43 protein-coding genes (2 of these 43 running past the window's edge) are annotated in these 57,671 nt (G+C 73.1%); 26 read left to right on the top strand and 17 right to left on the bottom strand.

The window, feature by feature from the left end; translation table 11 throughout:
• From ACZ7MY_RS16455 to fxsT, 6 genes are all read left to right on the top strand, one after another.
• Positions 1-322: the final stretch of a cation:dicarboxylate symporter family transporter gene (locus tag ACZ7MY_RS16455; RefSeq protein WP_499602754.1), read on the top strand. Its footprint begins 1,061 nt before the window's first position; only the last 322 of its 1,383 coding nucleotides appear in the window; its start codon lies off the left edge, out of view; its stop codon occupies positions 320-322.
• Positions 323-823: 501 nt separating this feature from the next.
• Positions 824-1,021 (top strand): FxSxx-COOH cyclophane-containing RiPP peptide, encoded by a 198-nt coding sequence (gene fxsA / locus ACZ7MY_RS16450; protein WP_499602406.1) that lies wholly within the window; start codon positions 824-826, stop codon positions 1,019-1,021.
• Positions 1,022-1,055: 34 nt separating this feature from the next.
• Positions 1,056-3,413: an FxsB family cyclophane-forming radical SAM/SPASM peptide maturase gene (locus ACZ7MY_RS16445; RefSeq protein WP_499602404.1), complete on the top strand. Its 2,358-nt coding sequence runs from the start codon at positions 1,056-1,058 to the stop codon at positions 3,411-3,413.
• A 1-nt stretch (position 3,414) separates the two neighbouring features.
• Positions 3,415-4,200 (top strand): AAC(3) family N-acetyltransferase, encoded by a 786-nt coding sequence (locus ACZ7MY_RS16440; protein WP_499602403.1) that lies wholly within the window; start codon positions 3,415-3,417, stop codon positions 4,198-4,200.
• Positions 4,201-4,321: 121 nt separating this feature from the next.
• Positions 4,322-5,665 carry a TIR-like protein FxsC gene (locus ACZ7MY_RS16435; protein ID WP_499602401.1) on the top strand — a complete coding sequence of 448 codons (1,344 nt, stop codon included), beginning with the start codon at positions 4,322-4,324 and terminating at the stop codon, positions 5,663-5,665.
• Entirely contained in the window at positions 5,649-9,566 is a 3,918-nt protein-coding gene (fxsT, locus tag ACZ7MY_RS16430; protein WP_499602400.1) for an FxSxx-COOH system tetratricopeptide repeat protein, read from the top strand. Before ACZ7MY_RS16435 ends, fxsT begins: the two co-directional genes overlap by 17 nt.
• Before the next feature lie 7 nt (positions 9,567-9,573).
• Here the strand turns inward: fxsT and ACZ7MY_RS16425 are convergent, their stop codons facing one another.
• Together ACZ7MY_RS16425 and ACZ7MY_RS16420 are read right to left on the bottom strand one after the other, a co-directional pair.
• Positions 9,574-10,464: an alpha/beta fold hydrolase gene (locus ACZ7MY_RS16425; protein WP_499602399.1), complete on the bottom strand. Its 891-nt coding sequence runs from the start codon at positions 10,462-10,464 to the stop codon at positions 9,574-9,576.
• A gap of 48 nt (positions 10,465-10,512) precedes the next feature.
• A complete protein-coding gene (locus ACZ7MY_RS16420; protein WP_499602398.1) occupies positions 10,513-11,409 on the bottom strand; it encodes a DUF4231 domain-containing protein in 897 nt (298 codons plus the stop codon).
• Between the two features lie 183 nt (positions 11,410-11,592).
• On the opposite strand from ACZ7MY_RS16420, the gene ACZ7MY_RS16415 reads away from it, so the two are divergent.
• The gene (locus tag ACZ7MY_RS16415) at positions 11,593-12,342 is read left to right on the top strand and encodes a metallophosphoesterase family protein (RefSeq protein ID WP_499602397.1); all 750 of its coding nucleotides are present in this window, start codon (positions 11,593-11,595) and stop codon (positions 12,340-12,342) included.
• A 47-nt stretch (positions 12,343-12,389) separates the two neighbouring features.
• Here ACZ7MY_RS16415 and ACZ7MY_RS16410 read toward each other — a convergent pair whose 3' ends face one another.
• From ACZ7MY_RS16410 to ACZ7MY_RS16390, 5 genes are all read right to left on the bottom strand, one after another.
• Positions 12,390-12,764 carry a hypothetical protein gene (locus ACZ7MY_RS16410; RefSeq protein ID WP_499602396.1) on the bottom strand — a complete coding sequence of 125 codons (375 nt, stop codon included), beginning with the start codon at positions 12,762-12,764 and terminating at the stop codon, positions 12,390-12,392.
• 120 nt (positions 12,765-12,884) lie between these two features.
• Entirely contained in the window at positions 12,885-15,512 is a 2,628-nt protein-coding gene (glgB, locus tag ACZ7MY_RS16405; RefSeq protein ID WP_499602394.1) for a 1,4-alpha-glucan branching enzyme, read from the bottom strand.
• A gap of 38 nt (positions 15,513-15,550) precedes the next feature.
• Positions 15,551-17,008 carry a maltokinase N-terminal cap-like domain-containing protein gene (locus tag ACZ7MY_RS16400; protein ID WP_499602392.1) on the bottom strand — a complete coding sequence of 486 codons (1,458 nt, stop codon included), beginning with the start codon at positions 17,006-17,008 and terminating at the stop codon, positions 15,551-15,553.
• A 253-nt stretch (positions 17,009-17,261) separates the two neighbouring features.
• On the bottom strand, positions 17,262-18,962 hold the full coding sequence (gene treS / locus ACZ7MY_RS16395; RefSeq protein ID WP_499602389.1) for a maltose alpha-D-glucosyltransferase: 1,701 nt from the start codon (positions 18,960-18,962) through the stop codon (positions 17,262-17,264).
• Positions 18,959-20,956 carry an alpha-1,4-glucan--maltose-1-phosphate maltosyltransferase gene (locus ACZ7MY_RS16390; protein ID WP_499602387.1) on the bottom strand — a complete coding sequence of 666 codons (1,998 nt, stop codon included), beginning with the start codon at positions 20,954-20,956 and terminating at the stop codon, positions 18,959-18,961. The genes treS and ACZ7MY_RS16390 overlap by 4 nt, the downstream gene beginning before the upstream one ends.
• A 568-nt stretch (positions 20,957-21,524) precedes the next feature.
• Between ACZ7MY_RS16390 and glgP the strand changes: the two genes are divergently transcribed.
• Positions 21,525-24,161: an alpha-glucan family phosphorylase gene (gene glgP, locus ACZ7MY_RS16385; RefSeq protein WP_499602384.1), complete on the top strand. Its 2,637-nt coding sequence runs from the start codon at positions 21,525-21,527 to the stop codon at positions 24,159-24,161.
• Between the two features lie 89 nt (positions 24,162-24,250).
• On the opposite strand, the gene ACZ7MY_RS16380 is transcribed toward glgP, so the two are convergent.
• The 5 genes from ACZ7MY_RS16380 to glgX form a co-directional block, all read right to left on the bottom strand.
• Positions 24,251-26,626 carry a M4 family metallopeptidase gene (locus ACZ7MY_RS16380; RefSeq protein WP_499602383.1) on the bottom strand — a complete coding sequence of 792 codons (2,376 nt, stop codon included), beginning with the start codon at positions 26,624-26,626 and terminating at the stop codon, positions 24,251-24,253.
• Positions 26,627-27,512: 886 nt separating this feature from the next.
• On the bottom strand, positions 27,513-29,408 hold the full coding sequence (locus ACZ7MY_RS16375) for an ABC transporter ATP-binding protein (RefSeq protein ID WP_499602381.1): 1,896 nt from the start codon (positions 29,406-29,408) through the stop codon (positions 27,513-27,515).
• Positions 29,405-31,249 carry an ABC transporter ATP-binding protein gene (locus tag ACZ7MY_RS16370; protein ID WP_499602380.1) on the bottom strand — a complete coding sequence of 615 codons (1,845 nt, stop codon included), beginning with the start codon at positions 31,247-31,249 and terminating at the stop codon, positions 29,405-29,407. Before ACZ7MY_RS16370 ends, ACZ7MY_RS16375 begins: the two co-directional genes overlap by 4 nt.
• A gap of 34 nt (positions 31,250-31,283) precedes the next feature.
• Positions 31,284-32,483 (bottom strand): MFS transporter, encoded by a 1,200-nt coding sequence (locus tag ACZ7MY_RS16365; RefSeq protein WP_499602753.1) that lies wholly within the window; start codon positions 32,481-32,483, stop codon positions 31,284-31,286.
• Between the two features lie 135 nt (positions 32,484-32,618).
• Positions 32,619-34,895, bottom strand: coding sequence for a glycogen debranching protein GlgX (gene glgX / locus ACZ7MY_RS16360; protein ID WP_499602378.1), 2,277 nt, complete (start codon positions 34,893-34,895; stop codon positions 32,619-32,621).
• Positions 34,896-35,157: 262 nt separating this feature from the next.
• Between glgX and ACZ7MY_RS16355 the strand changes: the two genes are divergently transcribed.
• The 5 genes from ACZ7MY_RS16355 (at position 35,158) to ACZ7MY_RS16335 (ending at position 40,491) form a co-directional block, all read left to right on the top strand.
• Positions 35,158-36,294, top strand: coding sequence for a L,D-transpeptidase (locus tag ACZ7MY_RS16355; RefSeq protein ID WP_499602751.1), 1,137 nt, complete (start codon positions 35,158-35,160; stop codon positions 36,292-36,294).
• A 200-nt stretch (positions 36,295-36,494) separates the two neighbouring features.
• Positions 36,495-37,673: a L,D-transpeptidase gene (locus tag ACZ7MY_RS16350; protein WP_499602749.1), complete on the top strand. Its 1,179-nt coding sequence runs from the start codon at positions 36,495-36,497 to the stop codon at positions 37,671-37,673.
• Between the two features lie 58 nt (positions 37,674-37,731).
• Positions 37,732-38,499 carry an enoyl-CoA hydratase/isomerase family protein gene (locus tag ACZ7MY_RS16345; protein ID WP_499602377.1) on the top strand — a complete coding sequence of 256 codons (768 nt, stop codon included), beginning with the start codon at positions 37,732-37,734 and terminating at the stop codon, positions 38,497-38,499.
• Positions 38,500-38,753: 254 nt separating this feature from the next.
• Complete coding sequence (locus ACZ7MY_RS16340) at positions 38,754-39,251, top strand: ATP-binding protein (protein ID WP_499602375.1); 498 nt, start codon at positions 38,754-38,756, stop codon at positions 39,249-39,251.
• A gap of 289 nt (positions 39,252-39,540) precedes the next feature.
• Positions 39,541-40,491, top strand: a complete 951-nt coding sequence (locus ACZ7MY_RS16335; protein ID WP_499602374.1) for a scabin-related ADP-ribosyltransferase — start codon at positions 39,541-39,543, stop codon at positions 40,489-40,491.
• Positions 40,492-40,736: 245 nt separating this feature from the next.
• Here the strand turns inward: ACZ7MY_RS16335 and ACZ7MY_RS16330 are convergent, their stop codons facing one another.
• The gene (locus ACZ7MY_RS16330) at positions 40,737-42,374 is read right to left on the bottom strand and encodes an FAD-dependent oxidoreductase (RefSeq protein ID WP_499602372.1); all 1,638 of its coding nucleotides are present in this window, start codon (positions 42,372-42,374) and stop codon (positions 40,737-40,739) included.
• A gap of 140 nt (positions 42,375-42,514) precedes the next feature.
• On the opposite strand from ACZ7MY_RS16330, the gene ACZ7MY_RS16325 reads away from it, so the two are divergent.
• The 10 genes from ACZ7MY_RS16325 (at position 42,515) to ACZ7MY_RS16280 (ending at position 51,369) form a co-directional block, all read left to right on the top strand.
• Complete coding sequence (locus ACZ7MY_RS16325) at positions 42,515-43,615, top strand: SchA/CurD-like domain-containing protein (protein WP_499602371.1); 1,101 nt, start codon at positions 42,515-42,517, stop codon at positions 43,613-43,615.
• Between the two features lie 186 nt (positions 43,616-43,801).
• Positions 43,802-44,134 (top strand): cupin domain-containing protein, encoded by a 333-nt coding sequence (locus ACZ7MY_RS16320; protein ID WP_499602747.1) that lies wholly within the window; start codon positions 43,802-43,804, stop codon positions 44,132-44,134.
• Entirely contained in the window at positions 44,131-45,399 is a 1,269-nt protein-coding gene (locus ACZ7MY_RS16315; protein ID WP_499602370.1) for a beta-ketoacyl-[acyl-carrier-protein] synthase family protein, read from the top strand. Before ACZ7MY_RS16320 ends, ACZ7MY_RS16315 begins: the two co-directional genes overlap by 4 nt.
• Positions 45,396-46,616, top strand: coding sequence for a ketosynthase chain-length factor (locus ACZ7MY_RS16310; protein WP_499602369.1), 1,221 nt, complete (start codon positions 45,396-45,398; stop codon positions 46,614-46,616). The genes ACZ7MY_RS16315 and ACZ7MY_RS16310 overlap by 4 nt, the downstream gene beginning before the upstream one ends.
• Before the next feature lie 28 nt (positions 46,617-46,644).
• Entirely contained in the window at positions 46,645-46,902 is a 258-nt protein-coding gene (locus ACZ7MY_RS16305; RefSeq protein ID WP_499602367.1) for an acyl carrier protein, read from the top strand.
• A 2-nt stretch (positions 46,903-46,904) separates the two neighbouring features.
• Complete coding sequence (locus ACZ7MY_RS16300) at positions 46,905-47,363, top strand: SRPBCC family protein (protein WP_499602365.1); 459 nt, start codon at positions 46,905-46,907, stop codon at positions 47,361-47,363.
• A complete protein-coding gene (locus ACZ7MY_RS16295) occupies positions 47,360-47,692 on the top strand; it encodes a TcmI family type II polyketide cyclase (protein WP_499602363.1) in 333 nt (110 codons plus the stop codon). Before ACZ7MY_RS16300 ends, ACZ7MY_RS16295 begins: the two co-directional genes overlap by 4 nt.
• Positions 47,685-49,415, top strand: coding sequence for a carboxyltransferase subunit alpha (gene accA, locus ACZ7MY_RS16290; protein ID WP_499602361.1), 1,731 nt, complete (start codon positions 47,685-47,687; stop codon positions 49,413-49,415). Before ACZ7MY_RS16295 ends, accA begins: the two co-directional genes overlap by 8 nt.
• On the top strand, positions 49,412-50,017 hold the full coding sequence (locus tag ACZ7MY_RS16285; RefSeq protein WP_499602359.1) for an acetyl-CoA carboxylase biotin carboxyl carrier protein: 606 nt from the start codon (positions 49,412-49,414) through the stop codon (positions 50,015-50,017). Before accA ends, ACZ7MY_RS16285 begins: the two co-directional genes overlap by 4 nt.
• 5 nt (positions 50,018-50,022) lie before the next feature.
• Positions 50,023-51,369 (top strand): acetyl-CoA carboxylase biotin carboxylase subunit, encoded by a 1,347-nt coding sequence (locus ACZ7MY_RS16280; RefSeq protein WP_499602358.1) that lies wholly within the window; start codon positions 50,023-50,025, stop codon positions 51,367-51,369.
• 4 nt (positions 51,370-51,373) lie between these two features.
• On the opposite strand, the gene ACZ7MY_RS16275 is transcribed toward ACZ7MY_RS16280, so the two are convergent.
• The 3 genes from ACZ7MY_RS16275 to ACZ7MY_RS16265 all read right to left on the bottom strand — a co-directional run bounded on the left by ACZ7MY_RS16275 (position 51,374) and on the right by ACZ7MY_RS16265 (position 54,664).
• Positions 51,374-52,450, bottom strand: coding sequence for a methyltransferase (locus tag ACZ7MY_RS16275; RefSeq protein WP_499602357.1), 1,077 nt, complete (start codon positions 52,448-52,450; stop codon positions 51,374-51,376).
• The gene (locus tag ACZ7MY_RS16270) at positions 52,447-53,520 is read right to left on the bottom strand and encodes a right-handed parallel beta-helix repeat-containing protein (protein ID WP_499602356.1); all 1,074 of its coding nucleotides are present in this window, start codon (positions 53,518-53,520) and stop codon (positions 52,447-52,449) included. The genes ACZ7MY_RS16275 and ACZ7MY_RS16270 overlap by 4 nt, the downstream gene beginning before the upstream one ends.
• 91 nt (positions 53,521-53,611) lie before the next feature.
• Complete coding sequence (locus ACZ7MY_RS16265; protein ID WP_499602354.1) at positions 53,612-54,664, bottom strand: hypothetical protein; 1,053 nt, start codon at positions 54,662-54,664, stop codon at positions 53,612-53,614.
• Positions 54,665-54,848: 184 nt separating this feature from the next.
• Here ACZ7MY_RS16265 and ACZ7MY_RS16260 point away from each other — a divergent pair, with 184 nt between their 5' ends.
• Together ACZ7MY_RS16260 and ACZ7MY_RS16255 are read left to right on the top strand one after the other, a co-directional pair.
• Entirely contained in the window at positions 54,849-55,406 is a 558-nt protein-coding gene (locus ACZ7MY_RS16260) for a sigma-70 family RNA polymerase sigma factor (protein ID WP_499602352.1), read from the top strand.
• A complete protein-coding gene (locus tag ACZ7MY_RS16255) occupies positions 55,403-56,101 on the top strand; it encodes a zf-HC2 domain-containing protein (protein ID WP_499602351.1) in 699 nt (232 codons plus the stop codon). The genes ACZ7MY_RS16260 and ACZ7MY_RS16255 overlap by 4 nt, the downstream gene beginning before the upstream one ends.
• Before the next feature lie 94 nt (positions 56,102-56,195).
• Here the strand turns inward: ACZ7MY_RS16255 and ACZ7MY_RS16250 are convergent, their stop codons facing one another.
• The gene (locus ACZ7MY_RS16250) at positions 56,196-56,645 is read right to left on the bottom strand and encodes a MarR family winged helix-turn-helix transcriptional regulator (RefSeq protein WP_499602350.1); all 450 of its coding nucleotides are present in this window, start codon (positions 56,643-56,645) and stop codon (positions 56,196-56,198) included.
• A gap of 68 nt (positions 56,646-56,713) precedes the next feature.
• On the opposite strand from ACZ7MY_RS16250, the gene ACZ7MY_RS16245 reads away from it, so the two are divergent.
• Positions 56,714-57,671, top strand: partial view of a YhgE/Pip domain-containing protein gene (locus tag ACZ7MY_RS16245; protein ID WP_499602348.1) — the 5' portion only. 134 nt of this gene lie beyond the right edge of the window; 958 of the gene's 1,092 nt are visible here — the first part of the coding sequence; its start codon is at positions 56,714-56,716; its stop codon lies beyond the right edge, outside the window.

Below are 57,671 nucleotides of genomic sequence, written 5' to 3'. Positions count from 1 at the left end.
CGGCGCGGGCCTGGCGACCCTCGCCGGTGCGCTCCAGTCGCACAAGCCGGCCCTGGTCGACGGCGTCGGCCTCATCGTCGGCATCGACCGCTTCATGAGCGAGGCGCGCGCCGTCACCAACTTCGCGGGCAACGCCGTCGCCACGGTGCTGATCGGCACGTGGACCAAGGAGTTCGACCGTGAGCAGGCCCAGCGCGTGTTCGCCGGCGAGCTGCCCTTCGACGAGACCACGCTCGTCGACGACGGCCACGGCGCGGCCCCCGAGCCCGCCGAGCCCGCCGAGCCGGCGGGCAGCGGCAAGGAGCCGGTGACGACGGCCTGACCGGCCGTCACCCCCGATACGGTCCCGCCGGGCGGATCCCCCCTCCGTCCGGCGGGACCTTTTCCGTGCGGGGAAGGGGGAGTCACCCGATCGGCCGAGGACGCGGGGGTGAGTTCCGGAAAGTGCGCCGAGCGGCCCGGGGCCGGTCGGCGCGCGGGCGTACGGGGCTCGCGCGCCCCGCGCACGGGGCGTCGCGCGGCACGCCGGAAGGCGTGCCGAGGGGGCGGTCGCCATGCGGTGCACGAAGGGCTTCAGAAAGTTCGTCTCGGTTCGTGGATATGGCCAATTCCCGTTCCACGTAAGGGAGATAATCACACGGCCCGGCGTTGGGGACGGGGGAGCGCAGGCGCCTGCTGCATTTGGCGTATTCGGCACCACTTGCAGCAGCGGTGACTCGTTGTCACTGCTGCGTCGCAATGTCCGGGGTGAGAGGATTTTTTTTACCACATTCCGGACATATGGTGTGCGACCCTAACGCACCTCACTGGACAAGGACCCGCTATGACTGCCACCCCCACCGTGCACGCCGGCCATGACGCTCCGACCCGGCGCCCGCAGACGCGGCGGAGGATCCCGCTGGCGGAGCTCGCCTCCCGCGGCAGCTCCGTCGCCTCCCCGGCCCTTGACCGTGTGATGCCCGCCGCCGCGTCCGCGGGGGCCGTCCCCGTCGCCGCCTTCCAGTCGTTCAGCAGCAAGTAGGACGGACGACTCGGGGGTTCCGGGCGCCGCAGTCATGGAGGCATCAGCGCCGGTCAGGCCGTTGTCGCAGTTCGTGCTCAAGTTGCACAGCCGGTGCGACCTGGCGTGCGACCACTGCTACGTCTACGAGCACGCCGACACCAGCTGGAAGACGCGGCTCCGCGCCACCCCCGACGAGGTATTCGAGCGGGTGGCGGCGCGGATCGCCGAACATGCCGCGGCGCACCGGCTCCCCGCCGTCCAAGTGGTGTTCCACGGGGGAGAACCCCTGCTCGCCGGCCCGGCGCGGATCCGCCGGGCCGCCGCGGCACTGCGCGGGGCGCTGGACGGCGTGTGCGCCCTCGAACTCGGCATCCAGACCAACGCCGTCCTCCTGGACGAACGGTTCTGCGACGTCTTCGACGAGTTCGGCGTCTCGGTCGGCGTCTCCCTGGACGGCGGCAGGGCCGAGAACGACCGGCACCGCCGGTTCGCCGACGGGCGCGGCAGCTACGACAAGGTGGTGGCCTCGATCGGGCTGCTCCGCGAGCCGCGCTACCGCCATCTGTTCGGCGGGCTGCTCTGCACCATCGACGTGGAGAACGACCCCGTGGCGGTGTACGAGGCGCTGATGGCGCTCGAACCGCCCCGCATCGACTTCCTGCTGCCCCACGCCACCCACGACGCCCCGCCCGCGCGCCCCGGCGACGCCCGGGCGCCCTACGCGCAGTGGCTGCTGACCGTCCACCGCCGCTGGACCGCCGAGGGCCGCCCGGTGCCCGTGCGGGTCTTCGACTCCGTGCGCCGGATGCTGCGCGGCGGCAGCAGCCTCGTGGAGTCGATCGGCACCGACCCGGTCGACCTCGTCGTGATCGAGACCGACGGCACCTTCGAGCAGGCCGACTCGCTCAAGACCGCCTACGACGGCGCCCCCGCCACCGGGATGGACGTGTTCGCCCACTCCCTGGACGAGGTCGCCGCCCACCCCGGCATCACGGCACGGCGGCAGGGCAAGGACGGGCTGTGCGACGAGTGCCGCCGCTGCCCGGTCGTCGACGTCTGCGGCGGGGGACTGTACGCGCATCGCTACCGCACGGGTTCCGGATTCGCGAACCCGTCCGCGTACTGCGCCGACCTGATGGAGTTGATCCTCGGCATCCGCGAGGCCGAGGAGACGGAACGGGAGATCCCGGTGAGCACCGCGTCGGGGCAGCAGCCCCAGTCCCCCTTGACGGAGGACCAGATCGACCAGCTGGCGGCCGGCCACGGCGACGCCGCGACCGTCGCCGTGCTCGCCGCCGAGCAGTTGGAGATCACCCGCGGCCTGCTCACCGCCGTCTGGGAGCGCGCTCCCCGGGACGGCAGGACGGCCGCGGTCTGGCGGGTGCTCGCCGAGGTCGACGAGGCCGCGCCGCAGGCCCTGGACGAGGTGCTCGCCCACCCGTACGTCCGGCCCTGGGCCCGGCACTGCCTGGAGACGGGCGGCGACGGCGGGGCGGACGTGGCCGGGCTCGCGGAGTTCGCGGCCGCCGCCGTGGTGCGGGCCGCCGGCCGGTACGGGGCGGCCGTGCGCGTCCCCGTACGCGACGGTGCGGTACGGCTGCCCGGCCTCGGCCGTGTCCTGGTCGGCGCCCCCGACGGCGAGGAGGCCGAAGTGAGCGCGGACGCCGGCGGGTTCGGCGTGCGCGCCGGCGGCCGGACGCTGCGGATCGCCGCGCACGACCCGGGGGACGCGCGCTGGCACCCGGTGCGGCGGGTCGGCCCGGCAGGCTGGAGCGTGGCGCTGGAGGACACCGACCCCTACCGCGACGCCCACCAGTGGCCCCCGGTACCCCGGCAGGACGAGGCCGAGGTCAAGGCCTGGCACGAGGACCTGGTCGCCGCCTGGGACTTCCTCGGCCGTGAACTGCCCCGCTACGCGCCGGGACTGGCCGCCGGACTCGGCACCGTCACCCCGCTGGTCCCGCCGGACGACGGCAGCGACGTCAGCGGAGCCGCCCGGCAGGCCTTCGGCGCGGTCGGCATCGCGCGGCCCGCCCTGCCGGACACCCTGGCCCTGCTGGTCGCCCACGAGTTCCAGCACGTCAAGCTCGGTGCCGTACTGGACCTGATGGACCTGTACGACCCGCGGGACACCCGCCTCTTCCACGCCCCGTGGCGCCCCGACCCGCGCCCGCTGGAGGGGCTGCTGCAGGGGACGTACGCCCATGTCGCCGTCGCCGAGTACTGGCGCGCGCAGGCCCGCCGGGACGTCCCGGGGGCGGCCGCGCCCTTCGCCCGCTGGACCCGCGAGACCGCGGAGGCGGTCGACCGGCTGGCCGGCAGCGGATCCCTCACCCCGCTCGGCGAGCGGTTCGCGGACGGCATGGCCCGCACCGTCGCCCCCTGGCTCTCCGAACTGAACGGGGTCTGACGTGCACACCCTGCAAAGCCTGACCCGGGACCTGCGCGCGCTGGGCGTCGAGCCGGGGGAGGTGCTGCTCGTCCAGGGCTCGCTGAAGTCGATCGGTCCCGTCGAGGGCGGCGTCCGCACCGTGATCGCGGCCCTGCGGGCGGCGCTCGGCGACCACGGCACCCTCGTCGCGTACGCGGCGACCCCGGAGAACTCGGTCACCTCCAGGGCCGACCGGCAGCACACCGAGGGCATGGACGAGGCGGAACTGGCCGCGTACCGCGAGGCGATGCCCGCCTTCGACCCGCTGACCACGCCCGTCTCGCCCAGCGTGGGACGGCTCGGCGAAGAGGTCCGGCTGCTCACGGGCGCGCTGCGCAGCGCGCACCCGCACACCTCCTTCACCGCCTTCGGCCCGGCCGCGAGCTTCGTCACCGACGGCCACGCGCTGGAGAGCCACCTGGGCGAGGACTCGCCCACCGCACGCCTCTACGACCTGCGGGCCCGAGCCCTGCTGATCGGCGTGGACCTGTGGGTCTGCACCGCCTACCACCTCGCCGACTACCGGGCGGTCCCGCCGCCGGACCGCCCCTACCAGGCCGTGGTGCGCACGGAGGACGGCGGCAAGGAGTGGGTGCACTTCGAGGCGCCCGACATCGACGACCGGCACTTCCCGGGGCTGGTCCCGGTGGTGGCGAGCGAGTGCGCGGTGCTGGACGGTCCCCTGGGTGCCGCCGCCTGCCATCTGGTGCCGATCGCCGACGCCGTGGACGTCATCGCCAAATGGCTGGTGAGCAACGGGCGTTGACGGAATCCGGGCAAAATTGATGGTCATGCGCTATTCCGCCGGAGAATCGGCGGTTCCTACACTGAGGTTCCCTCACGAGGGGTGGAGCGGGGTCGTGTAGGTCGGGCGGGGGAGATGGCGCATGGCATTACCCGTGGGGCAGGGCGACGCCTCGGACAAGCCGTACTTCTTCCTCAGCTATGCGCACACCCCCCGGAACGACCCCTCGGACCCCGACCCCGACCTGTGGGTCGCCAAGCTCTACAACGACCTCTGCGCGCACATCCTGCAGATGACCACGCTCCCCGCCGGGGTGCGGGCGGGCTTCATGGACCGGGGGATGAACGTCGGCGAGGGCTGGCCGGAATCGCTCGCCGAGGCACTGGCGCACTGCCGGGTCTTCGTCCCGCTCTATTCGCCCCGCTACTTCCGCAGCCCGCAGTGCGGCAAGGAGTGGTACGCCTTCTCGCAGCGCGCCCTCTACCACCGGTCCTTGCACGACCGCCCGATATCCGGCATCGTGCCCGCGCTGTGGGTGCCGGTCCCCACCGGGGACATGCCGGGTCCGGCCGAGTCCCTGCAGTTCAACCACGCGGACTTCGGTGAGGACTACGCCGCCGAGGGCTTCTACGGGCTGATCAAGCTCAGCTACCTCAAGCACGAGTACGAGCGGGCCGTCTACCGGCTGGCGCAGCGCATCGTGCAGGTCGTCGAGGACACCAAGATCGCCACGGGCCGCCACCTCGACTACCACCACGTCCCCAGCGCCTTCGGGCCCCCGGGCGCCAGCCGGCCGCTGCGCGTGACCGTGCTCGCCTGCTGCGACACCGAGGAACTGCCCGCGGGCCGCGGCCCCACCTGCTACGGGCCCTCGCCGCGCGACTGGAACCCGTACCGCCCGCAGAGCAGCCGGCCGCTGGCCGACCACGCCGCCGACCTGGCGCGCAACCTCGACTACCGGGTCAGCGTCGGGGTGTTCGAGGAGGAACTGGACCGCCTGCTGGACCCGACCCCCACCGCCCCCGGCCTGCTGCTGCTCGACCGCTGGGCCCTGGAGTCGCCCGAACGGCACGACATGCTCAGCCGCTTCGGCAGCGAGCGCCGGCCCTGGGTGAGCGTGCTGGTGCCGTGGAACCGCACCGACCCGGAGTCCAACGGCCACGAGGAGACGCTGCGCCGCCTCGCCGACGAGGCCCTCGACCCCGGCCGCGCCGAGGGCCCGGGCGCGCGCTTCGTCCGCAACAACATCCCGAGCCTCGAGGCCTTCAGCGACGAGGTCCCGCGGGCCGTCGGACGTGCGGCCAAGCACTACGCCGCCCACGCCCCGGCCTTCCCGCCCCAGGGGCCGCACACCCCGCGCCCGAGGCTGCGGGGCCCGTCCGCCGGGGTGTACGGACCCGAACGCTCCTCCCCGCACGGCCTGCACGACGACCGCGGCACCACTGAACCCGACAAGCCGGAGGGCCAGGATGACCGAGAGCCGTAACGGACGTGTGATCACGTTCTACTCGTACAAGGGCGGCACCGGACGGACCATGGCCCTGGCGAACACCGCGTGGATCCTCGCCGCCAACGGCCACCGGGTGCTGACGGTCGACTGGGACCTGGAGGCCCCCGGCCTCTTCCGCTTCTTCCACCCCTTCCTCGACTCCTCCGCGCTCGCGGCCACGACCGGCATGATCGACCTGATCACCGAGTACCGCGAGGAGGCGCTGCGCGACGTGCCGCGGCCCCCCGACTGGCACCGCCAGTTCGCCCGGGTGCGCCCACACGCCATCTCCCTCAACTGGGCCTTCCCCGACGGCGGCAGCCTGGACTACCTGTCCGCGGGCCGGCAGGACCGCAACTACTCCACCGCGCTCACCGGCATCGACTGGGACGTCTTCTACGACCGTTTCGGCGGCGGCCAGTTCCTCGACGCCATGCGCGCGGACATGCGGCGCCACTACGACTACGTCCTCATCGACAGCCGCACCGGCCTCAGCGACATCGCCGACATCTGCACCGTCCACATGCCCGACGAGCTGGTGGTCTGCTTCACGCTCAGCGACCAGAGCATCTACGGCGCCGCCACCGTCGCCCGGGACATCGAGGAGCGCTACAACGGCCGCGGCATCCGCATCTTCCCCGTGCCGATGCGCATCGACGACGGCGAGAAGGAGAAGGCGGACGCCGGACGGGCACTGGCCCGCGCCCAGTTCGAGGGCCTGCCGGCCGGCATGGGCGACGACGAACTCGTCGCGTACTGGGGGTCGGTGGAGATCCCGTACCGCCCCTTCTACGCCTACGAGGAGATCCTGGCGACCTTCGGGGACGCCCCGGGCCTGTCCAGCTCGATGCTGTCGGCCTGCGAACGCCTCACCTCCGTCGTCTCCGGCGGCTCGGTGACCTCGCTGCCCCCCATCGCGGAGTCCGAGCGGCTGCGCTGGGCCGCGGAGTTCACCCGGCGCAGGCCCGTCCCGCCGTCCGGTCTGGTGCTGGCGTACGTGCCCGAGGACCGCATGTGGGCGGACTGGATCGAGTGGATCCTGACCCGGGCCGGCTTCCGGGTCGTCCCCTGGGACGTGGAGAGCCACGCCGCCCCCGCGGAACAGCCCGCCGTGGCCGGGGCCTCCGCCCGCACCCTCGTCGTGCTCTCCGCCGCCTACCTGCGGTCCCGGCGGGCCGTGCGGGTGTGGGAGTCGAGCGCCGGCACCGACCCCTCGGGCCCGCAGCACCAACTGCTGCCGATCCGGGTCGGCGACGTGCGGCCGGGCCCGCCGCTGGCCCAGCGCAGCCCGGTCAGCCTGGTGCGGCTCGACCACGCCGCGGCCGCCGGCACGCTGCTGCGGGCGCTCGGACGTGACGAGGCGGACCTCGCCGCGACCGCCATGTCCGGCGGGCCGCGCTACCCCGTCGGCGATCCCAAGGTGTCCAACCTCAGGCCCCGCAACACCTTCTTCACCGGGCGCTCCACTGTCCTGGACCGGCTCCGCGACCGCCTGGGCGGCGGCAACCCGTCCGTCCAGCCGTTCCCGCAGACGCTCCACGGCCTCGGCGGCGTCGGCAAGACGCAGGTGGCGCTGGAGTACGCGCACCGCTTCAAGGCCGACTACGACCTGGTGTGGTGGATCGAGGCCGAGCAGGAGGACCGGATCGCGCCCTCCCTCGCCGAACTCGCCCGCCGCCTGGAACTGCGCGTCGGCGACAGCGTCTCCGAGGCCGCCGAGGCGGCCCGCGACGAACTGGCCACCGGCACCCGCTTCACGCGCTGGCTGCTGGTCTTCGACAACGTCGACGACCCCGAGCGGGTGCGCCGCTTCTTCCCCGGGGGCCGCGGCCACATCGTCGTCACCGCCCGGAACAAGCCGCCGACGGGCGCCACCGAGCCGCTGGAGATCGAGGTCTTCAACCGCTCGGAGAGCGTGGAGCACCTGCGCCGCCGGGTCGGCGGCATGGGCCGGGAGGACGCCGGACAGGTCGCCGAGGCCGTCGGTGACCTGCCGCTGGCCGTCGAGGTGGCCGCGGCCTGGCTCGCCGAGACCGCCACCCCCGTCGACGTGTACGTGCACCAGCTCAAGGAGCAGACGACCAAGGCGCTGTCGGTCACCACCGCCGCCGGCTACCCCCGGGAGGTCGGGGCGACCTGGAGCATCTCCATCAGCCGGCTGCGCGACCAGTCCAGGGCCGCCGTCCGGCTGCTGGAGCTGTGCTCCTTCTTCGCGGCCGAGCCGATCTCGATGACCCTCATCGAGAGCGACTCGATGATCCAGGCGCTGCTGCCCCACGACCCCGAACTGCGCGACCGCTACATGCTCGGCAAGGTCATCCAGGCCCTCAACCGCTTCGCCCTGGCCAAGGTCGACCCCGCCGACAGCAGCATCCAGGTGCACCGGCTGGTGCAGGCCGCCGTGCGCTCGGAGATGTCGGAGGACGCCCAGCAGGACACGATGCACGAGGTGCACCGCATCCTCGCCGAGGCCCGGCCGCCGGAGGACGCCATCAACGACCCGGCGAACTGGCCCGGGTTCGAGCTGATCTGGCCGCACCTCGCCCCCTCGCAGGCCGAGGAGTGCCGTGAGGAGAAGCCGCGCCAGCTGCTGGTCAACCGCGTCCGCTACCTGTGGAAGAGCGGCGAGCTGGAGCAGGCCCGGCTGCTGGCCGAGCAACTGCTCGGCGTGTGGAAGCAGTCCCTCGGCGAGGACGACCTGCAGACCCTCAACCTGCAGTTCGAGCTCGCCAACGTGCTCCGCTCGCAGGGCAGGTACCAGGAGGCGCGGCAGTACGACGAGGACACCCTGGCCCGGCAGACCGCCCTGCTGCCCCCGGGCCACCCGCACACCCTGATCACCGGTGGCAGCCTCGCCGCCGACCTGCGGGCGCTCGGCCTCTTCCAGGAGGCCAGGGAACGCGACGAGGAGATCTACGCCGGATTCAAGGACATCTTCGGCGAGCAGCACCCGCGCTCGCTGGTCGCGGCCAACAACCTCGCCATCGACTACCGGCTCACCGGGGACTCCGAACTCGCCCGCCGCCTCGACCAGGAGACCGTGGACCGGCGCACCCCGATGCTGGGCGACCGCCATCCGTACACCCTGTCCACCAAGGCCAACCTCGCCCGCGACCTGCGGGAGATCGGCGACTACACGGGTTCCGTCGCGATGCTCGAGGAGGTGATGGACGTCTTCCAGGACGTCCTCAACCCCGACGTCCCCGAGACGCTCCGCAACGCCAAGAGCCTCGCGGTCTCGCTGCGCAAGGCGGGCCGCGCCGCCGAGGCGATGCGGCTCACCCAGGTGACCTACGACCGCTACCTGGAGCGGTACGGACCCGACGTGCCCGACACGCTCGCCTGCGCCCTCAACCTCGCCGCCGACTACTCGGCCGCCGGCGACAAGCAGAAGGCCCGCGACCTGGCCACGGACGTCCTCGCCGCCTACCGTCGGATGCTCGGCGACGACCACCCGTTCACCCTGGCCTGCCGCAACAACCTCGCCATCTACCTGCGCGGCAGCGGCAACGCGGAGGAGGCGGTCGCGGTCGGCAACGACACCCTGGCCCGCCTGGAACGCGCCGTCGGCCCCCGCCACCCGTACACCCTCAACTGCACGATCAACCTGGGCAACGCGACGGGCGAACTGGGCGACAGCGACCGGGCCGTCACCCTCCTGGAGACCGCCCTGCGCGGGCTCACCGAGCGCTACGGCCCCGAGCACCCGGACGCCCTGGCCTGCGAGATCAACCTCGCCTACGCCCTGCGGCAGTCCGGCCGGCACGCCCGGGCGCAGGCGATCCGCGCCAAGGTGCTCCCCGAGTGCGCACGGCTGCTCGGCGACGAGCACCCCCTCAGCCGCGCCGCCCGCGAGTGGTACCGGGTCAACCGGGACCTGGAACCGCAGCCGGTGTGAGCGGCGCTCAGGCGGGCACCGAACGCTCCCGGCCGCCCCCGGCGGCCGCCCACGCCAGCACCCGGGGCAGCACGGACAGGGCGGCGAAGTGCGCGGCCCCCGGCTGCACCACCATGGTCGCGCCGGGGATGTGCTCGGCCAGCCAGCGGGAGTGCGCCACCGGCGAGAACACGTCGTCCTCCCCGTGCCACAGCAGCACCGGCGCCGTGATGCGGTCCAGGCCGAACCCCCAGCCGCGGTTGAACGCCAGGGTGTCGTCGATCCAGCCGTCCGCCGAGGTGCGCAACGCCTCCGCATAGGTGCGCAGCAGCATTGTGCGCAGGCCCGCGTCGGCGATCACCCGCTGGTCCGGCACCGGCATCTCCTCCCGGAGCACGGCGAGCAGGCTGGCCGGGTCGTCGCGGATGGTGCGCGAGCGCAGTTCCAGCCGGGCGGCGAGCCGGCGGTGCGCCGCGTCGGCGGTCGTGTGGTCGCGGACGTTGGACCGGGTCATCCCCGCGTACCAGGCGAGCCCCTGCGCGTCCCGGGGCGCGAGCCCCACCAGCACCGCCACCCGCGTCACCCGGTCCGGCAGCAGAGCCGCGCACGCCAGCGAGTGCGGGCCGCCGCCCGAGCGGCCGACCACCGCGAAGGCGTCGAGGCCCATGGCGTCGGCGATCGTCGCGACGTCCGCCGCGGCATCCGCGACCCGTCGGCCGGGCAGCCGCTGCGAACCGCCGTACCCGGGACGGTCGAAGGAGATCAGCCGTACCCCCAGCCGGTACAGCACCGCACTGCGCGGAACCGGGCCGAGCCGGCTGCCGGGCGTGCCGTGCAGCAGGAACACGGGCCTGCCCCGCACGTCGCCCCTGGTCTCGACCGCCAGTTCCCGCCCGTCCCCCGCCCGCACCACACGCACCCGAGCGGCCCCCTCTCGTGTGTCCTCCGGCCCGTCCCGTCCCCGTCCTCACACCCGCATCTCGCGCCTCGCCTGCCAGGTGGTGTGCTCCCGGGACACGGCGTCCTCCGCGTCCCGGGTCAGCTGCGACCACAGGTGCTCGGCATGCGGGTCCTCCAGGTCCAGCGACGCCAGCTGCACCCGGATCAGCTCCAGTTCGTCCGCGGCCACCCGGTACGCCGCGGCCAGCGGGCTGTACTGGCGCAGCTGCGCCCAGGCCGCGACCGAGGCCGTGATGGCCGACACGAAGCCCAGGGTGTCGAAGGGGGACCAGCCGCCCGCCCGCAGGACCAGGAAGAGGACCCCGAGCAGCGGAAACGCCATCGCCAGGCGTCCGGCCCGGCGCCCGTTCACCTCGCAGCGGGCCGCCTTCATCGTGTACCACTCGTGCTGCACCCGGATGCGCTCCCGCAGGTACACGTCGTGCCGTACGCGCAGCGGCGCGTCCCGCAGCCGCCGCATCCCCGGGGTGATGCCCGTGTCGACGCGGGAGGGCAGGGCCCTGCTGCGGCGGAAGGTGTGCAGGACGTCGCCGAGCTGCAGCCGGTACAGGGCGTCGGGGTCGCGTTCGTCGCCGGGCGGCGTGAAGGGGTCGGCGCGCACCGAGTACTTCCAGGCGAGCGTCTTCATCGACTCCGCCAGCGCCCGGCCCTCGTACCAGAGGGCCTGCGGGTTCTGGCGGTGGATCACCCAGGTCGTCCACGCGGCGTACGCGAACAGCGCGGCCGCGAGCCACGAGGCCCAGTGCAGACGGCCCGCGGTGACGTCGAACGAGCTGAAGACGGAGGCCACCGTGAGCAGGCCGAGCTGCTGCCGCGACAGCCGTACGGTCTGCCACTGGCCCCGCAGCGACGCCCGGTCGGCGGCCCAGAACAGGTCCGGCAGCAGATCCCGTTCGCTCACCATCGGCAGCGGCCCCCCGGTCCTCGCTGAATCCCGCAGTGACCCCAGTATGGGCGTGCCGGGGGCGGCCGCCCAGTAGGCGTCCGGCCGAACTCCCGCTCTCGGCGGGCCCCGCCGGTGCTCCGGCCGTCACGCCCTCGGCGAACGCGCGGCGCACCGCCCGGGACGGCGGGCAGGGTGAGGGGTGTGCTGAGACGAGTCGCGGTCCTGTCCGACGTCCACGGCAACCTGCCGGCCCTGGAGGCGGTGCTCGCGGAGCCCGACGTCCGCGCCGCCGAGCGGGTGGTCCTCACCGGGGACCACGCGGCGGGGCCCATGCCGGTGCCCACGCTCGACGCGCTCCGCGGCCTCGGCGAGCGCGCCCTGTGGATCCGCGGCAACGCCGACCGGGAACTGGTCGAGCACCGCCGCACGGGTACGACCACCGGCCACCCGGAGTCGGACTGGGCGGCGGGGCGGCTCCGTGAGGACCAGGTGACCCTGCTGGCCGGACTCCCGGACACCGTGGAACTGGAGGTGGACGGCGCGGGCCGGACGCTGTTCTGCCACGCCACCCCGCGCGACGACGAGGAGATCGTGCTCGTCGACTCCCGCGCCGGGCGCTGGGCCGAGGTGATGACCGGTGTCGCCCCGCAGGTGGAGACCGTCGTCTGCGGCCACACCCACATGCCCTACGCCCGGATCGCCCACGGCCGCCTGGTCGTCAACCCCGGCAGCGTCGGCATGCCGTACGGCCGCCCCGGCGCCCACTGGGCCCTCCTGGGCGCGGCCGGCGTCCAGCTGCGGCGCACCCGCTACGACCGCGAGTCCGCGGCCGCCCGCATCGTCGCGGAGTCGGGCTTCGACGGCGCCGAGGAGTGGGTGGGGGAGTACGTCCTCGGCTGCCACCCGGCCGAGGCCGTGATCGACGCCTGGGGCCCGCGCGACGGTCGCTGACCCCCGGAGGGCCGGTCCCCGGAAGGGGCGCGCCTGCCGGCGCCCGCTCAGTCCCACCACACGACGACGTACAGCCCGCGCCGCGAGGCCTCTTCGCAGAAGGCCCGCAGCGCGGTGAAGTGCTCCGTCAGGTATCCCCAGGGGTCCCGGACGCCCGGCATCCCGTGGTCCGCCCCGTGTACCCGCACCGCGGCCCAGTCGATCGCCGCCAGACCCTCCGCGACCAGGGCCGACGCCGTGACGCCCGCGGCACGGCACACCTTCAGGAGTGTGGCCGGTACCCAGTAGAGGTCGAGGACATCCTCCCGTGGCGGGTCCCACCCCGGGTCGGCGTCCGGGGACTCCCGGGCCGCGTCACGGCACCGGGCCAGGAACTCCTCCGTCACCCGCGCGAGTTGCTGTGTCACCGCCAGGGGAACCATGGTGTCCCACCCGGCGCCTGTGGTGGTAACGCCGCATGGACGTAGGGACGTTCACCGCGCCGGCCTGCCTGCACCCGGTGCGGTGCAGGCAGGCCGCGCGCGGCCTCCCGTGACGTCCCGTCAGGCGGGGCGCAGCCAGACCGTCGCCAGCGGGGGCAGCGTGAGCTGCACGCTCTGACGCCGGCCGTTCCAGGCGACCGGCTCGGACTTCAGCGGCTCGGGGTTGGTGACGTCGCTCCCGCCGTACGCGGCGGCGTCGGTGTTGAGCACCTCCCGCAGCGCCTCCACCCCGTCGGGCACGCCGATCCGGTAGCCGTGCCGGACGACCGGCGAGAAGTTGCTGACCGCGACCAGCGGCTTCCCCCCGGCGTCCAGGCGCACGAAGGAGAAGACGTTGTCCTCGGCGGCGCCCCCGTCGAGCCAGGCGAAGCCGTCCGGGGTGGTGTCGCGCTGCCACAGCGACGGCGTGGCCCGGTAGAGGGTGTTGAGGTCCCGGACGAGGTCCCGAACGCCGCGGTGGTCGCCCGCCGCGGAGTAGGTCTCGTCGAGCAGCCACCAGTCCGGGCCGTGGTCGTGGGACCACTCGGCGCCCTGGGCGAACTCCTGGCCCATGAAGAGCAGTTGCTTGCCCGGGTGGGCCCACATGAAGCCGAGGTAGGCACGGTGGGTGGCGCGCTGCTGCCACCAGTCGCCGGGCATCTTCGCCACCAGGGCGCCCTTGCCGTGGACGACCTCGTCGTGCGAGATCGGCAGGACGTAGTTCTCGCTGTAGGCGTACACCATCGAGAAGGTCATCTCGTTGTGGTGGTACTTGCGGTGCACCGGCTCGTGCTTGATGTACTCCAGCGAGTCGTGCATCCAGCCCATGTTCCACTTCAGGCCGAAGCCGAGCCCGCCGAAGCCGGCCGGGCCGACGTGGTGGGTGGGGCGCGTGACGCCGTCCCAGGCGGTGGACTCCTCCGCGATCGTGACGACGCCCGGGCAGCGCCGGTAGACGGTCGCGTTCATCTCCTGCAGGAAGGCGACGGCGTCCAGGTCCTCACGGCCGCCGTAGGCGTTCGGCGCCCACTCGCCGTCCTCGCGCGAGTAGTCGAGGTAGAGCATCGAGGCGACCGCGTCCACCCGCAGGCCGTCGATGTGGAACTCCTCGCACCAGTAGACCGCGTTGGCCACCAGGAAGTTGCGGACCTCGGTGCGGCCGAAGTCGAACTCCAGCGTCCCCCAGTCGGGATGGTCCCCGCGCCAGGGGTGCTCGTAGAGGTTGGTGCCGTCGAAGTCCGCCAGCGCCCAGTCGTCCTTGGGGAAGTGGGCCGGCACCCAGTCCATGATGACGCCGATGCCCGCCCGGTGCAGCGCGTCCACCAGGTACCGGAAGTCGTCCGGGGTGCCCATCCGGGCGGTCGGGGCGTAGTACGAGGTGACCTGGTAGCCCCAGGAGCCGCCGAAGGGGTGCTCGGCGACCGGCATCAGCTCCACGTGCGTGAAGCCCAGGTCGCGTACGTACGCCGGGAGCTGCTCGGCAAGTTCGCGGTAGGACAGCCCCGGCCGCCAGGAGGCGAGGTGCACCTCGTACACCGAGAAGGGCGACTCGTGCACCGGCAGCCGGCCGCGCGAGGCCATCCACTCGGCGTCCTGCCACACGTGCCGGGACGCGGTGACGACGGAGGCGGTGGCGGGCGGCTCCTCGGTGCGGCGGGCCATCGGGTCGGCCTTCAGCCGCCGTCCGCCGTCCGCGCCGCAGACCTCGAACTTGTAGCGCTGCCCCTCGCCGACCTCCGGCAGGAACAGCTCCCACACGCCGGACGAGCCCAGCGAGCGCATCGGGAAGGCGGTGCCGTCCCAGTAGGTGAAGTCGCCGACCACGCGCACTCCGCGCGCGTTGGGCGCCCACACCGTGAACCGGGTGCCGGTGACGCCCTCGTGGGTCATGGGCTCGGCGCCCAGCGCCCGCCACAGCTGCTCGTGCCGCCCCTCGTGCACGAGGTGCAGGTCGAACTCGCCGAGCGCGGGCAGGAAGCGGTACGGGTCGTCGACCTCGTGCTCGTCGCCGTCGTAGGCGACGGCCAGCCGGTACGCGGGGACCTCCGTCAGCGGCAGCACACCGCTGAACAGCCCGTCGCCCTCGTGGTTCAGCACCGTCCGCGTACCGCCGGTGAGGACGGCCACGCTGCGCGCGTACGGCCGCAGCGCCCGGAAGGCCAGGCCGTCCGCCACGCGGTGGACGCCGAGCAGGCCGTGCGGGTCGTGGTGGGCGCCGTCCAGCAGCCGCCGGCGCTCGCCCGGGTCGAGTTCGGGGGCCGGTGGGACGTCGCCGGTCACGGGGCCCGCGGCCGGAGCGACCTCGGGCGCGGGCGGCGGCGCCTGGTGGCCGACCCCCGCGGGGGGCGCGGTGCGCGGGGCGGTGCCCGAGGCGGGCGGGCGCTCGGACCCGGCGGGGTCGTAGCCCCGTGCTACGGCCTCGGAGGAGCCGGACGCGTCCGGCTGCGGGAGGTCCGCGGCGGCCGGGCCACCGCCCTTCGCCGCGGGTCGCGCGCCGGCCGCCTTCCCCCCGCGTGGCGGTTTCGTGCCCGCGGCCTTCGGCGGCCGGGTGGCCGGGGCCGGGGGGGTCGGCGGGGCGGCGGGGGGCGGCGGGGGAGCCGAGCCCTCGGACCCGGTGCCGCGGGCGGGACGTTCGGCACGGGCCCTCCCGTTCCCGCCCGCGCCGGGGGTGCCGGGGGTGGCGTCGGGGAGCGGCTGGCGATCGGTCACGATCAGGTCCTCCTCGGATGGGGCGTGGGGGTGCCCGGTCAGGGGGTGCGGCCGTGCGGCGGCTGCGCCAGACGGCGCACCGCGGCCATGGGGATGGGGAGCCAGGCGGGCCGGTGCCTGGCCTCGTAGAGCACTTCGTAGACGGCCTTGTCCGTCTCGTGGGCTCGTATGACGACGGGCTCGTCCCGCGGATCGGTCCCGGCGGCCTCCGCGTAGCCCGCGCAGAAGGCGGCGCGTTGCGCCAGAGCCCATTCGGGCGCCCCGGGGGCGGACGGGTCGTGGTGCCGGGCGGCGTAGTCGAAGGAGCGCAGCATCCCGGCGACGTCCTGCACCGGGGGCGCGGGACGGCGGCGTTCGGGCAGCGGCCGGGCCGGCTCGCCCTCGAAGTCGATCAGCACCCACCCCCCGGGAGCCGTGCGCAGGGCCTGGCCGAGGTGGAGGTCGCCGTGGATGCGCTGCGCGGCCAGCGTGGTGCCGCGCGTGCCGAGGGCGGCGAGGTCGTCGTAGGCGGTCCGCAGCGCCGTGCGGTACGGCCGCAGGGCCGGCACCGCCGCGGCGGCGGCGTCCAGCCGTCCGGCCATCGCGGCCGCGAGCAGTTCGATCTGTGGACGGCGCAGGGTGCTCGTCGGCAGGGCGCGCGCCAGCGCGAGGTGGACCTCGGCGGTGGCGCGCCCCAGTGCGTGCGCCTCGCCGGAGAAGTCCGAGCCGTCCTCGACGGCCTGCAGGGCGAGTTCCCACGCCCCGGCGGAACCGGGCAGGAAACGCTGCAGCACCCCGAGCGTGGCGGGCTCGTCGTACAGGCCGAGCGCCTCGAACCAGGCGGAGGGCGCGGCCACGCGCCGCGACCCGGCCCGCGCCAGGGCGAGGGAGAGCTCCAGGTCCGGGTTGGGGCCGGGGGCGACCCGCCGGAACAGCTTGAGGATGAAGGCGTCGCCGTAGATGACCGAGCTGTTGGACTGCTCCGCGGTGGACAGCCGGGGCGCGAGCCCCGCCGGGATTGCCGCGCCCGGCTCGGAGCCGAAGCGCAGGTGCCCGGTGCGGCCGGGCGCGCGCAGTCGTTCCAGCAGCAGGGACGTCAGACGCGGGTCGTGCAGCGCCTCGTAGATCGTCAGGCCGTCCAGCGGCCCGCCGACCGCGTGCCCGACGAGGGCGGGCGCGAGCGCGGGCGGCAGCAGCGCCCGGGTGCCCAGCAGCAACTGGTAGGTGTCGGCCGGCTGCCCGTGCCCGGTGCCGGGCATCCGCTCCTGCACGTCGTGGTGGACGTCGAGCAGCAGATGGAGCAGTCCCGGGGTGCCCAGCCGTCCGTCGGCGGGCAGCAATTCGGTGGCCGAGACCAGTCCGAAGCCGCTGATCGGCCGCCCCTTCCCGGCGAACCACCGCTGCCGGGGCAGCCACTCCCGCAGCATCGGGACGAGCGCGGAGAGCAGCCCCGGCGCCGGGGGCACGGTGGTCCCCGACCGGACTGCGGAGGTGCGAAGCCACGAGGTGTCCGACATGACGTCCTTTCCTCGGGTGCCGGGCCTGCTGGTTCCCTAAGTGAAGGGGGGCGCTGCGGCGATGGTCCGACGAGTGGGACGTGTCGGACGAATATCATCCGAGCCGGTGGAGCAATTGGCGTACTTGGCGTACGAGGGACAAGGGCCCGTACAGCATCCGATATGACGCTGGATCCGGCAGGGGGAGCCTGCCCCCGCGGCCCGGCACGAAACCGTGCCGGGCCGCCGGGTCGCCGTCACCCGGCGGGTCCGCCTACACCGTTTCGCGGCGCAGCCGGAACCAGTAGAAGCCGTGACCGGCGAGGGTGAGCAGGTAGGGCCATTCGCCGACGGCCGGGAAACGCACCCCGCCGATCAGCTCGACGGGGTGCCGGCCGGTGAAGGCCCGCAGGTCGAGCTCGGTGGGCTGGGCGAAGCGCGAGAAGTTGTTGACGCACAGGACGAGGTCGTCCTTGTACTCGCGCAGGAAGGCCAGGACGGCCGGGTTGGTGGAGGGCAGCTCGGTGTACGAGCCGAGGCCGAAGGCCGGGTTCTGCTTGCGGATCTCGACCATCCGGCGGGTCCAGTGCAGCAGGGAGCTCGGGGAGCTCATCTGCGCCTCGACGTTGGTGACTTGGTAGCCGTAGACCGGGTCCATGATGGTCGGCAGGTAGAGCCGGCCCGGGTCGCAGGAGGAGAAACCCGCGTTGCGGTCCGGGGTCCACTGCATGGGCGTGCGCACCGCGTCGCGGTCACCGAGCCAGATGTTGTCGCCCATGCCGATCTCGTCCCCGTAGTAGAGGATCGGCGAGCCCGGCAAGGAGAGCAGCAGGGCGGTGAACAGCTCGATCTGGTTGCGGTCGTTGTCCAGCAGCGGGGAGAGCCGGCGGCGGATGCCGATGTTGGCCCGCATCCGCGGGTCCTTGGCGTACTCCGCGTACATGTAGTCGCGCTCTTCGTCCGTCACCATCTCGAGCGTCAGCTCGTCGTGGTTGCGCAGGAAGATGCCCCACTGGCAGTTGCCCGGGATGGCCGGGGTCTTGGCCAGGATCTCCGAGACCGGGTAGCGCGACTCCCGGCGCACCGCCATGAAGATGCGCGGCATGACCGGGAAGTGGAAGGCCATGTGGCACTCGTCGCCGCCCTTGGCGTAGTCGCCGAAGTAGTCGACCACGTCCTCCGGCCACTGGTTGGCCTCGGCGAGCAGGACCGTGTCCGGGTAGTGGGCGTCGATCTCCTCGCGCACCATCTTCAGGAAGTCGTGGGTGCGCGGCAGGTTCTCGCAGTTGGTGCCTTCCTCCTGGTACAGGTACGGCACCGCGTCCAGCCGGAAGCCGTCGATGCCGAGGTCCAGCCAGAACCGCAGGGCGGCCAGGATCTCCTCCTGGACCTTGGGGTTCTCGTAGTTGAGGTCCGGCTGGTGCGAGAAGAAGCGGTGCCAGTAGTACTGCTTGCGCACCGGGTCGAACGTCCAGTTGGAGCTCTCGGTGTCGACGAAGATGATCCGGGCGTCCTGGTACTGCTTGTCGTCGTCCGCCCAGACGTAGTAGTCGCCGTAGGGGCCGTCCGGGTCCGTGCGGGACTGCTGGAACCATTCGTGCTGGTCGCTGGTGTGGTTGACGACGAAGTCGATGATCACCCGCATCCCGCGTTGGTGGGAGGCGTCCACGAATTCCACGAAGTCGGCCAGGTCGCCGAACTCCGGCAGTACGGCCGTGTAGTCGGCGACGTCGTAGCCCCCGTCCCGCAGCGGCGAGGCGAAGAACGGCGGCAGCCACAGGCAGTCGACGCCCAGCCACTGCAGATAGTCCAGTTTGGCGGTGAGTCCCTTGAGGTCGCCGATGCCGTCGCCGTTGCTGTCCTGGAAGGACCGTACGAGCACTTCGTAGAAGACGGCCCGCTTGAACCAGTCGGGGTCCCGGTCCTTGGCCGGGGTGTCTTCGAACGTGTCAGGTACGGGTTCGTTGACGATCAAGTGGGTGACCCTCCTGTCGATGGAGTAGGTCGCAGGGTGAGGATGTGCGCGGGCGCGCGGCCCGGCTCGAGGCGCACATAGTTGTCCCTGCCCCAGTGGTAGGTCTCGCCGGTGAGCTCGTCGCGCACCGGGATGGACTCGTGCCATGCGAGGCCGAGTTCCGGCATGTTCAACGAGACGGTCGCCTCCTGGGTGTGGTGCGGGTCCAGGTTGACGACCACCAGTACGACATCGCTGCCGTCGCCCGAGCGCTTGGAGTACGCCAGCACCGCGTCGTTGTTCACGGGGTGGAAGCGCAGGTCGCGTAGCTGCTGGAGCGCGGGGTGGCGGCGTCGCAGCCGGTTCAGCGTCGTGAGCAGCGGAGCCAGCGAACGGCCGTCGGCCTCGGCTGCCGCCCAGTCGCGGGGCTTGAGCTCGTACTTCTCCGAGTGTAGGTACTCTTCGCTTCCCTCGCGCACCGGCGCGTTCTCACAGAGCTCATATCCGGCGTACACCCCCCAGGTGGGGGAAAGGGTCGCCGCCAGGACCGCACGCGCCTCGAACGCCGGGCGGCCGCCGTGCTGCAGGTAGGCGTGCAGGATGTCCGGGGTGTTGACGAAGAAGTTGGGCCGCATGTAGCTCGCGGCCTCGCCTGACAGCTCCGTCAGGTACTCCGTCAGCTCCTGCTTGCCGTTGCGCCAGGTGAAGTACGTGTACGACTGCTGGAAGCCGATCTGGGCCAGCGTGTGCATCATGGCCGGACGGGTGAACGCCTCCGCCAGGAAGATGACGTCGGGGTCGGTGCGGTTGACCGCGGCGATGACCTTCTCCCAGAAGACCACCGGTTTGGTGTGCGGGTTGTCAACCCGGAAGATCCGCACCCCGTGGTCCATCCAGTGCCGCAGCACCCGCTCGGTCTCCTGGACGATGCCGGCGAAGTCGGCGTCGAAGGCGATCGGGTAGATGTCCTGGTACTTCTTCGGCGGGTTCTCGGCGTACGCGATCGAGCCGTCCACCCGGGTGGTGAACCACTCGGGGTGCTTGCCGACCCACGGGTGGTCGGGCGAGCACTGCAGCGCGAAGTCCAGGGCGATCTCCAGCCGCAGCTCGCGTGCCCGCTCCACGAAGAAGTCGAAGTCCTCGATCGTCCCGAGGTCCGGGTGGACGGCGTCGTGACCGCCCTCCGCGGAGCCGATCGCCCAGGGCGAGCCCACGTCGTGGGGGCCGGCGTCGAGCGTGTTGTCCGGTCCCTTGCGGAACGCTGAGCCGATCGGGTGGACGGGCGGCAGGTAGACCACGTCGAAGCCCATCGCGGCGATCGCCGGCAGTCGCTCGGCGGCCGTGCGGAAGGTGCCGGACCTCGGTGGTCGCCGGCCCGTGGGGTCCACCACGGCGCCCTCGGACCGGGGGAACATCTCGTACCAGGACCCGAACAGCGCCCGCTGCCGCTCCACCTGGAGGGCCGCCGGACGGGAGGCGCTCACCAGGTCGCGCAGCGGGTGCCGGCCGAGGACCTCCAGCACGTCGGGCGTGAGCGCGGCGGAGTGCCGGTCGGCGGGGGTGCGGGAGGTGTCGCGCAGGGCGTCGACCGCGGCCAGCACCACGGCGCGGCCGTCCTTCTTGGGTACCCCGGCCGCCGCGCGCTCGTGCAGTTCGGCCCCCTCCGCGAGGACCAGTTCGGTGTCGATGCCCGCCGGGACCTTGATGCCCGCGTGGTGCCGCCAGGTGGCCACCGGATCGCTCCAGGCCTCCACCGTGTACGTCCAGCGGCCCTCCGCGGTGGGCGTCACCTCGGCGCCCCACCGGTCGGTGCCGGGGGCGAGTTCGCGCATGGGGATCCGTGGCCCGGAACGTCCGGCGGGGTTGCGCAGGACCACGTTCGCCGCCACCGCGTCGTGTCCCTCACGGAACACCGTGGCGGTGACCTGGAAGGTCTCGCCGACCACGGCTTTGGCGGGGCGGCGGCCGCAGTCGACCAGCGGGCGGACGTCCAGTACGGGGATACGACCGATCATTGCGCCTCACCAGTTTGTGCGGGTGGCCGGACGGGTACCTTCCGCTCTTTTTATCTGCTCCTTCGGATGCCTGCCTGTGGGCATGACCGCTCCTGTCCGCGTTCACTCGGGTGGGCGGATACGAGTTGTGGTGGGGGAGGGTTCGGCGCCGCGTCGCGCAAGGGTGAGCCTGCCCATTGGATGACGGTCGAATACTCCCGGGGAAGGGGTACTGGCGCGTAAGTTGCGCTCCGGGGGGCCCCGGCGGCGCCCGGACGCAGACAACCGGCCACCCTCCGGCGGGCCGGCGCGCGCCCCCCGCCGGGGCGCCGGGCCGCCCTCCGTGGCCCCGTCCCGGCCGTCCGTCGTAGCCCCCGCGGTGCGCTCCGGCCGACGGCCCTGCAGCGCCGGTCGTAGCCGCCGCCCGACACGCTGACGAGGCGTCGACGGGACCGCGCGCGGGGCCCCCGGGGTGCCCGGGACGTGCCGGTACGCCAGGGCACGGGTGCCGCGCGGCGCCGCCCGGCTTCGGGATGTTGGGTCCCTGGTTGTCACCACCGCACCGAAAGATGCCGCTACCGTCGGAGATGTGAAGGCTATTCGTCGATTCACCGTGCGAACCGTCCTGCCCGAACCACTACGTCCCCTGGGGGAGCTCGCGCAGAATCTGCGCTGGTCCTGGCACAACGAGACCCGGGAGCTGTTCCGGTCCGTCGACCCCGAGGGCTGGAGAGCGGCGGCCGGCGACCCGGTGCGGCTGCTCGGCGCCGTCTCGAAGGACCGGCTGAACGCCCTCGCCAAGGACCGCAGGTTCCTCCGCCGGCTCGGAACCGCCGTCGAGGACCTCCACGACTACCTCGGCAACCCGCGCTGGTACCAGGGCGCGGCCGAGGCCGGGGAACTACCGGCCGCCGTGGCGTACTTCTCCCCTGAGTTCGGCATCACCGCCGCGCTGCCGCAGTACTCCGGGGGCCTCGGCATCCTGGCCGGCGACCACCTCAAGGCGGCCAGCGACCTGGGCGTGCCGCTGATCGGGGTCGGCCTGCTCTACCGGCACGGCTACTTCCGCCAGTCCCTGTCCCGGGACGGCTGGCAGCAGGAGCACTACCCGGTGCTCGACCCCAACGAACTGCCGCTGTCGCTGCTGCGCGACGAGGACGGCGGTCCCGTCCTGATCACCCTGGACCTCCCCGGCGGCCGCGGCCTGCGCGCCCACGTGTGGCTGGCCAGGGTCGGCCGGGTCCCGCTGCTGCTGCTCGACTCCGACGTCGAGGAGAACCACCCCAACGAACGGGACGTCACCGACCGCCTCTACGGCGGCGGCAGCGAGCACCGGCTGCTCCAGGAGATGCTGCTCGGCATCGGCGGCGTCCGCGCCGTACGCACCTACTGCGCGCTGACCGGGCACCCGGAGCCCGAGGTCTTCCACACCAACGAGGGGCACGCGGGCTTCCTGGGCCTGGAACGCATCCGCGAGCTCGCCGCCGAGGGAGAAGGGCTGGATTTCGACTCCGCCCTGGAGGCCGTGCGGGCCGGGACGGTCTTCACCACCCACACCCCCGTGCCGGCCGGCATCGACCGCTTCGACCGCGAGCTGGTCGCCCGGCACCTCGGCGACGAGGGCGAGCTGCGCGGCGTGGACGTCCAGCGGGTGCTGGAGCTGGGGATGGAGACCTACCCCGGCGGCGACCCCAACGTCTTCAACATGGCGGTGATGGGGCTGCGGCTCGCGCAGCGCGCCAACGGCGTGTCCACCCTGCACGGCGGGGTCAGCCGCGAGATGTTCGCCGGGCTGTGGCCGGGCTTCGACCCGGAGGAGGTGCCGATCACCTCCATCACCAACGGGGTGCACGCACCCACCTGGGTGGCGCCCGAGGTGTTCCGGCTCGGCGCCCGCCAGGCCGGTGCCCAGAACGCCGAGGACGCGATGACCACCGGCCTCGCCGACACCTGGGAGAGCGTCTTCCGGATCCCGGACGCCGCGATCTGGGAGCTCCGCCGGGACCTGCGCGAACAACTGGTGCGGGAGGTGCGCCGCCGGGTGCGCGCCTCCTGGCGGCAGCGCGGGGCCGGTTCCGCCGAGCTGGGCTGGGTCGACGACGTCCTCGACCCGGACGTGCTCACCATCGGCTTCGCGCGCCGCGTGCCGTCGTACAAGCGGCTCACCCTGATGCTGCGCGACCAGGACCGGCTGATGGAGCTGCTGCTGCACCCGTCCCGGCCGATCCAGATCGTCGTCGCCGGCAAGGCGCACCCGGCCGACGACAGCGGCAAGCGGCTGGTGCAGGAGCTGGTGCGGTTCGCCGACGACCCCCGGGTGCGGCACCGCATCGTCTTCCTCCCGGACTACGACATGGCCATGGCGCAGCACCTCTACCCCGGGTGCGACGTCTGGCTGAACAACCCGCTGCGGCCGCTGGAGGCCTGCGGCACCTCGGGGATGAAGGCCGCGCTCAACGGCTGCCTCAACCTGTCCGTCCTGGACGGCTGGTGGGAGGAGTGGTTCGACGGCAACAACGGGTGGGCGATCCCCACCGCCGACGGGTTCGGCGCGGCCGGTGACCCCGACCGCCGCGACGACATCGAGGCCGCCGCCCTCTACGACCTGATCGAGAACCAGGTCGCGCCCCGCTTCTACGACCGCGGCGCGCACGGCCTGCCGGTCCGCTGGATCGAGATGGTCCGGCACACCCTGAGCACCCTGGGGCCGAAGGTGCTCGCCGGGCGCATGGTCCGCGAGTACGTGACCCGGCTGTACGCACCCGCCGCGCGCGCCCACCGCCTGGCGGGCGGCGGGGAGTGCGTCGAACTCGCCGCGTGGAAGCGGCGGGTGCGCGAGCAGTGGCCCCTGGTCGGCGTCGACCACGTGGAGACCGGTGCCTCGGTCGGCGGCTCGCCCGAGCTCGGCACCACGCTCACCCTGCGGGTCCAGGTGGCCCTCGGCGGCCTGGAGCCCGGGGACGTGGACGTCCAGGTGGTGTCCGGGCGCGTCGACGAGTCCGACCGCATCGCCGACCCGACGGTGGTCTCCCTCAAGCCGGGCGGCCGGCCGGACCTGGAGGGCCGCTGGCTCTACGAGGGCCCGCTCGCGCTCGACCGGACCGGCCCCTTCGGCTACACCGTCCGCGTCCTGCCGATGCACCGGTTGCTCGCCTCGGTCGCCGAACTCGGGCTGATCGCCGTACCGCCCGAGGCGGCGGGGATGACGGCCGGCGTGCTGCGCTGAACCGTACGCCCGCGGGAACCGGACCGGACCGGGCCCCGGCCGTCGCTGTCGACGGCCGGGGCCCGGTGTGTGCGGTCAGCCGACGGGGATCAGCTGCTGGTGTTCACCGCGGTGTCGTCGACCACGAAGCTCGTCTGCAGCGAGGAGTCCTCGGTGCCGGTGAACTTCAGGGTGACGGTGGAGCCGGCGAAGCCGTTCAGGCTGAAGGACTTCTGGGTGTAGCCCGAGGCCTTGTTGAGGTTGGAGTAGGTGGCCAGGGTGGTCGACCCGGCGGTGACCGTCAGCTTGTCGTACTGGGTGCTGGTGGTCGTCTCGGCGGAGTCGATGTGCAGCCAGAAGGTGAAGGTCGCCTTGCAGCCCGCCGGGATGGTCACCGACTGGGTGAGCGTGTCGGTGTGGGTCGAGCCGTAGCCGTCCAGCCACGCCTTGTACGAACCGCCGTGGGCGGCCTGGCCGCTGTCATTGGTGATCACACCGCTGCTCGCCGTCCAGGAGGCGCTGCCCGACTCGAAGCCCGGGTTGCCGAGCAGTTGCGCCGAGGCGCAGCTGCCGGGCGTGGTGACGGTCCACGTGAACGAGGCGGTGCCGGTCTTGGCCGCGGAGTCGGTCACCGTGACCGTGGTGTTGTACGTGCCCGCGGCGGTCGGGGTGCCGGAGATCAGGCCCGTGGAGCCGTTGATCGACAGGCCGGCCGGCAGACCGCTCGCCGCGTAGCTCAGCGCGCCGCTGTTGGTGCTGCTCGCCTGGACCTGCAGGCTGACCGCGGTGCCCACCGTGCTGCTCTGGTTGCCCGGGTTGGTGACCGTCACGCCCGACACGGGCGCGTGGCTGCCGACGCCGATGCCTGCGAAGGCGTTCTGCACGCCCGCGTACTGGGCGGAGCCGGCGCCGTACAGCGCCTGGGCGGCGTTCAGGGCGGCGGTGCGGGCGCCCGCGTAGTTGGTGCTGCTCGTCATGTACGAGGTCAGCGCCTTGTACCAGATCTGCAGCGCGGCGGCGCGGCCGATGCCGGCGACGGCGATGCCGTCGGCGGTCGGGCTGTTGTAGCTGACCCCGTTGATGACCTTGGCGCCGCTGCCCTCGGAGAGCAGGTAGAACATGTGGTTCGCCGGGCCCGAGGAGTAGTGGACGTCCAGGTTGCCGATGCCGGAGTACCAGTTGTCCGGCGAGGTGCCGTCGCGGGACGGCTTGTCCTGGTAGCGCAGCGGGGTGCCGTTGCCGTTGATGTTGATCTCTTCACCGATGAGGTAGTCACCGATGTCGTTGCTGTTGTTGGCGTAGAACTCGACGCCGGTGCCGAAGATGTCGGACGTCGCCTCGTTCAGGCCGCCCGACTCCCCGGAGTAGTTGAGGTTCGCGGTGGCCGAGGTGACGCCGTGGCTCATCTCGTGGCCCGCGACGTCCAGCGAGGTCAGCGCGTGGGTGTTGCCCGATCCGTCGCCGTAGGTCATGCAGAAGCAGCTGTCGTCCCAGAAGGCGTTGACGTAGCCGCTGCTGTAGTGGACCCGCGAGTACGCGGCGACACCGTCGTTGCGGATGCCGCTGCGGCCGAAGGTGCTCTTGTAGAAGTCCCAGGTGGTCTGGGCGCCGTAGGCGGCGTCGGCGCCGGCGGTCTGGGTGTTGGAGCCCGTGCCGTCGCCCCACACGTCGTCGGCGTCGGTGAACAGCGTGCCGGTGCCGGAGGTGCCGCGGTTGAGGTTGTACGTCTTGTGGCCGCCGCGGGTCGTGTCGTACAGCTGGTACGTCGAGCCGGACAGCGTCGTGGACAGCGTCACCTGGCCGCTGTACTGGGTGTTGCCGGTGCCGGTCTTGATGTCCTGGAACCGGTACAGCTCCTTGCCGGTCACGGCGTCGGTGACGACGTGCAGCCGGCTCGGCGTGCCGTCGTCCTGCAGACCGCTGACGACGCTCTCCCAGGCCAGCTTCGGCGTGCCCTGCCCGGCCCAGACGACCTTGCGGGCGCCGTCCGTGGCGGGTGCCTCGGCCTTCAGCGACTTGGCGGCCTTCAGCGCGGCGGTGGTCGCTGCGGACTTGGCGACCTTCGGCGTCGTCGAGGGGACCGTGATCCTCCGGTCGGTGTTGAACGTCGTGCCGACCGTGCCGGCGCCCTTGGCGGGCATGTGCACCACGAGGTCGCCGCCCAGCACCGGGAGGCCGGCGTAGGTGCGCTCGTAGCGGGTGTGCAGCGTGCCGTCGGTGTCCTTGACGACGTCCTTGACGACCAGCTTCTCCTTGCTGCCCAGACCCAGGGACTCGGCCGTGACGGCCGTCCTTTCGCCGGCGCTCTTGATCAGCGCGGTGCGCTGGGCGGGGGTGAGCTTCGCCTCGAGGGCTCCGGTGCGGAGCTGGCTCGTGTGGGGGGCGGCGTTCGCCGTCGCGGACGTGGCCGGTATGCCGACGGCGATGAACGCGGCGGTGGCGACCACACTGGCGGCCGCGACTGCCTTGCGGGGGGATCGTCTCACTCGGACTCCTACTGCGTCGGCCGCGGTTGGCGGCCGGGGACAGCCGGGCAGACGGGGTGTGCTGCCCGGGCGGAACTAGCCGTGCGGGTGGGACGTGCGGAGTTCGGCCGGTGCGTCAGCACGAGGTGGTGCGGTGTGTGGGCGTACTGACGGCCGACCGGGGGAAGAGTGCCACTGTTCATGGCGTCGTGTCATGTACGTGACGAGAAGTTGGCCGAATTCGTCCTTTGAGGGGAACGGCGGGTTCGCATACCGGACAGCGCGGGGCGAAGTGCCGCTCCGGAGGCGCGGCCGAGGCGGGTGGGGGTGGCGCCGGTGGGTTGTTCGGGTGTCGCGTCGTCTCGCGCCCTTCGGGCGCACTGCGGCGGGCTGCGGGTGGGTGGGGGTGCGGGTTCAGGCGCCGGAGCGGGTTGCCTTTCCGTTGGCCTGGGGTCTCGTTGCCGTCCGCGGGTATGGATGGCCGCTTCCACGCCTACTGCCGGTGGTGGGCGCGCCCGCCGTTACCTGCGTCCGCGGGTATTTCGGGGTGCTGCAGGGCGGTCGGCGGGAGATCGGGCTCGCTTTCAGCGGTATAGCCGTCGGAAGAGGGCCCGATGTCGGATCGGGGAAGCACCCGCAGGCGCCGGTTACGGCGGGCGCGCCAGCTACGAACAGTGGGCGTGGTCACCGGTCATCTGCACCCGCGGACGGCAACGAGACCTCCGCCGAGGGAGAGGCAACCCGCTCCGGCGCCTGAACCCCAGCCGACCACCGGGCCGCACGCTGCACACAAGGCAGGCCCCCACCCTCCCGTCCGCAGCCCGCCGCTGTGCGCCCGAAGGGCGCGAGACGACGCGAAAGCCGAACAACCGGCCCGGCACCCACCGGCCCCGGCCCGGCCCCGGCCCTACACGAGGCTGTCGCGCCAGGCCTGGTGCAGATCGGCGAAGCGGCCCGCGCCCGAGACGAGTTCGTCCGGGGTGCCGTCCTCCACGATGCGGCCCTGGTCCATCACCAGGACCCGGTCCGCGATCTCCACCGTCGACAGCCGGTGCGCGATGATCACGGCCGTGCGGCCGCGCAGCACCTCGCGCATCGCCTGCTGCACCGCGCGCTCGCCCGGTACGTCCAGGGAGGAGGTCGCCTCGTCCAGGATGAGCACCGCGGGGTCGGCGAGCAGCGCCCGGGCGAAGGCCACCAACTGGCGCTGGCCCGCGGAGATGCGGCCGCCCCGCTTGCGTACGTCGGTGTCGTAGCCCTCGGGCAGCGCCGCGATGAAGTCATGGGCGCCGATGGCCCTCGCGGCCGCCTCGATCTCCTCGCGGGTGGCCTCCGGGCGGCCGATGGAGATGTTCTCGGCGACGGTGCCCGAGAAGAGGAACGCCTCCTGGGTCACCATGACCACCCCTCGGCGCAGTTCGGGCAGGGCCAGGTCGCGCAGGTCCACCCCGTCCAGGGTGACCCGGCCGTCGGTCGGGTCGTAGAACCGCGCCAGCAGCTTGGCCAGCGTCGACTTGCCCGCGCCGGTGGCGCCGACCACCGCGACCGTCTGCCCGGCGGGCAGCCGCAGGTCGAAGCGGGGCAGCACCTCGCCGCCCGTGCGGTAGGCGAAGCGGACCCCCTCGAAGACGACCTCGCGGCCCGGGATGTCCTTCTCCGTGGCCGGCAGCGCCCGCGGCGTCTCCGGCTCGGGCACCGACGGCCGCTGGGCCAGCAGACCGGCGATCTTCTCCAGCGAGGCGGCCGCCGACTGGTAGGAGTTGAGGAACATGCCGAGCGGGTCGATCGGCGCGTACAGCCGCCGCAGGTAGAGCACGAAGGCGGCCAGCACACCCAGTGCGAGGGAGCCGGAGGCCACGCGGTACGCGCCCCACAGCACCACCAGCGCCACCGAGGTGTTGGCGATCAGCCAGGAACCGACGGTGAAGCGGCCCATCTCCAGGATCGCGTCGCCGTTGGCCTGCCGGTGGGCGGCGTTGAGCTCGTCGAACGCCTCGTCGTTGGCCTTCTCGCGGCGGAAGGCCTGTACGGGCCGGATGCCGTTCATCGTCTCGGTGAAGCGCACGATGACGGCGGCGATCGCCGCGGAGCGGCGCGTGTAGACCTTCGCCGACCGGCGCCGGAAGATCCGCACCGTCACCACCAGCGGCACGGCCGTGGCGAGCGCGAACAGGCCGAGCCCCCAGTCCAGCCACAGCAGTACGGCCGAGATGTACAGCACCGACAGCCCGACGTTCAGCAGCTCCTGGAGGCCCTCGGTCAGCAGCTCCCGGATCGACTCCACGTCGGAGGTGGCGCGGGCGATGATCCGGCCCGAGGTGTACCGCTCGTGGAAGTCCAGGCCGAGCGCCTGGGCGTGCCGGAAGATCCGGCCGCGCAGGTCGACCAGCACGTCCTGGCAGACCCGGCCGGCCTGCCGGATGAACGAGCGCTGCAGCAGACCGCCGACGACGGCGCAGCCGATGTAGCCGACCGCCACCGCGATCAGCGGGCCGTGGTCGTCGCGGCGCAGCGCCGGGATGGCCCGGTCGATCGCCACGGCCACGATCAGCGGGCCCGCCTGCACGGCCGCCTGCTGCAGCAGAAGGAGCACGGCCGCCAGCCACACGCGCCGCCGGTGCGGTCCGACCAGTTCCCGCAGCAGGGCGCGTGACGCCCCCTCGGGCGCCGGCAGCCGGTCCTGGTCGAAGGGGTCGTCCGCCCGGCCGTCCCGGCCCTCCTGAGCCTTCCCGGTGTCCGGGTGCCCCGCCGGTTCCTCCTCGGCCGCCTGCTCGGCAGGCTGCGACTCCGTGACGGAGGTCATCGGGTGCTGCTCCCTTCGAATTGCGGGCGGTCCGGCTCGGCGGGCGTGCTCCCGTCCCGGCCGGACATCAGGCGGCGGTAGGCCGCGGAGGAGGACAGGAGCTCCTGGTGGGTGCCGACCGCCGTGATCCGGCCCTCCGACAGCAGCGCCACCCGGTCGGCGAGCATCACCGTGGACGGGCGGTGGGCTACCACCAGCGCCGTGGTGGTGGCCAGGACCTGCCGCAGGGCCGCCTCGACGAGGGCCTCGGTGTGCACGTCGAGGGCGGACAGCGGGTCGTCCAGCACCAGGAAGCGCGGGCGGCCGACGACCGCGCGGGCCAGCGCGAGCCGCTGCCGCTGACCGCCGGACAGGCTCAGGCCCTGCTCGCCGACCTGGGTGTCCACACCCTGCGGCAGCTTGTGGACGAAGTCGCACTGGGCGATCTCCAGCGCCCGCAGCAGGTCCGTCTCGTCGGCGTCGGGCGCGCCCATCAGCACGTTCTCCCGGACGGTGGCGGAGAACAGGGTCGGTTCCTCGAAGGCGGTCGCGACCAGGGAGCGCAGCGCCGCCCGGGTCAGCAGCGCCGCGTCGGTGCCGTCCAGCGTGATGCGGCCGCCGGTCGGCTCGTACAGCCGTGGGATGAGCGAGGTCAGGCTCGTCTTGCCGCTGCCCGTGGCGCCGACCAGCGCCACCGTCTCGCCGCTGCGGATGTGGAGGTCGATCCCGGTGAGCAGGTCGGGGGTGCCCTCGGGGGCGTCGGGGTAGCGGAAGCGGACGGCGCCGAACCGGATGCCGTCGGCGGGCCGCCCCTCCTCGCCGGAGTCCGTTCCCGCCGCCGTTCCCGTGCCGGTCTCCGGCGGGACCTCGGTGTCCAGGACCTCGAAGACACGGTCGGCGGCGGTGGCCGCCTCGTTGCTGAAGGACAGCAGCCAGCCCAGCGACTCCACCGGCCAGCGCAGCGCGAGCGCCGTGGAGAGGAAGGCGACCAGGGTGCCCGCCGACAGGTCGCCGTCGGAGACCTGCACCACGCCGAGGACCAGCGCCGCCCCGAGCGCGACGTCCGGCAGCCCGACGATGACCATCCACAGGTCGGCCAGCAGCCGGGCCTTGCGCAGTTCGGTGCCGCGCAGCTCGCGCGACTGCCGGCGGAAGGCCTCGGCCTGGCTGCGGTGGCGGCCGAAGGCCTTGATGATGCGGATGCCGAGCACCGACTCCTCGACCAGCGTGGTCAGGTCGCCGACCTGGTCCTGCGCTGCCCGGGAGGCGAGCTGGTAGCGCGACTCGAAGTACGAGCAGAGGATCACCAGCGGCACGACCGGGACCAGCAGGATCAGCCCCAGCGACCAGCGCTGCACGAACAGGATGCCGAAGCCCGCCACGATGGTGGCGGTGTTGACCACGAGGAAGACCATCGGGAAGGTCAGGAACATCCGCAGGATCTGCAGGTCGTTCGTGGCGCGCGAGAGCAGCTGCCCCGATCCCCAGCGGTCGTGGAAGGACACCGGCAGCCGCTGCAGCCGCCGGTACAGGTCGGCCCGCATCGTCGCCTCGAGACCGGCCATGGGCCGGGCCACCAGCCAGCGCCGCACGCCGAAGAGCCCGGCCTCCAGGAGACCGAGCAGCAGCACCAGCCCGCCGCCGAGCCACACCCCGGACGGGTCGTGGTGGGCGACCGGGCCGTCCACGATCCACTTCAGGACCAGCGGGATCAGCAGTGCCAGGCAGGAGGCGACCACGGCCACGCCCGCGGAGCCGAACAGCCGGTGGCTGACCGGCTTCACGTACGGCCACAGGCGCAGCAGCGAGCGCACGGCGGATCGGGAACGTTCGGGCTCGGGTTGGTTGGTCGACTCAGGCATCGTTTCAGAGACTACGTGGCGCCGCCGACAACGCTCATCCGGATTTTCGGCCGAGGTCGCGCACGGCCGGCACCGCGAGCAGCGCCACGCACACCAGCAGGGTCACCGCACCCCCGGCGAGCAGCACCGGGCGCGCCCCGAACACGCCCGCCGCCGGCCCGGCGAGGGCCTGTCCGACGGGCAGCATGGCGACCGATCCGGCGACCTCGTAGGCGTGGATCCGGTTGAGGATCTCGCCGGGCACCTGGGTCTGGACGCTGGTGGCCCACATCACACTCCAGAACGCCCAGGCCGTCCCCGCGACCAGCACCGCCGCCGCGACCGCCGGCACCGGCAGCCCCGCGCCGACCGCCGCCGGGTAGAGCGCGAACCCGAACAGCGCCACGGCCCCGCCCCGCAGCGGCCGGGCCGGCCGCACCCGTATCGCCAGCAGCCCGCCGAGCGCGGTGCCCGCCCCCAGCGCGGACGAGACCAGGCCGTACGCCTTCGGGCCGTGCTCCGGCAGGATCTCCCCGGCGGCCAGCGGGGTCACCGGGCCCATGACGAGGATCATGAAGCCCATCCAGATGACGATCACCGACCACATCCAGGTACGGGCCCGGAACTCCCGCCACCCCTCCACCAGGTCGGCCCGGAAACTGCTGCGCGCGGCGGCCTCCCGCGCCTCCCGGGCGGTGCGCCCCGGCAGCCGGAGCAGCAGCAGGCAGACGGCGCTCACCGCGTAGGTGCCCGCGTGAACGGCGAACACCCCGCCCGCCGAGGTGAAGGCCACCAGCACTCCGGCGAGCGCCGGGCCGGCGAGCGCCATCAGCGACTCGGCGGTGCGCACCACCCCGTTCGCCTCCTGGACGTCCCGGGCCACCTGGGGCACCGTGCTGGCCACCCCTGGCTGGAACATGGCGCCCGCCACGCCGTTGACCGCGCCGATCACGCAGATCTGCCAGAGCACGACGTGGCCGGAGAAGAAGAGCCAGGCGGCCAGCGACTGCGTGCCGACCCGCGCCAGGTCCGCGCCGATCATCAGGCCGCGGGCGCTGAACCGGTCGGCGAACACCCCGCCGAGGACGACCAGCCCGGCGAAGCAGGCGGTGAAGGAGGCCATGGCGTAGCCGATGTCGCCGGCGCCGTAGCCGTGCTGGAGCAGTCCCGCCGACAGCGCGACGGGCAGCATCGAGTCGCCGAGCATGGCGACGCTGCGGGCGGTGAAGTACAGACTGAACCCCCGTGACCACAGGCGGTCCCGGGGAACGGCCGGCGTGTCGAGGCCGGAGGCGCACGGCGGCGAGGGCGGAGTCGCGGAGGTCACGGACGACGAGTGTGGACTGGACCAATCGGCCGAGTCCACACCTTTGCCGCCGCGTCTCGTCCCTCAGACGGCGCGCAGCAGCAGCACCGTCCTCCCCGGCACGGTCAGCGCCCGCCCGCCGCGGTGCCGGCTCCCCGGCGGTTCGGCCTGGTCCTCCCGCGAGGTGTCGAGCAGCAACTCGTACTCCCGGGCCCACGGCCCGCCCGGCAGGGTGAAGCGGACCGGGCGGTGCGAGGCGTGGAAGACCGCCAGGAAGCTGTCGTCGGTGACCGGGCGGCCGCGCGCGTCGCGGTGCGGGATGTCGGCGCCCGACAGGTACATCCCGAGCGTGGACGTGGGGCCGTACCAGTCGGCGTCGGTCATCTCCCGCCCCTGCGCGGTGAACCAGGCCAGGTCCCGCAGCCCCTCGGCGGACTGCGGCCGGCCGGAGAAGAAGGCCCGCCGGCGCAGCACGGGGTGCGCCCGGCGCAGCGCGATCAGCCGGGCGGTCAGTTCGCGCAGCGAGGCCCAGGCAGGCTCCTCCGGCAGCGACCAGTCCAGCCAGCTGATCTCGTTGTCCTGGCAGTACGCGTTGTTGTTGCCGCCCTGGGTGCGGCCCGCCTCGTCGCCGGCCACCAGCATCGGCACGCCGGTCGACAGCAGCAGGGTCGAGAGCATGTTGCGCAGCTGGCGGCGGCGCAGCTCGCCCACGGCCGGGTCGTCGCTCTCGCCCTCGTGGCCGCAGTTCCAGGCCCGGTTGTCGTCGGTGCCGTCGCGGTTGTCCTCGCCGTTGGCCTCGTTGTGCTTGCGCTCGTAGCTCACCAGGTCACGCAGGGTGAAGCCGTCGTGCGCGGTGATGAAGTTGACCGAGGCGTACGGCCGGCGACCGCCCCACGCGTACAGGTCGCTGGAGCCGGACAGCCGGTACCCCAGGTCGCGCACGTCGTGCCGGCTGCCGCGCCAGAAGTCCCGGACGGTGTCGCGGTAGCGGTCGTTCCACTCCGTCCACAGCGGCGGGAAGGCCCCGACCTGGTAGCCGCCGGAGCCGACGTCCCAGGGCTCGGCGATGAGCTTGACCCGGCGCAGCACGGGGTCCTGGGCGATGACGGCGAGGAAGGGGGAGAGCATGTCGACGTCGTGCATCGACCGGGCGAGCGCCGCGGCGAGGTCGAAGCGGAAGCCGTCGACGCCCATCTCGGTCACCCAGTAGCGCAGGGAGTCGGTGATCAGCCGCAGCACCTGGGGCTGGACGACGTGGAGGGTGTTGCCGCAGCCGGTGTAGTCCGCGTAGCGGCGCGCGTCGCCCGCCAGCCGGTAGTAGCCGCGGTTGTCGATGCCGCGCAGGGAGAGGGTGGGCCCGAACTCGCTGCCCTCGGCGGTGTGGTTGTAGACGACGTCCAGGATCACCTCCAGCCCCGCGTCGTGCAGGGCGCGCACCATGCGCTTGAACTCGCCCACCTGCTGCCCGCGGGTGCCGGTGGCGGCGTAGCCGGCGTGCGGGGCGAAGTAGCCGATCGAGTTGTAGCCCCAGTAGTTGCGCAGGCCCCGGCGGAGCAGGTGGTCCTCGTGCGCGAACTGGTGCACCGGCAGGAGCTCGACCGCCGTCACGCCGAGGCCGGTGAGGTACTCGATCGCCGCCGGGTGGGCCAGCCCGGCGTAGGTGCCGCGCAGTTCGGGCGGGATGCCCGGGTGGCGCATGGTGAAGCCGCGCACGTGCAGTTCGTAGATGATGGAGTCGGCCCAGGGCGTCTTGGGCCGGCGGTCGTCCGTCCAGGGGTCGTCGTCGTCCACCACGACGCCCTTGGGCACGTACGGGGCCGAGTCGCGGTTGTCCCGGACGGTGTCGGCGACCGCCTGCTCCGGCCAGTCGCGGACGTGGGCGTACACCTCGGGGGGCAGCGTGAAGTCGCCGTCGACCGCCCGCGCGTACGGGTCCAGCAGCAGTTTGGCCGGGTTCCAGCGGGCACCGGTCCACGGGTCCCAGCGGCCGCCCACCCGGTAGCCGTAGCGGTGGCCGGGCAGCACCCCCGGCACGAAGCCGTGCCAGATCTCGTGGGTCAGCTCGGTCAGCGGGACCCGGGTCTCGGTCCCCTCGTCGTCGAACAGGCACAGCTCCACCGCCTCGGCGCCGCCCGCCCACAGGGCGAAGTTCGTGCCCGGGCGCCCGTCCGGGCCGGTGTGGAGGCGGGCCCCCAGCGGCTGCGGGCTGCCCGGCCACACCACGGCGTCCCCGGCGGGCCCGGGCACCGCAGGGGCGGTCTCCGGGCGCGGCAGCGGCACGGCCACGGGGGCGGTCCGGTGGCCGTTCGGGCGCAGCTGTCCGGCCCGGTCGACCGATTCGTCCTCGCGCGTCTCCGACACGTGCTCGCCTCCTGCGGCTCGGGGGACGCCGGACCCGGCCGGCGCCGGCCGTGCCCGTGCGCGGCGCGGTGTCCCTCCGCGCGCGCGTCGCGCCCTCCCGCTTTACCTTCCCGTTCACCCTGCGGCGTCACACGCGTGATCGATCGGACGCATCGCAGACGTTTCCCCGGGGCCGTCCGGTCGTTGACCGAGCGTGACGACTGCGGTGCGGCGCGCTCTGCGCGCGGGGGCGGGGCTTGCCACCGCCATGTGGCTGACGGGGATGCTGACGGCGTGCGGGCTGGGGTTCGGGCCCGCGGACAGCGGGGCGCCGGCCGACGACACCCCGAAGGTGTCCGAGGCGAGGATCAGGATCACCCCGGTGGACGGGGCCGAGGACGTGAAGGCGGACGACCCGCTCACGGTCGAGGCCGAGGACGGCCGGCTCACCTCCGTCAACGTCGAGGACGGGGACGGGGAGGTGGTCGAGGGCGTGTTCACCGCCGACCGGTCGCGCTGGCACGCCAGGTCCCGGCTGTCGCTCTCGGAGAAGTACACGGTGGACGCCGTCGCCGAGGACACGGGCGGCCGGCGCGCCGCCAAGCACGCGGTGTTCACCACCCTCGTCCCCAAGAACACCCTCATCGGCTACTTCACCCCCGAGGACGGCCAGACCGTCGGCACCGGCATGATCGTCTCCCTGGACTTCAACCGGCCGGTCGCCGACCGTGAGGCCGTCGAGCGCGCCGTCGGCGTCACCTCCTCGCCCGCGGTGGAGGTCGCCCCCCACTGGTTCGGCGACCGCCGCCTCGACTTCCGTCCCCGCGAGCGCTGGGTGCCCGGTACGAAGGTGACGCTCTCGCTGCGGCTGCGCGACATCGAGACCGCCCCCGGTGTCTACGGGGTGCAGTCCAAGGACGTGACCTTCGATATCGGCCGGGACCAGACCAGCACCGTGGACGCCGCCGCGCACACCCTGACGGTGAGCCGCGGCGGGCAGGTCACGCGCGTCCTGCCGATCTCGGCGGGCGCCCCGTCCAACCCGACGTACAACGGCGCGATGGTGATCTCCGAGAAGCTCCGGCTGACCCGGATGAACGGGGACACCGTCGGCTTCGGCGGCGAGTACGACATCCCGGACGTCCCGCACGCCATGCGGCTCACCCGCTCCGGCACCTTCGTGCACGGCAGTTACTGGGCCGCACCCGGCACCTTCGGCGCGGCCAACACCAGCCACGGCTGCGTCGGCCTCTACGACGTGAAGGGCGGCGGCACCGCCACCCCGGCGGGCTGGTTCTTCGCGCACTCGCTCGTCGGCGACCTCGTCACCGTGGTCAACTCCCACGACCGCACCGTCTCCCCGGACAACGGCCTGGGGGGCTGGAACATGTCCTGGGAGCAGTGGGCGGCCGGCGCCTGAGACCCGTACCGTCGACTGGGACGGAACGGTGACAAAACCGGGATCCCCAACACCGGTTCCGTGTGGTTCGCTAGCGCAAGGTGAGGGGGACTCACACGTGGGCAGCGGGCCACGGGCCGGTTTTGGGGAGACGACAGTTGAAGGCGATACAGGGCGCGCCGGGCGCGAGGCGGACCACCTTGGCCCTGGCGGTGGGGGCGATGCTGCTCCTGGTCAGTGCGTGCGGGGGCAGTGCCAACGGCGACAGCAAGGGCGGCGACAAGGCCAAACCCGGTGCCTCGGCCTCACAGGGCGGCAAGGGCGACACGACCGAGTCGCAGGCCGTCGTCACCATCGCGCCGGAGGACGGCGCCGACGAGGTTGCCACGACGGGGGACCTGAAGGTCACCGCCGGCAAGGGCAAGCTGACCTCGGTCGTGGTGAAGAGCGGCAAGGGCGACCCGGTCGAGGGCAAGATATCCGCCGACGGCGGCAGTTGGGAGCCGACGGAGACGCTGGGCGCCTCCACCGAGTACTCGGTGGACGCGATAGCCAAGGACGGCGCGGGCCGTGAGTCGGCGAAGCACGCGAGCTTCACCACGGTCACCCCGAAGGACACCTTCATCGGTTTCTTCACCCCCGAGGACGGCCAGACGGTCGGCGTCGGCATGCCGGTCTCGCTCAAGTTCAACCGGGCGATCACCGACAAGAAGGCGGTCCAGGACGCGATCAAGGTGACCGCGAGCCCCTCGGTGCCCGTCGTCGGCCACTGGTACGGCGACCAGCGCGTCGACTTCCGTCCCGAGAAGTACTGGGCCAAGGGCACCAAGATCACCCTCTCGCTGCGGCTCAACGGCGTCGAGGCCGCCAAGGGCGTCTACGGCACCCAGTCCAAGGACGTGCACTACACCATCGGCCGCAGCCAGGTCAGCATCGTGGACGCCGCGAAGCACACGATGAAGGTCTACCGCGACGGCAGCCTGCTGAAGACGGTCCCGATCACCTCGGGCGGCCCCGGCACCACGACCTACAACGGCAAGATGGTCATCACCGAGCGGTACAAGGTGACCCGCATGAACGGCGACACCGTCGGCTTCGGCGGCGAGTACGACATCAAGGACGTGCCCAACGCCCAGCGGCTGACGACCTCCGGCACCTTCATCCACGGCAACTACTGGGCCTCGCCCGGTACGTTCGGCAACGCCAACGTCAGCCACGGCTGCGTGGGCCTGCGGGACGTGCGCGGCGGCAACGGCAACACCCCGTCCTCGTGGTTCTACAACAACTCGATGATCGGTGACGTCGTCGAGGTGAAGAACTCCCACGACAAGACGGTGCAGTGGTGGAACGGGCTCAACGGCTGGAACCTGCCGTGGAGCGAGTGGACCCCCGCCTCCTGACGCGCCCCGTGAGGCACGTCGCAGCGTAAACGGGCGTTCACGGATACCCTCGTCGGCCATGACAGTTAATCTCGAGGTCGACGAGGGTGTCGGCACCATCCGCCTGGACCGCCCCCCGATGAACGCCCTGGACGTCGCGACCCAGGACCGGCTCCGCGAGGTGGCGGAGGAGGCGTCCCGGCGCGAGGACGTACGGGCCGTCGTGATCTGGGGCGGCGAGAAGGTGTTCGCAGCGGGCGCGGACATCAAGGAGATGCAGGTCATGGACTACGAGGCCATGGCCGTGCGGGCCCGCGCACTGCAGGACTCCTTCACGGCGGTCGCCCGGATCCCCAAGCCGGTGGTGGCCGCCGTGACCGGTTACGCCCTCGGCGGCGGCTGCGAACTCGCGCTCTGCGCCGACATCCGGATCGCCGCGGAGGACGCCAGGCTCGGCCAGCCCGAGATCCTGCTCGGCCTCATCCCCGGCGCGGGCGGCACGCAGCGGCTGTCGCGCCTGGTGGGCCCCGCCAAGGCGAAGGACCTCATCTTCACCGGCCGCATGGTCAAGGCCGACGAGGCGCTCACCATCGGCCTGGTGGACAAGGTGGTCCCGGCCGCGGAGGTGTACGCGGCGGCCCGCGCCTGGGCCGAGCGGCTGGCCCGCGGGCCGGCCCTGGCGCTGCGCGCCGCCAAGGAGGCGGTGGACGCCGGTCTGGAGACCGATCTGGAGACCGGCCTGACCATCGAACGGAACCTGTTCGCAGGGCTGTTCGCCACCGAGGACCGTACGACGGGCATGCGCAGCTTCGTCGAGGAGGGTCCCGGCAAGGCGAAGTTCCGCTAGATCCAACCCGGTTGAGTGACAGCCGGCACCCGTCGGGTCGCCTTAAGCCGACCTTAAGAGGACCTTAAGGCGACCTGCGCCGAATTCACCGGCCGTTCCTCTCCGACGCCCTCTTCGTGCAGGTGGGAGGGGTCGTGTGAGATCCATCATTGCCCTTGACATATGCCGGTGCGGCAACTCGGAATGACGCGTTCCGCCCCGTCAATTCCCCCGATCCGCCCCGAACCCCCGTCGCGTACGGCCATCATGAGAGCATGGCGGGGCAGCAGGGAGCATCTGAGCAGCCGCAACGGGTGACGATCCCGGCGGCGGGGTGGCCGCCCACGGCGGTCGACGATCTGGCGGCGACGTCCCTCGATCTGTTGGGGAATCCCTCCGTGGACGAGGTGCGGCTCTCCTCGCGCCCGGAGTCCGCGGCCACGGCGCGCCGGCTCGCCCGGTCGGTGCTGCGGCTGTGGGGCCTGCCCCAGTTCGACGACGTCGTGGAGTTACTCGTCTCCGAACTCGTGGGCAATGCCGTGCGTCACACGGGGGCCCGCACGTTCGGTCTGCGCATGCTGCGCCGCCGCGGCTGGATCCGGGTGGAGGTGCGCGACCCCTCCCGGGCGCTGCCCTGCCTGATGCCGGTCCGCGAGATGGACGTGAGCGGGCGGGGGCTCTTCCTGGTCGACAAGCTCGCCGACCGCTGGGGCGTCGATCTGCTTCCGCGCGGAAAGACCACCTGGTTCGAAATGCGGGTCATGGACCGCTGAACGGCAAATGAACAGCTAACCTGCGTTTGCAAGGTCAGTGTCCCACCTCACTCCCACATCGTGAGGTTTCGGCTGCGATGTCTCGTATAGTTGTGAAGCAACGGCCCCCATGACCCGGGCTCGGCCGTCCCAAGGCGTCGTGGATCACACCCCCTGGCTCCACGGCGAATCGAGAGGCCCCAGCAGCGTCGCACAAGGACGCGCAGGGGCCTCTTTCGCTTTCCGGCGGGACACGCCGACAAGGGTGACCATTCCGGCGACCGGGCGATATGGGGGTGATCGTGGGCATATGATCGCACTGCGCATGCTGCGCCGGCTCTGCGCCGCCGCCCTTCCGCTGGGGGTGCTCGCACTCCCCGTCTGCACGGCCGCCGCGGCCGTCGACCCGGGTCTTCCACGCGACCCGGCCGTCCCCGAATGGTGCCCCGTCGTCCCCGACCGGCTCTACGCCGCCGCGGACCCCGGAGTGGACCTCGACCGGATCAGGCCCGACGAACCGGCCTGGCGCTCCAACTGCAACGCCCTCTTCCGAGGCGACGACCGCCCGCCGGAGTCCGTGTTCAAGGACGGGTTCCGCCCCGAGGACGTGGGCGACGGTGAGTACGACCTGCAGGCCTACGCCCGGCGGGAGCAGCCCTCGCCGTTCGTGGCCACCACCTACGACCGTTCGACCCTCGCACAGCACACGACCGCCTACCACTACTACATCGACGCCCCCGGAGGCATCGAGCTCGACGAGACCCTCGGCACCCGGGAACTGCGTTCGGCGCGCACGGGCGTGGTCTTCCCCGGGGGTGTCGCCCGGCAGTTCATCGTGAAGGCCTGCCCGGTGGACAAGGCCACCAAGGCCGAACTCACGGCCCGGTGCGTGCCCAACCCGGCGTACTCGCCGTGGCGCGGCTGGCCCGCCCCCGACTGGACGGGCGTCAAGGAGCCCGCCGCACCGCCCGCCCAGCCACCCGCCGCACGGCCGCCCGCCGCGCAGCCGTCCGCGCCCCCGGCCGCGCGGCCGGGTACGCAACCGGGCGGCCGTCCGTCCGCGCCGCCGGCCGTCCAGCAGGGCACTCCACCGGCCGCACGGCCGTCCGCGCCGCCGGCTGCCCGGCCGGGTACGTCACCGGCCGGCCGGCCCGCGGCACCGCCCGCCGTCCAGCAGGGCATGCCTCCGGCCGCCCAGCAGGGGGCGCCCCGGACCCCGGCGGAGGGCGGAGGCGGGGGCGGGGGCGGCCCGGTGGGCTGACCCGCTTGCGGCGCCTCCTTCGCCCCGGGTGCGGCGACCGGTTCCGGCCGGTCACCGCACCCGGGGCCAAGGCCGTTGTCCTCGCGGGTCGTTCTGTCCCGGCCCCGGCCCCGGCCCCTGCCCCAAGGGGCCGGCCCGGTCGCGGGGGTGCCCGGGGAGCGGGGGTGCCCGTGAAAGCCGACGGCGGCCACCAGCGCTCCGGGGAGCGTGGTGACCGCCGTTCGTCCTGTGCGGCGGCGCGGCCCTCAGCCGAGCCGCAGCACCGTGGTGAGCACCTCGGTCAGCGTCGCCGCGGGGTCCTCCACGGCGTCACGGCTCCGCCATGCCACGAAACCGTCCGGGCGGACCAGGATCGCGCCGCTCGGCGTCATGCCGTGCACCGCCGTCCAGTCCGTGCCCGCCTCGGGCACCAGGTCGGCCTGCGTGGACTCGCCGAGCCGGTACGACTCCAGCGGCACCCCGAGGCGCTCCGCGACCGCGCGGGCCGCGTCCTGCCAGGCCGTGCCTTTCGGCCCGTCGCCGGTGAGCAGCACCATGGAGCGCTCGTACAGGTCCAGCGTGGAGCGGCGCTCGCCCTCCCGGGTGGTCACCCACACGTGCGGCGAACGGCCGCCGGGCTCGGCGACCGGCCGGAAGTCCTCGGGGACGACGGGCCGTCCGGGGTCCGCGCCGAGGAAGGCGCCCTCCGGGTAGCGGTAGCCCAGCGCGACCACCAGCACGCCCTTCTGGGGGCCGCCGCCGGCCGGCGGCGCGTAGCCCGGGTGGGCGTGCTCGGCGGAACGGGCGGAGGCCCGCTCGCCGGTGGCCACGGCGACCGGGCGGCGCTCCGCCTCGTACGTCTCCAGCAGCCCCGGCCCGGCCCAGCCGCCGGTCACCGCGGCGAGCTTCCACGCCAGGTTGTGGGCGTCCTGGATACCGGTGTTGGAGCCGAAGGCGCCGGTGGGGGACATCTCGTGGCACGAGTCGCCGGCCAGCAGCACCCGCCCGCGCCCGTAGGAGTCCGCGACCCGCTCCGCGGCCCGCCAGGGGGCCCGGCCGGTGATCTCGACCTCCAGGTCCGGCACGCCGACCGCGGTGCGGATGTGGGCGGCCAGCCGCTGGTCGGTGAAGTCCTCCGGGGTCTCGCCGCGCTCGGGGTGCCAGGGCGCGTGGAAGACCCAGTTCTCCTCGTTGTCGACGGGCAGCAGCACACCGTCGGCGTCCGGATTGGTCAGGTAGCACGCGATGAAGTAGCGGTCGCCCACCGCGTCGGCCAGCCGCTTGGCGCGGAAGGTGGCGCTGATGTTGGCGAAGAGGTCGCCGCGGCCGGAGTGCCCGATGCCCAGGGCGCCCCGCACGGGGCTGCGCGGGCCGTCGGCCGCGACCAGGTAGTCGGTCCTGACGGTGCTTCGTTCGCCGGTCTCCCGGTCCATCAGCTCGCAGGTGACGCCGTCGTCGTCCTGGGTGAACGACAGCAACTCGGTGCTGAAGCGCAGGTCGCCGCCGAGCGTGCGGGCGTAGTCCAGGAGCACCGGCTCCAGGTCGTTCTGGCTGCACAGGCACCAGCCGCTGGGGCTGATCCCGGACAGCCGCCCGCCCGGGTCGATCTCCCGGAACAGCCACTCCGCGTTGTCCGAGGTCAGCGATTCGGCCTGCAGGATGCCGTGGTTGTCGGCGAGTACGGAGGCGGCCCGCCGGATCAGCGGCTCCGCCCCGGCCGTACGGAACAGCTCCATGGTCCGCAGGTTGTTGCCGCGGCCACGGGGGTGGATGGAGGTACCCGGGTGCTTCTCGACGAGGACGTGCCGGACGCCGAGCCGGCCCAGGAAAACCGAGCTGGAGAGCCCGACGAGGGAGCCCCCCACGATGAGGACCGGAACCCGGTCTTCGGCCTGTGGAGTCATAGCTCCCTTGATGCCCGATTACCGGGGGTATTTTCGCCCGTCACCCAATTGGATCACATATCTCGCACCGGTTGGGCCACCACAGCACGATCGTTGGACGACGGACCTCGGGGGTTGCTCGCTCTCGGAAGAGGTGGAATATGCCGGCCCAGGCCGAAAAGGTCTCGCAGTCCGCGCTCGATGGCAATCGCCTGCGCGTCGTCCTCATGCTTGAAGTCGAGGACGGCGCCGAGCAGCGGTTTCTTGATGCGTATGACCAGATGTGCCGCCGTGTCGCTGCCGTGCCCGGACACGTCAGCGACCAGCTTTGCCAGTCGATCGAAAATCCCTCGCAATGGCTGATCACCAGTGAGTGGGACAGTGCCCTGCACTTCCTCGCCTGGGTGGACAGCCCGACCCATCTGGAGATGGTGCAGCCGATGCACGGCTGCGTGAAGGACACCCGCTCGCTCCGCTTCGGGGTGCTGCGGGAGACCCGTACCTCCTACGAGTCCGGTCGCATGCAGACCGTGCCGCGGGTCGGGGACGGGATCATCCGCCACGCCATCACCTTCACCGTGAAGCCCGGCAGCGAGCAGAAGGTGGCGGACATCCTGTCCGGCTACACCTCGCCGCAGGCCGTGGTCGACGAGAACACGCGGCTGCGCCGCACCTCGCTGTTCATGCACGGCAACCGTGTCGTGCGCGCCGTGGAGGTGGAGGGGGACCTGGCCAGGGCACTGCGCCACGTCGCCCGCCAGCCCGAGGTACGGGCGGTCGAGGAAGCCATCAACCCCTACCTGGAGGTGGACCGGGACCTCAACGACCCGGGCTCGGCACGGGAGTTCTTCGCCCGCGCCGCGCTCCCGGCCGTGCACCACGTCGCCATGGGCGCCGACCGGCCGGAGGGCCTGAGCCGGCACGCCCTGATCTACCCGGCCAAGGCGGGTTCCGGCCCGGCGGTCGCCAAGATGCTCGCCCAGCAGGACGAGGAGGCCGTGGACGTCCCCAAGGGGCCGCTCGCGCGCAGCACCGTCTACCTCCGCGAGGACATCGTGGTGCGGCTGGTGGACCTGCGGGTCCCCGTCGAGGAGGCGCCGCTGGTCGCCGTGGGCGCCGCCGGCAAGCACAAGGCCGGCGTCCTCGCCCGGCTGCTCGACCTCGGTCCCGACTGGGACCTCGGGGACGAGCAGGGCCTGAAGCGGTTCCTCGTCGAGTGCGACATGCGCATGGTCACCGACCGCAGCGCGACCACGTCCTGACCCGTCGAGCCATTGGCAGCCGGCAGGTACCGGCCGGTCCGGGGTGCGCCCCGGACCGGCCCCCGCCGGAGGAGGCAAGCTATGGATGATCTTCTGACCAACGAACGGAACGTCCCGTTCACGCCGACCGTCGTGAACCTGGCGGACACCCCGCACAACCGCCGCCGCGGCGGCGACCTGCGGGCGATGCTCACCCCGACCACGTGCGGCGCCACCAGCGGCTTCATGGGCGTGGCGCTCGTGGAACCCGGTGACCGGATCGGCGAGCACTACCACCCGTACTCCGAGGAGTTCGTGTACGTGGTCTGCGGCGCGCTGGAGGTGGACCTCGACGGCGAGCCCCACGTGCTCCGCCCGGAGCAGGGGCTGATGATCCCGCCCTACGTCCGCCACCGCTTCCGCAACGTGGGCGACACCGAGGCCCGGCTCGTCTTCCACCTCGGTCCGCTCGCGCCCCGCCCGGAGCTGGGCCACGTGGACACCGAGGTCACCGAGCAGACCGAGGACGCGGCGTCATGACCCGCCGGGTGGCGGTCACCGGGGCCGGTGTCGTCGCCCCCGGCGGTGTCGGGGTCCCCGCTTTCTGGGAACTGCTCACCGCCGGCCGGACGGCGACCCGCGGGATCACGCTCTTCGACCCGACGGGCTTCCGGTCCCGCATCGCCGCAGAGGTCGACTTCGACGCGGCGGCCTGCGGGCTCGGCCCGCAGGACGTGGAACGCGCCGACCGGTACGTCCAGTTCGCGCTCGTCGCGGCCGCCGAGGCGGTCCGCGACGCCGGGCTGGAACTGGACGAGGAGGACCCCTGGCGGGTCGGGGTCTCCCTCGGCACCGCCGTCGGAGGCACCACCCGGCTGGAACACGACTACATACGAGTCAGCGAACACGGCGCCCGCTGGGACGTCGACCACCGGCAGGCGGGGGCGCACCTGCACCGGGCGTTCGCGCCCAGCGCGCTCGCCTCGGAGATAGCCGAACGGCACGGCGCCCGCGGCCCCGTGCAGACCGTCTCCACGGGCTGCACCTCCGGCCTCGACGCCGTGGGCTACGCGTTCCAGACCATCGAGGAGGGACGCGCCGACATCGTCATCGCCGGTGCGTCCGACTCCCCGATCTCACCCATCACGGTGGCCTGCTTCGACGCCATCAAGGCCACCTCCCCCAACAACGACGACCCGGCGCACGCCTCCCGGCCCTTCGACGCCCGTCGCGACGGCTTCGTCATGGGCGAGGGCGGCGCCGTGCTCATCCTGGAGGAACTGGAGCACGCCAAGGCCCGCGGGGCCCGGATCTACTGCGAGATCGGGGGCTACGCCACGTTCGGCAACGCCTACCACATGACCGGGCTCACCACCGACGGCCTGGAGATGTCCGAGGCCATCGACCAGGCCCTGGACCACGCCAGGATCGACCCGGGCGACGTCGACTACGTCAACGCACACGGCTCGGGCACCAAGCAGAACGACCGCCACGAGACCGCGGCGGTCAAGCGCTCGCTGGGCGCGCACGCCTACTCCACGCCCATGAGCTCCATCAAGTCCATGGTCGGCCACTCCCTGGGTGCGATCGGCGCCATCGAACTGGCCGCCTGCACCCTGGCCCTCGCCCACGGCGTGGTGCCGCCGACCGCCAACTACGAGACCCCGGACCCGGAGTGCGACCTGGACTACGTCCCGCGCACCGCCCGTGAGCTGAAGCTGCGCACCGTGCTGTCCGTCGGCAGCGGGTTCGGCGGCTTCCAGTCCGCGGTGGTCCTCAACCGACCGGAGGGGAGCCAGCGATGAACACGCAAGCGGTGGTCACCGGCATCGGCGTCGTCGCACCGAACGGCATCGGAGCCGACGCCTTCTGGAAGGCGACCAGGGAAGGTGTCGCCGTCCTCGACGCGGTCAGCCGCGAGGGCTGCCGGGACCTGCCGCTTCGCGTCGCGGGAGAGGTCCGCGGCTTTGACGTGTCCGCGGTCGTCGAGGACCGCTACACGGTGCAGACCGACCGGTTCACCCACTTCGCGATGGCGGCCGCCGACCAGGCACTCGCCGACTCCGGACTGCGCTTCGACGAGGAGGCCCCCTTCGACATCGGAGTGGTGACCGCGGCCTGTTCGGGCGGCGGCGAGTTCGGGCAGCGCGAGCTGCAGCACCTGTGGGGCAAGGGGCCGCGCTTCGTCGGCCCGTACCAGTCCATCGCGTGGTTCTACGCCGCGAGCACCGGCCAGATCTCGATCCGCGGCGGCTTCAAGGGCCCCTGCGGTGTGGTCGCCAGCGACGAGGCCGGAGGTCTCGACGCCATCGCCCACGCCTGCCGCAACATCACCCGTGGCAACGGCACCCGGGCCGTCGTCGTCGGCGCCGCCGAGGCGCCGCTGGCGCCGTACTCGGGTGTCTGCCAGCTCGGATACGAAGAACTCAGCCTGGAGGAGGACCCCGGACGGGCCTATCTGCCCTTCACCCGGCACGCCCGCGGCTTCGCCCCCGCCGAGGGCGGCGCGATGCTCGTGGTCGAGGACCCGGCGCACGCCGCCGGCCGCGGGGCCGAGGTACAGGCCGTCATCGCGGGGCACGGCGCCACCTTCACCGGTGCCTCGCGCTGGGCGGAGTCCCGGGAGGGACTGGCCCGGGCCGTCCGCGACGCCCTCGCGGAGGCCGGGTGCGCCCCGGGGGACATCGATGTCGTCTTCGCCGACGCGCTCGGTACCCCGGAGGCGGACCGCGCCGAGGCACAGGCGCTGGCCGACGTGTTCGGCAAGCGCGCTCCCAGCATCCCCGTGACGGCTCCCAAGACCGGCACCGGCCGCGCCTACTGCGGCGCCCCGGTGCTCGACGTGGCCGCCGCCGTGTTCGCCCTGCGGCACGGAGTCGTGCCCCCCACCCCCAACATCACCGACATCTGCCTCGACCTCGACCTGGTCACCGGCCGGCCCCGGCCGGCGGAACTGCGGACCGCGCTGGTGCTCAGCCGCGGCCTGATGGGTTCCAACTCGGCCCTGGTCGTCCGGACATGACGCAGGCGCAGTGAAGGAGAGCTCTTCCATGAGCAAGGAACTGACCTACGGCGAACTCGCCGCCCTGATGAAGTCCAATGCCGGGATCACCGTCGACGCCGGCCTCCTCGACGGCCACCCGGAGACTCCTTTCGCCGAGTACGGACTGGACTCGCTCGGCCTGCTCGGCATCGTCGGCGCCCTGGAGAACGACCGGGGCATCCCGATCGCCGGCGACGCCGACTCGTGCAAGACCCCCGGCGCCTTCATGGACGTCGTCAACAACTCACTCAAGGCAGGAGTCTGACCATGCCCGGCCACACCGAGAACGAGATCACCATCCCCGCCCCCATGGACGTCGTCTGGGACGTCACCAACGACGTGGAGGGCTGGCCGGACCTGTTCAGCGAGTACGCCTCCGTGGACATCGTGGAGCGCGAGGGCGACCGGGTCGTCTTCCGGCTCACCATGCACCCCGACGAGCACGGCCAGGTCTGGAGCTGGGTCTCCGAGCGGGTCGCCGACCGTGCCACCCGCACGGTGCGCGCGCACCGGGTCGAGACCGGCCCCTTCCAGTACATGGACATCCACTGGGCGTACGAGGAGGTCCCCGGCGGCACCCGGATGCGCTGGACCCAGGACTTCGCCATGAAGCCCGGCGCCCCCCTCGACGACGAGGCGATGACCGACCGCATCAACGACAACTCCAAGATCCAACTGGAGCTGATCCGCGAGCGGATCGTGCAGCGCCACGGCGGCGCGGCATGAAGACCTACCGCAGCCTGATCGTGGCCAGGATGAAGCCCGGCGCCGATGAGCAGGTGGCGCAGGTCTTCGCCGAGTCGGACCGGGGCGAACTGCCCGGTCTGATCGGGGTCACCGGACGCAGCCTGTTCCAGTTCGGCGACGTCTACCTGCACCTGGTCGAGGCCGACCGGCCGCCCGGCCCGGAGGTCGGCAGGTACAAGGACCACCCGGCGTTCCAGGACATCAGCCGGCAGCTGTCGTCCTTCATCTCCGCGTACGACCCCGAGACCTGGCGCGAGCCCAAGGACGCCATGGCCCGGGAGTTCTACCGCTGGGAGCGCAGTGGCTGACGAGGCCACCGCCGAGCCGGACTGGGTGCGCTGCGAGCGCTGTGCCGCGCTCGTCTACGGCAAGCGCTACACCCGTACGTTGCGCGTCTGCCCCGAGTGCGGCGCGCACGGCCGGCTCACGGCCCGGCAGCGTCTGGACCAGCTGCTGGACCCCGGCTCCCGCAAGCCGCTCGCCGCGGAGCGCGGCGAGCGGCCGGCGGAGCCCGACCCGCTGGGCTTCACCGACACCCGCCCGTACGCCGAGCGGCTGCGCGAGGCCCGGGCGGCGACCGGGATGGACGAGGCCGTGGTCTGCGTGCACGGCACGATCGAGGACCAGCCGGTCGTCGTCGCCGCGATGGACTTCCGCTTCCTCGGCGGCAGCCTCGGCCTCGGGGTCGGTTCGCAGATCACCCGGGCCGCCCGGACCAGTCTGCGACGGCGCGTCCCCCTGCTGCTCGTGACCGCCTCAGGCGGCGCCCGCATGCAGGAGGGCGCCCTGTCGCTGATGCAGATGGCCAGGACCGCCCAGGCGCTCGCCGAACTCGACGAGGCGGGCGTCCTGGTGGTGTCCCTGGTGACCGACCCCACCTACGGCGGCGTCGCCGCCTCCTACGCGACCCTCGCCGACGTCATCCTCGCCGAGCCCGGCGCCCGGCTGGGCTTCGCCGGGCCGCGCGTCATCCAGCAGACCACCGGCCGGCGCCTCCCCGAGGGCTTCCAGACGGCGGAGTTCCTCCTCTCGCGCGGCCTCATCGACGACGTCGTCCCCCGCGCGGCCCTCCGCCCGACGCTGGCCCGGCTGCTGCGGCTGCGCTCCGGGGACGGCGTCCCGCGGGCGGGGGCACGCCGCCGGGCCGAGCAGCCACGGCCGGCGACCGTGCCGTGCGGACCGGCCGTCCGCGTCGTCCGTACGGCGGACGAACTGCCCGAGCGGGACGCCTGGGAGGCGGTCCGCCTGGCCCGGCACCCGCTGCGGCCCACGGCCGCCGACTACGCGACCCATCTGCTCCAGGACTTCCACGAACTGCACGGCGACCGGCTGACCGCCGACTGCCCGGCCGTCATCGGGGGGCCCGGACTGCTGCACGGCAGCCCCGTCATGCTGATCGGCCACCACAAGGGCGGCCCCGGGCTGGAGGAGCGCCGGCGGCGGCACTTCGGCATGGCCACCCCGGCCGGCTACCGGAAGGCGGCACGCCTGATGCGGACCGCCGCCAAGCTGGGCATGCCGGTGGTGACCCTCATCGACACCCCGGGTGCCGACCCGGGCCCGGAGGCGGAGAGCGGCGGCCAGGCCCTCGCCATCGCCGAGAACCTGCGCCTGATGGCCCGGCTGCCCGTACCGGTCGTCGCGGTGATCACCGGCGAGGGCGGCAGCGGCGGGGCGCTGGCGTTCGCCGTCGCCGACCGGGTCCTGGTCAGCGCCAACGGCATCTACTCCGTGATCAGCCCCGAGGGCTGCGCCGCGATCCTGTGGAAGGACCCCGGCGCCGCCCCTGCCGCGGCGGCCGCGCTGCGGCTGCACGCCCGCGATCTGCTCCGGCTGGGCATCGTCGACGGCGTGGTCCCCGAGCCGCCCGACGGCGCCCACGGGGACCACGCCCACGCGGCCGCCCTCGTCGGCGGCGCGCTCTCGGCCGCCCTGGACGAACTGCGTCCCCGGCCCCCCGACCGGCTGCTGGCCGAGCGCCGCGACCGGTTCCACCGTTTCGGCCGACTGGAGGAGGAGGCAGCACCGTGACACTCCACGGCGACGACAGGACGGCCCGCCCCCCGGGCTCGGGCAAGAGCCTCAACGGATCGTCACCCGGCGGCGCGGCGGCCGCGCTCCCGGCGCTGGAGGCGGTCTGCCGCAGCGCCACCGAGCTGGCCCGCTCGATGCCGGTCCCGCCGCGGCGGATCAGGCTGCGGCACGGGCAGACGGCGGTCGAGATCGAGTGGCCGGAGCCACGGGCACAGGACCCCGCGCACACTCGGGCGTCCGTCCCGGCCGCCGAGGCCGCCGCGGTACCGGCGACCGCCGCCGGACGTCCGCGGGGCGCCGGCGCACCGGAGGCGCAAGAGGCGCACGGAGCGCGTGATTCCACATCACTTCACTACGTATGCGCCCCCACCGTGGGCACCTTCTACCACGCTCCCGACCCCGGCGAGCGCCCCTGCGTGTCCGTCGGCGACCTCGTCCGCCCCGGCCAGCCCGTGGGCGTCCTGGAGGTCATGAAGATGATGAGCGTCGTCGAGGCGGACGCGGCCGGCCGGGTCGTGGAGGTCGTCGTCCCCGACGGGCAGCCCGTCGAGTTCCAGCAGCCGCTGATCGCACTGGAGCCCGTACCGGTGGGGGAGTGAGGCCCGTGTTCTCCACCGTCCTGGTCGCCAACCGCGGCGAGATCGCCCTGCGGGTCGCCCGCGCCTGCCGGGAACTGGGCATCCGGACGGTCGCGGTGTACTCCACCGCCGACCGCGACTCGGCCGTCGTCCGCTTCGCCGACGAGGCCGTGCACATCGGGCCGCCCCCGGCGAGGGCGAGCTACCTCAACATCCCCGCCGTCGTCGAGGCCGCCCGCCGCACCGGCGCGCAGGCCGTCCACCCCGGTTACGGATTCCTCTCCGAGGACCCCGACTTCGCCGAGGTCTGCGAGGCCAACGGCCTCACCTTCATCGGGCCCTCCCCCGAGGTGCTCTCCCGGCTGGGCGACAAGGCCGCCTGCCGCGCGCTGATGGCCGAGGCGGGACTGCCCGTGCTGCCCGGCAGCGCCGGCCCGCTGGCCGGGACCGCCGACGCGAAGGAGGCGGCGCAGCGGACCGGTTACCCGGTCATCCTCAAGGCCGTCGCAGGTGGCGGGGGACGCGGCATGGCCGTGGTCACCGACCCGGACCGGCTGCTCGACACCTACCGGCGCACCGCGGCGCACGCCCGGTCGGTCTTCGGCGACGACCGGCTCTACCTGGAGCGCTTCGTCGAGCGGGCCCGCCACGTGGAGGTGCAGGTGCTCTGCGACCGGCACGGCGCGGTCGTCCATCTCGGCGAGCGCGACTGCTCGGTGCAGCGGCACCACCAGAAGCTGGTCGAGGAGACCCCCGCCCCGGACCTTCCGGCGCGCCTGAGGTCGGCGATGTGCGACGCCGCCGTGCGCGGCGCCCGGGCGGTCGGCTTCACGGGCGTGGGCACCTTCGAGTTCGTGCTCACCCCGGAGCGCGACTTCCACCTGATGGAGGTCAACTGCCGGCTCCAGGTGGAGCACCCGGTCACCGAGATGGTCACCGGGATCGACCTGGTCCGGGAGCAGATCCTGGTCGCCGCAGGGCACCCGCTGACCCTGCGCCAGGAGGACGTCGTGCACCGCGGGGTCGCCGTGGAGTGCCGGGTCAACGCCGAGGACCCCGCGCGGGACTTCGCGCCGACCCCGGGCCTGCTCACCGGGTTCGAGGTGCCCGGCGGGCCCTTCGTACGGGTGGACACCCACGCCTTCCCCGGCTGGCGGATCGGCCCGGACTACGACTCGCTGCTCGCCAAGGCCGTCGTCTGGGCGCCGGACCGGGACCGGGCGCTGGCCCGGATGGACCGCGTCCTGGAGGAACTGCGGGTGCGCGGCGAGGGTGTGTGCACCACGGCCGGCTTCCTGCGGAAGGTGCTGGCCCGCCCGGAGTTCCGGGCGGGCCGGCACACCACCGGTCTGGTGGCGGAGATGACCGGCTAGCGGGTCACTTCGTCCGGCCGACCGTGCTGTGCAGGGCGTGCAGGTAGGCGTTGACGGGGGCCACCTCGGCCACCTGCAGCCCGGCCTCCGTCATCAGCTTCACCATGCTGTCCCGCGTGTGCTTCTGGCCGCCGACGTTCAGCAGCAGGAGCAGGTCCATGGCGGTCGTGAAGCGCATGGACGGCGTGTCGTCGATGAGGTTCTCGATGACGATCACCCTCGCGCCGGCGCCACCCGCCGCGACGACGTTGCGCAGCGTCCGCCGCGTGCTGTCGTCGTCCCACTCCAGGATGTTCTTGATGATGTACATGTCGGCGGCCACCGGGATGTCCACCCGGCAGTCCCCGGGCACCAGCCGGGCGCGCGCGGCCAGCGGACCGCCCTCGCGCAGCCGCGGGTCGGCGCCGGCGACGACCTTCGGCAGGTCCAGCAGCGTGCCCTGCAGGTCGGGGTGCTTCTCCAGCAGCGCGGCCAGCACGTGCCCCTGGCCGCCGCCGATGTCGGCGACCGAGCTGACGCCCGACAGGTCGAGCAGCTCCGCGATGTCCTCGGCGGACTGCCGGCTGGAAGCGGTCATGGCGCGGTCGAAGACCCGGGCGCTGTCCCGGGCGTCGTCGTGCAGGTACTGGAAGAACTCCTTGCCGAAGACCTCCGGGAAGACGTTGCGGCCGCCGCGCACCGCCTCGTCCAGCCGCGGCCAGACCTCCCACGTCCACGGCTCGGTGCACCACAGCGCGATGTAGTGCAGGGTGTTCGGGCTGTCCTTGCGGAGCATCCGGGACATCTCGGTGTGGGCGAAGCGGCCGTCGGCCTGCTCCTCGAAGACCCCGTACGAGGCCAGGGCGAGCAGCAGCCGGCGCAGCTGGCGCGGCGCCGTGCCGACCATGGCCGCGAGCTCGTCGACGGGCGACGGGTCCTTGCCGAGCGCGTCCGGTACGCCGAGTTTGACCGCGGCCCGTACGGCGGCGGCGCAGGCGGCGCCGAAGACGAGCTCGCGCAGCCGCATCGCCGGCGGCGTCGCGGCCTCGGCGGCCGCCGTGTTCGCGGTGCCGTCCGCGCTGGTGGTTTCTGTCAAGGTCATTCCTCGCACAACCCCTTCGGTTCGGAGACGCGGCACGTGTTGTCACGGAGGACATTCGCGGTGCCCTGGTCACGGTCGGCCAGGTCGGCCGGGCTGTTGCCCAGGGCCGTGTTGCCCCGGACGGTGTTGCCGGTGTCGGGGGCGCCCACCACGCTGCGGAAGAGGACGATGCCGCCGGACATCGGTGAGGTGCCGTGGTTGTCCACGACCCGGTTGCGGACCACCAGGGTCCGCTCCGCCCCCGTCAGCACGATCCCGGCGCCCTGGATGAACGGGAGCCGGGCGTCGGAGGGGCAGTACTTGTTGTTCGCCGCCACGAGGTTGTCGGAGACGGTCAGGGCCCCGGCGCGCGGCGTGCCCTCGTCCCCCACGACGAAGACGCCGCCGCAGTTGGCGGTGATGTGGTTGTCGACGACCCCCAGGTTGCGCACCCGGCGCAGCACGACCCCGATCCGGTTGCCCGTCAGCTCGTTGCCGCTGACGCGGCTGCGCCGGGTGTCCAGCGCGCCGCCCTCCCCGTCCGCGGTGTTGGCCAGGAAGATCCCCGACTCGCCGTTCTGCCGGGAGACGTTGTCGCGCAGCAGCGTGCGCACCGAGTGCTGGACACCGATCCCCTGGCGCCCGTTGTGCTCGGCGGTCACGTCACTGACCTCCAGGCCCTCGGTCCAGGAGGCGTCGACCCCGTTCTTGCGGAAGCCGGAGACCGACAGCGACAGCAGCCGGACGCCGCCCAGGCCGCTCTGCTCCGTTCCGGTGACGCACAGCCCGCTGCCCGCCCGGCCGCAGGCGTTCGCGCCGGGCCCCGCGCCCGGGGTGAGGACGGTGTCCGTGCCGTGGCCGACCAGCGTCAGCCGCGGCTTGGTCACGTCGACGCTGCCCGGGTAGGTCCCGGGGAGGATCCTGATGACGTCGCCGGGCCGGGCCCGGTCCACCGCGGCCTGGACGGACTCCCCGGGCCGGACGACCAGTGTGCCGCCGGTTGACGCGGCCTCGGCCGGGAGGAACGCGCACAGCCCCAGCACACTGACGACCGCGGCCGCGGCGGCCGCGTGGGGCCGACGAAGTGTCATGACTGCCGTACCTGCTTTCCGGGTGACGTCCCGAGTCACCCGAAATCTGACGCTATGAGTGGTTCTGTCGGATCGCCACTCTGCCGGGGCATCAGAGGCGGCAGCGGGCGGCGGGCCGCACGGGCACCACCACCCGGTGACCGAGCACCCCCGCGTCCACCGTTCCGTCGGCCGCCGCGTACCAGCGCCAATGGACGCCCGGGACATGGCCGACCGTCAGGACCGTCCAGCCGCCGCCCTTCGGGCCCGCCAGCCCCGCCAGCAGGCGGGCCTCCTCGGCCTCCGGCCGGTGCAGCAGCACGATCAGCCCGGCCGCGGCCTGCGGCGTCCCCGCCCCGCGCAGCGCGGGGATCTGACGGAGGGTCCGGACCCTGAGCACCGCGGGCGGCCCGGGCAGGTCACGGGCACCGGGACCCACGGCGACCACCACGGTGCGGGAGGCGGGCGCCGCCTCCAACACCCCGTCCACCAGGGCGAGCACGGCGTCCCGCGCGACGGCGGGATCCCCGAGCACACTGAGGACGCCGCCGATCCGCGCGAGGTTCACCAGCACCTGGCCCCGGCCGACCGCGCCGAGCCTGGTCAGTTGGGGGAGCGGCCCCGGCCCGGCGGCGGGACCCTCGCCCGGCACGAGACCCGTGCGCTCCCAGCGGGTCGGCGTCAGCGCCGTCCACGGCGTCGGGGCCGGCCCGCACGCCGAGACCGTGGCCAGCACCCGGCCTGGCTCGGCGAGCACGCCCCGTACCCGGACCGGGCTGTCGGGCCGTCCCGCCAGGGCCAGTTCGCGCAGCGCGTGCCGGACCAGCAGCGGGGTACGGGTGTCCGCGGCGAGCCGCCGTCCGAGCGCCGCCCGCCGGTGCCGCCGTGCCGCCCGCAGCAGCGGACGCCGCCCCGCGGCGAGACCGGCCAGCAGCACCACCGCCCCGATCCCCGCGGCCGTCGCGCCCTGGGGCGGCGCACCCGCCGCCACATCACGGGACGGCCGGGAGGCGGCGGACCCCGGTCCCTCCGGTGCCGGCCGTACGGGGGCGGCGGGCGCGGCGGGGGAGCGGTCCGCGGCGGCGCCGGGGGACGGGGCGACGGCGAACAGCACGGCGGCCGCCGCCAGCAGACGGACCGTCCTTTTCGCGGGGCTGTACCGCATCGTTCGTCTCCTCCTGTGGACCGGCCCGGGCGGGCGGGGCGTGTGACCAGACACGGCCCGTGCCGCCCGGCGGTTCAATCACGGCCCGCGCGGTGTGAGGCGGCTCACCTGAACCCGGCCCGGACGGGGGCCGTGTCTGCGTCGAGGCACCGCGGCACGGTCGGTGGGCGGACGGAGTGGGCGGATGGCGGCAATGCGGCCCCGTACCCGGCAGAGCCGGGGCACGAGCGACGAGGCGCTCGTCAGGGCGCTCTACGAGGAACACGGCAGGGCCCTGCTCGCGTACGCGACCCGCCTCACCGGCGACCGTGCCGCGGCCGAGGACGTCGTCCAGGAGACCCTGATCCGGGCCTGGCGCCATCCCGACGCCCTGCTCAACGGCAAGGGCTCGGTGCGGGGTTGGCTGCTCACCGTGGCGCGCAACATCATCACCGACCGGTACCGGGCCAGGGCCGCCCGCCCCACCGAGGTCGCCGCGTCGACGGCGGCGCCACCGGTGGAGCGTGACCACGCGGAGGCGGTGGTGGACGCCGTGGTCGTCACGGAGGCACTGGAGCGGCTCTCCGCGGACCACCGCGACGTGCTCTACGTCCTCTACTTCCGCGGGCAGAGCGTCGCCGAGGCGGCCAGGACCCTGGGCATCCCGCCGGGAACGGTCAAGTCCCGGTCGCACTACGCGCTCAAGGCGCTGCGCGACTTCTGCCGCCACCGGCCCGTCGAGATGGGGGAGGTCGCCGCATGAGCGCGCCGGAGCGACACGGAGGGGAGGCGCTCACCGCCCGCGTCCTGGGCGCGCTGAACGAGGAGGAGGTCCGCGCCGTGGACGAGCACGCCGGGTCCTGCGAGTCCTGCCGGACCGAACTCGGCGAGCTGCGCGCCATGGCGCGGGCCCTCGGCGGCATCCCGCCGGAGACCTTCCTCGACGGCCCGCCCGAGGGCGGTGACCTGCTGCTGCAGCGGACGTTGCGTCAGGTGCGCGCCGAGCGGGCGGGCGCACGGCGCCGCCGGCGGGCGGCCGTCGCGGTCGCGGCCGTGGTGGCGGCGGCCGCGCTCCTCCAGGGCGGTGTGCTCGTCGGGGAGCACCGTTCCGCACGTGCGTCCCTGCCGCCGGCCGCGGCCTCGCCCCCCGGTCCCTTCCGTACCGCCTCGGCCGCCGACCCGTCCACCGGCGCCCGCTTGGCCGTACGGCTCACCCCGGCCACCGCCTGGGTGCGGGTGCACGCCCGGGTCGGCGGCATCCCGCCGGGGGAGCGCTGCCTGCTGGTGGTGGTGGCCCGGGACGGCGCCCGGACGATCGCCGGGAGCTGGGTGGTGTCCCCGGACGGGGAGGGCCGCGGCGTCAGCCTCGACGGTTCCGCGGCGGTGGCCCCCGGCGAGGTCGCCGCGGTCGTCGTGCAGACGGCCGAGGGCAGGGCGTACGTGTCGGCCAGGCTCTGACCGCCCCGGGGGCCGGACGCGGCCCCGGCCCCCCGACTCCGGCTCGGGCGGGGGTCTTCGTGGGTCGCCGGGTCGTGTGGTGAGGGCGGTCCGATCACTTCCGGGGCAGCGCGTGCGGGTTGAGGTGCGCCAGCATGCGCTGCAGGTCGGCCCGGACGCGTGCCTGCTCCTGGGCGTCGAAGGGGGAGAGGGCCTCCTCCTCGGCGGGGGCGATGGCCTGCTCGGCGCGGACCGCCAGCTCCTTGCCCTGCGGGGTGACGCTGATCTCGATGATCCGGCCGTGCGTCGGATGGGCTCGCCGCTCCACCAGTCCGCGCTCGGTCAGCCCCTGGACGGCGGTGCCCATGGACTGCGGTGTGACCCCGCAGCGGCGCGCCAGTTCGGCGCTCGACATGGCCCCGTAGGTGCTCAGTTGCATGAGGGTGCTGAACTGCGCCTGGGTCAGTCGGAGCGGGCGCATCGCCTGCTCGATGCGGATCGCGTAGGCCTGCGAGAGCTGCCAGATCAGATAGCCGATGTGCTCGCGGGGTTCGCGCAGGGGCATGCCGGGCGCCTTCCTTTTGTCTGTTAACTTATATAAGTCAGCTTACATTACAGGAGGGATCCTCCCTGGTGGACACCGTGATCATCACCGATGTGCAGCCCCCCGCGGACGAGCCTCCGTCGCACCACCGCCACCGGCACCGGCACGTCCCGGGACCGCAGACCGACGCACCGCCCGCCCGGGCGGGACTCACCGGCCCCAAGGCCGTGATCACCCCGGTGATCACGGTGCTCGTCGTCGGGCTCTCCTTTGTGAGCGTCTTCCTGGCCGCCTTCCACACGCCCACGGCGCACCGGCTGCCGGTGGCCGTCGTCGCCTCGGACCACTCGGCGGCCCTGTTCGACGTCCGCCTCCAGCGCATCGCGCCCGAGGCCTTCCAGGTCGACCGGTATCCCGACGCGGCCTCCGCCCGGCACGCCGTGGAGCACCGGGAGGCCTACGCGGCCTATCTGTCCGAGGGCGGCAAGCCCAAGGTCGTCTATGCCGGCGCGAACGGCCCGGCGGTGTCCGCTCTGCTCACCCCCCTGGCGTCCGTTCCGCACGGCGAGAGCCACAAGATCCCCGTGGTCGACATCCTGCCGCTCTCGTCCGGTGACAGCAGAGGGCTGTCGGTCTTCTACGCCTCCTTCGGGCTGATCCTGGCAGGTTTCCTGTTCGGCCAGCTCACCTACCAGGTCGCACCACGGCTCTCCTTCAACCAGCGCGTCCTGAGCATCGGTCTCTTCGCCGTCGTCGGCGGCCTGGCCACCACTCTCATCGCCAGTACGGCCTTCGGCGCGATACCCGGTTCCTTCTTCGGGATCTTCGGCGTCGTCACCCTCATGGCCGGCGCGGTGGCCGCCGCCACCGTCGCGCTCATCCGCGTCTTCGGCCCGGCCGGGGTGCTCCTGGGCTCCATCTTCATGCTCATCATCGGGAACGCCACCAGTGGCGGCGTCCTCCCGCCGTACTTCCTCCCGGGCTGGCTGGAGCCACTGACCTCCGTCATGCCGGCCGGTGTGGGCGTCCGCGCCATGGACGGAGTCG

Source organism: Streptomyces sp. NPDC111520, from assembly GCF_055635295.1.
This window is presented reverse-complemented; position numbering and strand designations above follow the sequence as displayed.

What these genes read in the sequence shown, in the direction of transcription:
- fxsA (WP_499602406.1), top strand. Translation starts at nt 824, where the DNA reads ATGACTGCCACCCCCACCGTGCACGCCGGCCATGACGCTCCGACCCGG.
- ACZ7MY_RS16445 (WP_499602404.1), top strand. Translation starts at nt 1,056, where the DNA reads ATGGAGGCATCAGCGCCGGTCAGGCCGTTGTCGCAGTTCGTGCTCAAG.
- ACZ7MY_RS16435 (WP_499602401.1), top strand. Translation starts at nt 4,322, where the DNA reads ATGGCATTACCCGTGGGGCAGGGCGACGCCTCGGACAAGCCGTACTTC.
- fxsT (WP_499602400.1), top strand. Translation starts at nt 5,649, where the DNA reads ATGACCGAGAGCCGTAACGGACGTGTGATCACGTTCTACTCGTACAAG.
- ACZ7MY_RS16420 (WP_499602398.1), bottom strand. Translation starts at nt 11,409, where the DNA reads ATGGTGAGCGAACGGGATCTGCTGCCGGACCTGTTCTGGGCCGCCGAC.
- ACZ7MY_RS16410 (WP_499602396.1), bottom strand. Translation starts at nt 12,764, where the DNA reads ATGGTTCCCCTGGCGGTGACACAGCAACTCGCGCGGGTGACGGAGGAG.
- ACZ7MY_RS16400 (WP_499602392.1), bottom strand. Translation starts at nt 17,008, where the DNA reads ATGTCGGACACCTCGTGGCTTCGCACCTCCGCAGTCCGGTCGGGGACC.
- ACZ7MY_RS16390 (WP_499602387.1), bottom strand. Translation starts at nt 20,956, where the DNA reads ATGATCGGTCGTATCCCCGTACTGGACGTCCGCCCGCTGGTCGACTGC.
- ACZ7MY_RS16375 (WP_499602381.1), bottom strand. Translation starts at nt 29,408, where the DNA reads ATGACCTCCGTCACGGAGTCGCAGCCTGCCGAGCAGGCGGCCGAGGAG.
- ACZ7MY_RS16370 (WP_499602380.1), bottom strand. Translation starts at nt 31,249, where the DNA reads ATGCCTGAGTCGACCAACCAACCCGAGCCCGAACGTTCCCGATCCGCC.
- ACZ7MY_RS16355 (WP_499602751.1), top strand. Translation starts at nt 35,158, where the DNA reads ATGCTGACGGCGTGCGGGCTGGGGTTCGGGCCCGCGGACAGCGGGGCG.
- ACZ7MY_RS16350 (WP_499602749.1), top strand. Translation starts at nt 36,495, where the DNA reads ATGCTGCTCCTGGTCAGTGCGTGCGGGGGCAGTGCCAACGGCGACAGC.
- ACZ7MY_RS16345 (WP_499602377.1), top strand. Translation starts at nt 37,732, where the DNA reads ATGACAGTTAATCTCGAGGTCGACGAGGGTGTCGGCACCATCCGCCTG.
- ACZ7MY_RS16340 (WP_499602375.1), top strand. Translation starts at nt 38,754, where the DNA reads ATGGCGGGGCAGCAGGGAGCATCTGAGCAGCCGCAACGGGTGACGATC.
- ACZ7MY_RS16335 (WP_499602374.1), top strand. Translation starts at nt 39,541, where the DNA reads ATGATCGCACTGCGCATGCTGCGCCGGCTCTGCGCCGCCGCCCTTCCG.
- ACZ7MY_RS16330 (WP_499602372.1), bottom strand. Translation starts at nt 42,374, where the DNA reads ATGACTCCACAGGCCGAAGACCGGGTTCCGGTCCTCATCGTGGGGGGC.
- ACZ7MY_RS16325 (WP_499602371.1), top strand. Translation starts at nt 42,515, where the DNA reads ATGCCGGCCCAGGCCGAAAAGGTCTCGCAGTCCGCGCTCGATGGCAAT.
- ACZ7MY_RS16320 (WP_499602747.1), top strand. Translation starts at nt 43,802, where the DNA reads ATGCTCACCCCGACCACGTGCGGCGCCACCAGCGGCTTCATGGGCGTG.
- ACZ7MY_RS16315 (WP_499602370.1), top strand. Translation starts at nt 44,131, where the DNA reads ATGACCCGCCGGGTGGCGGTCACCGGGGCCGGTGTCGTCGCCCCCGGC.
- ACZ7MY_RS16310 (WP_499602369.1), top strand. Translation starts at nt 45,396, where the DNA reads ATGAACACGCAAGCGGTGGTCACCGGCATCGGCGTCGTCGCACCGAAC.
- ACZ7MY_RS16305 (WP_499602367.1), top strand. Translation starts at nt 46,645, where the DNA reads ATGAGCAAGGAACTGACCTACGGCGAACTCGCCGCCCTGATGAAGTCC.
- ACZ7MY_RS16300 (WP_499602365.1), top strand. Translation starts at nt 46,905, where the DNA reads ATGCCCGGCCACACCGAGAACGAGATCACCATCCCCGCCCCCATGGAC.
- ACZ7MY_RS16295 (WP_499602363.1), top strand. Translation starts at nt 47,360, where the DNA reads ATGAAGACCTACCGCAGCCTGATCGTGGCCAGGATGAAGCCCGGCGCC.
- ACZ7MY_RS16275 (WP_499602357.1), bottom strand. Translation starts at nt 52,450, where the DNA reads ATGACCTTGACAGAAACCACCAGCGCGGACGGCACCGCGAACACGGCG.
- ACZ7MY_RS16270 (WP_499602356.1), bottom strand. Translation starts at nt 53,520, where the DNA reads ATGACACTTCGTCGGCCCCACGCGGCCGCCGCGGCCGCGGTCGTCAGT.
- ACZ7MY_RS16265 (WP_499602354.1), bottom strand. Translation starts at nt 54,664, where the DNA reads ATGCGGTACAGCCCCGCGAAAAGGACGGTCCGTCTGCTGGCGGCGGCC.
- ACZ7MY_RS16260 (WP_499602352.1), top strand. Translation starts at nt 54,849, where the DNA reads ATGGCGGCAATGCGGCCCCGTACCCGGCAGAGCCGGGGCACGAGCGAC.
- ACZ7MY_RS16255 (WP_499602351.1), top strand. Translation starts at nt 55,403, where the DNA reads ATGAGCGCGCCGGAGCGACACGGAGGGGAGGCGCTCACCGCCCGCGTC.
- ACZ7MY_RS16250 (WP_499602350.1), bottom strand. Translation starts at nt 56,645, where the DNA reads ATGCCCCTGCGCGAACCCCGCGAGCACATCGGCTATCTGATCTGGCAG.